Raw genomic sequence first — 56,776 nt, forward strand, 5'->3', positions numbered from 1 at the left:
CGCGCGCATGCCGGAGCGGGCCGGCCGGTTCGCGCTGGTCCACTCCGACGCGATGCACGTCGACGAGCTGCCCGGCCCCGCCCCGACCGCCCTGGTGGCGAACCTGCCGTACAACGTCGCCGTGCCCGTGCTACTGCACATGCTCGACACCTTCCCGACCATCGAGCGGACGCTGGTGATGGTCCAGGCCGAGGTCGCCGACCGGCTCGCCGCCGCACCCGGCTCGAAGGTGTACGGCGTGCCGTCCGTGAAGGCCAACTGGTACGCGGAGGTGAAGCGGGCCGGTTCCATCGGCCGCAACGTCTTCTGGCCCGCGCCGAACGTCGACAGCGGGCTGGTCTCCCTCGTCCGCCGCACGGAACCGATCAAGACCACCGCTTCCCGGCGTGAGGTGTTCGCGGTGGTCGACGCGGCCTTCGCCCAGCGCCGCAAGACGCTGCGGGCGGCGCTCGCCGGCTGGGCCGGGTCCGCGGTGGCGGCCGAGGCGGCCCTGGTCGCGGCCGGGGTCTCGCCGCAGGCGCGCGGGGAGTCACTGACGGTCGAGGAGTTCGCTCGCATCTCCGAGCACAGGCACGCGCACGAGGGGACGGGCGAGTGAGCGTCACGGTCAGGGTTCCGGCCAAGGTCAACGTCCAGCTCGCCGTGGGCGCGGCGCGGTCCGACGGTTTCCACGGCCTGGCGAACGTCTTCCTCGCCGTCGGGCTGTACGACGAGGTCACCGTGACCCCGGCCGACGAGCTGCGGGTGACCTGCGCGGGCCCGGACGCCGACCAGGTCCCCCTGGACCGCACCAACCTCGCCGCGCGCGCGGCCCTCGCCCTCGCCGGGCGCCGGGGCGTCGAACCGGCCGTGCACATCCACATCGACAAGGACATCCCGGTCGCCGGCGGCATGGCGGGCGGCAGCGCGGACGGCGCGGGCGCGCTCCTCGCCTGCGACGCGCTCTGGGGCACCGGCGCCTCCCGCGCGGAACTCCTCGCGATCTGCGCCGAGCTGGGCAGCGACGTGCCGTTCAGCCTGGTCGGCGGCGCGGCCCTCGGGGTCGGGCGCGGCGAGCGGCTGACGCCCCTGGAGGTCGGCGGCACCTTCCACTGGGTGTTCGCGATGGCCGCGCGCGGGCTGTCCACCCCTGCGGTCTTCCGTGAGTTCGACCGGCTGGCGCAGGGGCGGGACATCCCGGAGCCGGTGGCTTCCGCCGAGCTGCTGGAGGCGCTGGCGAAGGGGGACGCGGACGCGCTGGCGGCGGCCACGTCCAACGATCTTCAGCCTGCCGCGCTGTCCCTGTTCCCCGAGCTGGCGGACACGCTGGCGGCCGGGCGGGGGGCCGGTGCGCTCACCGCGCTGGTTTCCGGGTCCGGGCCGACGACCGCGTTTCTCGCGCGGGACGCCGAGTCGGCGGAGAAGGTGGCCGAGGCTCTCCGGTCCTCCGGCACCTGCCGCACGGTACGGACGGCGGCGGCGCCGGTGCCGGGAGCGACGGTCCTCTAGGGGTCAGAGCGCGTCGATGGCGGTCAGGTCGATGTCGATCACGTAAGGGGCGCCGACCTTGACGCGGTCACGATGCATGCCCGTGTGGATGTACGCCTTGGTGAGCGGGTCGAGTTCGTAGACGTGGACGACGGGGTGGCCACTCGTTCCGTTCTCCTCGACCCGCCAGAAGTTCGGGATTCCGGCGGCGGCGTACTTCTGCGGCTTGGTCGTGCGGTCACGGGACTCCGAGTCGGGGGAGACCACCTCGACGGCGAGGAGAACGTCCCCGGCCTCATAGCGCGTCTGGCCGGGCCCGGTGATCGCATCGGCACGGATCACGCTCACATCGGGTTCCGGCCCATTGCGGTTGTCGAGGATGACGGTCATCTCCCGGCTGACTCTGAACTCGACGGGCAGCCCCCCGCGCAGGCCGTTGACCAAGAGGTCGATCACGTTGGCGTGAAAGCGGCGCTGCGGACTCACGAAAACCAGGCTCCCGTCGATCAGCTCGGTGTGCGGCGGGAGATCCGGCAGCGTGAACAGGTCGTCCACGGTGTATCCGTCCTGGGGCGGCACCGGCCACTGCGGCACTCGGTGCTCTGCGGACTCGGCGGTCATGGTTCCTCCCATGGACGGGATCCTGCTGCCTGTCCACCACGGTAGCGGTCCGTTCCCGACCAGGTCATCACAATGAGTGACGGCACCCTCCCGCTCCGCCCCCCACCGCCGAGGCCCTACGCTAGAAGGCTGACCCACGCGGCGGAGCCGCACGTCGATACCGCCCCCCGCACAGGAGTGAAATGGCCGTCAACCTGGTCAATGTCGAGAACGTCAGCAAGGTCTACGGCACCCGTGCCCTGCTGGACGGCGTCTCGCTCGGTGTGTCGGAGGGGGACCGGATCGGGGTCGTCGGGCGCAACGGCGACGGCAAGACCACCCTCATCCGGATGCTCGCCAAGCTGGAGGAGGCCGACACCGGGCGGGTCACCCACTCGGGCGGGCTGCGCATCGGCGTGCTCACGCAGCACGACTCCCTCGACCCCGCCGCGACCGTCCGTCACGAGGTCATCGGTGACATGGCGGACCACGAGTGGGCCGGCAACGCCAAGGTCAGGGACGTGCTGACCGGACTGTTCGGCGGGCTGGACCTGCCGGGCTTCCCGAAGGGGCTGGACACCGTCATCGGGCCGCTGTCCGGTGGCGAGCGCCGCCGTATCGCGCTCGCCAAGCTGCTCATCGAGGAACAGGACCTGATCGTCCTGGACGAGCCGACCAACCACCTCGACGTCGAGGGCATCGCCTGGCTCGCCCGGCACCTGCAGAACCGGCGCTCGGCGCTGGTGTGCGTGACGCACGACCGGTGGTTCCTGGACCAGGTCTGCACGCGCATGTGGGACGTGCAGCGCGGCGACGTGTACGAGTACGAGGGCGGTTACTCGGACTACGTCTTCGCGCGCGCGGAGCGCGAGCGGATCGCCGCCACGGAGGAGGCCAAGCGGCAGAACCTGGTCCGCAAGGAGCTGGCCTGGCTGCGGCGCGGCGCGCCCGCGCGGACGTCCAAGCCGCGCTTCCGCGTCGAGGCCGCCAACGAGCTGATCGCGGACGTGCCGCCGCCCCGGGACAGCAGCGAGCTGATGAAGTTCGCGTCCTCGCGCCTGGGCAAGACGGTTTTCGACCTGGAGGACGTCACCGTCCAGGCCGGCCCCAAGGTGCTGCTCAAGCACGTCACCTGGCAGCTCGGGCCCGGTGACCGGATCGGTCTGGTCGGCGTGAACGGCGCCGGGAAGACCTCGCTACTGCGCGCCATGGCCGTGGCCGCGCGCACCGAGGGCGAGGAGCAGCCGGCGGGCGGCCGTGTCGCCGTCGGCAGGACCGTGAAGCTCGCCTACCTCTCCCAGGAGGTCGCCGAACTCGACCCGGCCCTGCGGGTCCTGGAGGCGGTGCAGCAGGTCCGGGAGCGCGTCGACCTCGGCAAGGGGCGCGAGATGACGGCCGGGCAGCTGTGCGAGACGTTCGGCTTCAACAAGGAGAAGCAGTGGACCCCGGTCGGCGACCTCTCCGGTGGTGAGCGGCGGCGGCTGCAGCTGCTGCGGCTCCTCATGGACGAGCCCAACGTCCTCTTCCTGGACGAGCCCACCAACGACCTCGACATCGAGACCCTCACCCAGCTGGAGGACGTCCTCGACGGCTGGCCCGGCTCGATGATCGTCATCTCCCACGACCGGTTCTTCGTGGAGCGCACGACGGACCGGGTGTTCGCCCTCCTCGGCGACGGCGCCCTGCGGATGCTCCCCCGCGGGATCGACGAATACCTGGAGCGGCGCCGGGGCATGGAGGAGGCCGTGGCCGCGCAGTCCGCCGCGGCGGCGCCCAGGCCGGCCACCACGGAGAGGAGCGCCGCCGACCAGCGCGCCGCGAAGAAGGAACTCCAGAAGATCGAGCGCCAGTTGGACAAGGTCTCCGAGAAGGAGGCCCAACTGCACTCCCGGATCGCCGACAACGCCACCGACTTCGCGAAGGTGGCCGAACTGGACGCCCAGTTGCGGGATCTCGCGGGGGAGCGCGAGGAACTGGAGCTGCGCTGGCTGGAGCTGGCGGAGGACGCCTGACGGGAAAGCGCACGCCCTTGTGCGGTCGAGGGCGTGCGCTTCGTCGTGCGGGGGGAGCGCGGGCGGCGTGTTCCGGCCGCGCGCAAGGCCGTTGCGTGCGCCGCGTGAAGGGGGCGTGAAGGCGCGTAACGGCGATATCACGGGCCGGTTCTCCCTTGGGAACAGCGGTGGCCGCGGCCCCGTGGACTGTCGGTGACGGGTGATAGAAAGAGCCGTCTGAGAACGGTCTGAGAACGACCTTGGGTCTGTCACGAACCTCAGGGCGTGGCTAAAAATCAGTGAACGAGGGGGAAGAGCGCTGATGACTCAGCCGCCCAACCAGCCGCCGCACGGCGGCTTCGGAGCGCCGCAGGACCAGCCGCCGCAGCCCGCAGGCTTCGGCGCCCCGCAGTCTCCACCGGCGGCGCCACCGGCACAGGGCGGCTTCGGCGCTCCCCAGACCCCGCCGGCGCAAGGCGCTTTCGGCGCGCCCCAGCCGCCCGCCGGCCCCCCGCAGCAGCCCCAGCCGGGCTACGGCTACCCCCAGCAGCCCCAGCCGGGCTACGGCTACCCGCAGCAGCCGGGCCCGTACGCCGGCACCGCGGGCCCCTACGGCCAACCGCAGCAGCCGGGCCCGTACGGCGCCCCGCAGCCCGGCTACGGTTACCCGCAGCAGCCGCCGTACCCGGGCATGCCCGGCACCGCGCCCGGCGGCCCCGCCGGCGGCGGGCCGGCCTCCCGGAAGAGGACGGCGCTGATCATCGGCGGCGCGGTGGCCGCGCTGCTCGTCGTCGGCGGCACGGTGTTCGCGGTCACCGGCGGTGACGGCGGCGGCACGAAGAAGCCCGTCGCCCGACACAGCGACGACCCCACGCAGTCGGTCAGCGCCTCGCCCACGGCCTCCGGCGGCGGTGAGGACCCGGACCACCTCAACGAGGGGCGCCAGGCCGGTGAGGCCAAGGTGCTCTGGTACAAGCCGGCGCCGGACGCCCCGGCGTCCGGCGCCGACGCGCCCGGCATGTGGGTCAGCGGCGACACGGCGGTGAAGGCGGCGTACAAGCAGGTCTTCGCCTTCCACGCCGGGGACGGCGGCACCGCCTGGGGCCCGCTCACCTTCCCGCAGAAGATCTGTGCGGCCACCACCCGGAAGTCGGCCGACGACAAGATCGTCGTGGCGTACATGAACAGCGCCGGCGACCACGCCAAGTGCAACCAGCTCCAGCAGATCGACCTGCGCACCGGCGAGAAGGGCTGGAGCGGCGAGGTCGCCGACGGCGGCCTGTTCGACAGCGCCCTCACCATCGAACTGACGGTGAGCGGCAGGACGCTGATGGTGGGCCGTTCGCAGTCCGGCACGGCGTACGACATCGACAGCGGCAAGAAGCTGTACGACAAGAAGCGGTACGGCGAGGCGTGCTTCCCGGCCGCCTTCGCGGGCGGCACCGGCCGGCTGATCCAGGTGGCCTCCTGCGCCGTCGGCACCTCCGGCGAGCACGAGGAGCTCCAGGAGCTGGACCCGGCCACCGGCAAGGTGCGCTGGACCCAGAAGGTCAAGAAGGGCTGGGAGGTGAGCCGGACGTACTCGGTCGACCCGCTCGTCGTCTACCTGACCAACCGCGAGAAGAAGGTCTGGAACATCTCCACCTTCACCAAGGACGGCAAGTTCCGTTCGCAGGTCAGGGTGAACGAGAAGTTCGCCCCGCGCTGCGGCTGGGCGGTCCTCGAACGCGAGCTACAGGGCTGCCAGGGTGTCGCGGTCGACGCCGACACCCTCTACCTGCCCACCGACTCCACCATCAGCGCCAACGAGATCGTCGCGATCGGCCTCTCCGACGGCAGGGAGAAGTGGCGGGTCAAGGCCCCGGGGAACCGGCCGATGACGCCGGTGAAGGTTGAGGGCGGCAAACTCATCGCGTACGCGCAGCCGTCGTACGACACGGGCGGCCAGGTGGTGTCGGTTCCGGTCACCGGCTCCTCCCACACGACGACCGGCCTGCTGCGGAACCCCAAGGGTGCCGCCGGTGCCGAGAACGCCTTCTACGACGGTGTCGTCGACTTCACCGGCGGCCGGCTCTTCATCTCCTCGGGCCGGCTGTCCGGCGACGACGACTCGAAGGAGAAGCTGATCATGGCCTTCGGCAACTGAGCCCGGCGCACCGCCCGGCCCCGACCCGCCCTCAGCCCCGTCCCCCGAGCCGGCGCCGCCGTCCGGCCGTCCGAGCGTCACCGAGGTACCCGCGCCATGACCCAGCCGCCCCCGCCGCCCCCGAACCAGCCCCCGCAGCCGCCGAGCCAGCCTCCGCAGCCCCCGAACCAGCCCCCGCAGCCGGGCTACGGCTACCCCCAGGCCCCGCCCGCGCAGCCCCAGCCCCCGCAGCCCGGTTACGGCTATCCCGGCGCGCAGCACAACCCGTACGCCCAGCCGCCGGCCCCGCCCCACCCCGCCCAGCAGCCGCCGGGGTACAACGCCCAGCAGCCCCCCGGCTTCGGCGCCCAGCCGCACAACCCCTACGCCCAGCCCGTGCAGGGGGCGCAGCCGGGGTACGGCTACCCGGGCCAGGGGCTGCCGCCGACCGTGGCGGCCACGCCCGGGGCCGGCACCGGCGGCGGACGGAACAACACCGTGCTGTTCATCGTCGTCGCGGCGGTCGTCGCCATCGCGCTGATCATCGGCGGCGGCATCTGGTACGCCGGCTCCTCCGGGGGTGATGGCAAAAACCCCGACACGGCCTCCTCCAGCGGCGGTTCGAACGGCACGGGCCGCTCCGGGGGGACGGCCGGCGGTGGCGGCAAGGAGAAGACGCCGGACGACCCGGCCGCCAAGGTGCTCTTCCAGGTGCCGCTGCCCCAGGCGGAGGACACGGTCTTCACCGCGGGCTCGTGGCTGACGGACACGGTGTACGCCAAGACCGGCGTCGCGGAGATCGTCGGCTACGACCCGGCCAAGGGCACCAGGATGTGGACGCTCAAGCTGCCCGGCCCCGTCTGCGCGGCCAGCAGCCACGCCGACGAGAACGGCCGGACGGCGATCGCCTTCCAGCCGAAGATGCCCGCGAAGGGTTCCTCCGCGGGCTGCAGCCAGATCGCGGCGATCGACCTCACCGCGGGGAAGAAGCTGTGGACGAAGACGGTCAACTCCGGTGACGTCCCGCTCAACTTCCAGAACGTGACGGTCGCTCAGGGCACCGTCGCGGTCGGCAGCCTCGAAGGCGGCGCCGCGTTCGACATCGCGTCCGGCAAGGTGCTCTGGCAGCCGAAGACGGACGACACCTGCTTCGACGAGGGGTACGGCGGCGGCGCCCGGCTGGTCGCGGTGCGGCGGTGCGGCACGTACGACAACCGGCAGCTGCACATCCAGACCATCGACCCGAAGAGCGGGAAGGTGATCTCCGAGTACAGGATGCCCGACGGGGTCGACTACTCCGCCGTCGTCTCCACCGACCCGCTGGTGGTCTCGGGCAGCAGTACCAACGTCTCGGACTACTTCTCCATCGACAACCGGACCGGCAAGCTGCTCGCCCGTATCTCCGCGCCCAAGGACACGTACGGGGGCCGCTGCAGCGGTCTCACCCAGATCGACGGCTGCAGGCAGGTCGTCGCCGGCAACGGCAGGCTGTACCTGACGACCGAGGCGCTCGACGGCAAGGGCACGTACGCCAAGACCAACGAGATCGTCGCCTTCGACCTGAAGACCGGCAAGCCGACCGGCCAGCGGGCCGAGGCCGGGGACGGCTACATGCTCTCCCCGCTGCGCATGGACGGTGCCAACCTGCTCGCCTACAAGGCGCCGCCGTACAACAAGGGCGGTCAGATCGTCAGCATCGACGGCGGTTCGTTCAAGACGACGAAGCTGCTGGAGAACCCCGCCACACGGAGCGTGCACGAGGGGGAGACCAGCCTGCTGCCGGAGTACGCGGAGATCCTCTTCGGCGGCGGCCGCCTCTACATGTCGGCCGTGTACGCCCACAAGTCCAGTCCGTACACCAAGGAGTACCTGGTGATGGCGTTCGGCACGGACGGCTGACGCGCGGCCGCCGACGCCCTCACCGGTGTCGCCCGAATGAGTGACTTGCCGAGAAGTGCCCCGGATTTCATCGATCCGGGGCACTTCTCATCGGGAGGGGCAGCGCGACGTCGAACAAGCGTGTAGCTTCCGGGGGCATGACGGGCGGGGGTACCGGGGGACTGGGGGGTTGCTCTATGGGCGTGCGGCTCATCGTCGTCGACGACCATCGCCTGCTCGCGGAGGCGCTGGCGTCGGCGCTCAAGCTGCGCGGGCACCGGGTGGTCGCCGCGGCGGCGCCGGCCGCGGGTGCGGCGGATCTGGTGATCGCACGGGCGCCGGAGGTGTGCCTGCTGGGTACGGCGGCGCCGGCCGAGCCGGGCATCTTCGACCCGGTGGTGAAGATCAAACGGGAGCGCCCGCAGGTGGCGGTGCTGGTGCTGGGCCCGGTGCCGTCGCCGCGCGGGATCGCGGCGGCCTTCGCGGCGGGTGCCTCGGGGTACGTACGGCACGACGAGCGGATCGAGGGGGTCGAGCGGGCCATCATGAAGGCGCGGGCCGGGGAGGCCGCGGTGGCTCCGCAGCTGCTCCAGGGCGCCTTCGGCGAGCTGCTCAACCCTGCCGCGCAGCCCGACGACGAGGCGCAGCGGCTGCTGGAGATGCTGACGCCGCGGGAGGTGGAGGTGCTGGTCAGGGTGGCCGACGGGGAGGACACGCGGCTGATCGCGGCGGGCATGGGCATCGCGCCGAGCACGGCCCGTACGCATGTGCAGCGGGTGCTGATGAAGCTCGGCGTGGGGTCACGGCTGGAGGCGGCGGCACTGGCCGCACGGACCGGCCTGCTCGACCGCGCGGGGCCCCTGCGGGGCACCGGCCCTGAGTAGCCCCTGTGCCGCGCGCCCGGGAAGGGCGCGGCTGACCCGCGCGGCCCGGGTACACGCGGGGGACTGCGCGACAAGCCGGCCCCTCAGGGGCGCGGGGAACCGTGTGATCTGTCCCGCGCCCCTTCCCGCGATGTCGGCCGGCGGTTACTTCTCGGCCTCCTCCGAACCCTCCGGGGGAAGCGCCGGCGGGGTCGGCCGCAGCTTCAGCCAGGCCAGGAAGAAGACGCCCAGCAGCAGCATGCCGATGCCGGTCCACAGGTTGATGTTGACGCCCTGGGCCTTGTCGATGGCGGACTGCGAGTCGGTGATGCCGGCGATCGTGACGATGACGCCGTAGAGGACGAACAGGCCGCCGATGATGCGGCGCAGGTCGAAGATCCGGGCCGCGGTCGCGGACCTGCCCTCCAGCTCGGTGACTTCCCGCTGGACGTCGCCCTCGGTGTAGGGATGGCGGTCGGAGTGCTCGGTCATGGTTTCCTCATCCTCCCGCGGTCAGAACGAGAACGGGATGTAGCAGGCGGCGGCGAGGACGACCGCGCCCCAGCCCAGCAGGGCGGGCCGGCGGTACCAGGCGTCGTCGCCCTCGGCGGGCGGTTCGGACATGCCGGGGGTGGGGGTACCCCCGGACGGAGTCTGGGGGAGGGTGCCGTAGACCAGGCCCTGCAGTTCCTGCGCCGGCCTCGGCTTGGTGAACAGCGACACGGCGACCATCACGACCGCTCCGGCGACGAAGCCGGCGATGGCGGAGACGAAGTTGGCGCCCTGGTCGGAGGGGATGGAGATGATCCCCTTCTTGTAGAACACGAAGTAGTTGACCATCGCGGCGGTCGTGCCGGCGAGCAGGCCCCAGAACCCGGACTTGGCGGACGCGCGCCTCCAGAACATGCCGACGATGAAGACCACGAACATCGGCACGTTGAAGAAGGAGAACAGCGTCTGCAGGTAGCTCATGATGTTCGAGAACGAGGACGCCAGGAACGCCGTGCCGACGGAGGCGCAGACGCCGACCACGGTGATCAGGCGGCCGAAGCGCACGTAGTAGGCGTCCTCACGGCCGCGCACCACGTACTTGGCCCAGATGTCGTTGGTGAACACCGTGTTGAAGGACGACACGTTCGCCGCCATGCCCGCCATGAAGGCCGCCAGCAGACCGGTGACCGCGATGCCGAGCACGCCGTTGGGCAGCAGCTCCTGCATCAGGTAGGGGATGGCGTCGTTGTACTGCAGGCCCGAGCCGGAGGTGCCGATCTTCGGGACGAGCGCGGCGGCGACCAGGCCCGGGATCATCACCAGGAAGACGATGAAGATCTTCGGGTAGGCGGCGATCAGCGGGGTGCGCTGCCCGGCGGAGAGGTTCTTCGCGGACAGGGCGCGCTGCACCTCGGCGAAGTTGGTGGTCCAGTAGCCGAAGGAGAGCACGAAGCCGAGGCCGAGGACGATGGTCAGCCAGTTGGCGCCGAGCGGGTTGGCGCTGCCGATGCCGGTGCCGCCCCAGGCGCTGGTGAAGTTCTGGCCGTGGGTGGCGGTCAGCTTGTCGGTCAGGCCGCCCCAGCCGCCGGCCTTCTTCAGGCCGAGCACGGTGATCGGGATGAGGGCGGCGAGGATCACGAAGAACTGCAGCACCTCGTTGTAGATCGCCGAGGACAGACCGCCGAGCGTGATGTACGCGAGCACGAAGGCGCCGGCGACGACGATGGCCACCCACTGCGGCCAGCCGAGCAGGGCCTCGACGACGATCGCGAGGGCGTACAGGTTGACACCGGCGATCAGGATGGCGGCGAACGCGAACAGGATCGAACTGAGCAGGTGAGCGGCCCGGTCGAAGCGCAGCAGCAGGAACTCGGGGACCGAGCGGACCTTGCTGCCGTAGTAGAAGGGCATCATCACCAGGCCCAGGAAGACCATGGCGGGGATGGCGCCGATCCAGTACCAGTGCACGGTGTAGGCGCCGTACTGGGCGCTGTTCGCGGCCATGCCCAGGATCTCGGTGGCCGCCAGGTTCGCCGAGATGAAGGCGAGGCCGGTGATCCAGGCGGGCAGCGAGCGTCCGGAGAGGAAGAAGTCGAGGCTGGTCTTCACCGACCGGCGGGCAGCGAGGCCGATGCCGAGGACGACGACGAAGTAGATCGCCAGGATCGTGTAGTCCAGCCAGTTGGTGGGGAGCCGTAGCTCCGCCGCCAGGTAGGTGGTGGCGTACGGGGGGGTTGGCATGAAGAACTCGCTTCGTTGCGCGAACTGATCAGAGCGGAACCTACGCCGCCGTGTTCAGGAATTGAACACTTCTGGTGGTGTTCTTTGTTTGATTGTGATGATCCTAGGCGTTGTCGAGTTGTGGTCTGTTATGTTTGATTGTGTTGAGTGATTGGGTGCGGGACGTAGAGGAGTCCGGCGTGAAGAAGACCTCGACCCGGCTGGCCGACGGTCGTGAGCTGATCTACTACGACCTCCGGGACGACACCGTGCGGGACGCGGTCGACCGGCGGCCCCTGGAGCGCACGGTCACCACGTCCGAGATCCGCCGCGACCCGCTGCTCGGGGACCGGGTCGCCGTCGCCTCGCACCGCCAGGGCCGCACCTACCATCCGCCGGCCGACGAGTGCCCGCTGTGCCCGACGCGCGGCGACCGGCTCAGCGAGATCCCGGACTCCTCCTACGACGTCGTCGTCTTCGAGAACCGGTTCCCGTCGCTCGCCGGTGACTCCGGCCGCTGCGAGGTGGTCTGCTTCACCTCCGACCACGACGCCTCCTTCGCCGACCTGACCCCCGAGCAGGCGCGTCTGGTGCTGGACGCGTGGACCGACCGCACCTCGGAACTGTCGCACCTGCCCTCCGTCGATCAGGTGTTCTGTTTCGAGAACCGGGGCGCCGAGATCGGCGTGACCCTGGGCCACCCGCACGGGCAGATCTACGCCTATCCCTTCACCACCCCGCGCACCGCGCAGATGTTCCGCTCGCTCGCCGCGCACCGGGAGGCGACCGGCGGGCAGAACCTGTTCGACGCCGTCCTGGAGCGGGAGCTCGCCGGTGAGCGGGTCGTCCTTGAGGGTGAACACTGGGCGGCCTTCGTGCCGTACGCGGCGCACTGGCCGTACGAGGTCCACCTGTACCCCAGGCGCCGCGTGCCCGACCTGCTCGCACTCGACGAGGCGGCGCGCTCAGAGTTCCCCCAGGTTTATCTGGAACTCTTGGGACGCTTCGACCGTATCTTCGGCGAGGGTGAACCTCCGACGCCCTACATCGCGGCCTGGCACCAGGCCCCGTTCGGCGCCCCGGCGGGGCTCGACGGCGTGACGCGTGACGACTTCGCGCTCCACCTCGAGCTTTTCACCATCCGCCGCACTTCCGGCAAGCTGAAGTTTCTCGCGGGTTCCGAGTCCGGCATGAACGTGTTCATCAACGACGTGCCGCCGGAACGCGCGGCCGAGCGACTGCGAGAGGTAGCGAGTTGATGAAGTACCTGGTGACGGGTGGCGCGGGATACGTCGGTAGTGTCGTGGCCCAGCATCTGCTGGAAGCCGGCCACGAGGTCACGGTCCTCGACAACCTCTCCACCGGCTTCCGCGAGGGCGTGCCCGCCGGCGCCGCCTTCATCGAGGGCGACATCCGCGACGCCGCCAAGTGGCTCGACCCCTCCTTCGACGGCGTCCTGCACTTCGCCGCGTTCTCGCAGGTCGGCGAGTCGGTGGTGAAGCCGGAGAAGTACTGGGACAACAACGTCGGCGGCACGATGGCGCTGCTCGCCGCGATGCGTGAGGCGGGCGTCCGCAAGCTGGTCTTCTCCTCCACGGCGGCCACCTACGGCGAGCCGGAGCAGGTCCCGATCCCGGAGAGCGCCCCCACGAGGCCCACCAGCCCCTACGGCGCCTCCAAGCTCGCCGTCGACCACATGATCACCGGTGAGGCCGTCGCCCACGGCCTGGCCGCGGTGTCGCTGCGCTACTTCAACGTGGCCGGCGCCTACGGCGACTGCGGCGAGCGGCACGACCCCGAGTCGCACCTCATCCCGCTGGTCCTCCAGGTCGCCCAGGGCCGCCGCGACGCGATCTCGGTCTACGGCGACGACTACCCGACCCCCGACGGCACCTGCGTACGCGACTACATCCACGTCGCCGACCTGGCGGACGCCCACCTGCTGGCCCTGGCCGCCGCCGCCCCCGCCGAGCACCTGATCTGCAACCTCGGCAACGGCAACGGTTTCTCCGTCCGCGAGGTCATCGAGACCGTCCGCGAGGTCACCGGCCACCCGATCCCCGAGGTGGTGGCCCCGCGCCGGGGTGGCGACCCCGCGGTCCTGGTCGCCTCCGCGGACACCGCCCGCGAGAAGCTGGGCTGGAACCCGGCCCGCGCGGATCTCGCGGGCATCGTCGCCGACGCGTGGGAGTTCACGCGGCGCATCGCAAAGGAGCACTAGTGGGGGCACAGCAGGTCGCGCAGCGCTTCACGCAGCTGTTCGGGACGGAGCCGGACGGGGTGTGGTCGGCACCGGGCCGCGTCAACCTCATCGGTGAGCACACCGACTACAACGACGGTTTCGTCATGCCGTTCGCGCTGCCGCACCAGGCGCTCGCGGCGGTCTCCCGCCGCACGGACGGCATCCTGCGCCTGCACTCCGCGGACATCGAGGGCGGGACGGCGCGGATCGCGGAACTGCGGCTGGACGCCCTCGCTCCGCAGAGCGACGAGAACTGGACGGCATACCCGGCGGGCGTGGTGTGGGCGCTGCGCGAGGCGGGCCACGAGATCACCGGCGCCGACGTCCACCTCTCCTCCACGGTCCCCACGGGCGCGGGCCTGTCCTCGTCGGCCGCGCTGGAGGTCGTGATCGCGCTGGCCCTGGACGACCTGTACGCACTCGGCCTGCCGCGCTGGAAGCTGGCCCGGCTGTGCCAGCGCGCCGAGAACGTCTACGTCGGTGCCCCGACCGGGATCATGGACCAGACGGCGTCGGCCTGCTGCGAGCAGGGCCACGCGCTCTTCCTGGACACCCGTGACCTGTCCCAGCGGCAGATCCCCTTCGACCTCGCGGCCGAGGGCCTGCGCCTGCTGGTCGTGGACACCCAGGTCAAGCACGCCCACAGCGGTGGCGAGTACGGCAGGCGCCGGGCCGGCTGCGAGAAGGGCGCGGCCCTGCTCGGCGTCGACGCCCTGCGGGACGTCCCGTACGGCGAGCTGGACGCGGCCCTCGCCCGGCTCGGCGACGAGGAGGAGGTCGTCCGCCTGGTCCGCCATGTGGTGACGGAGAACCAGCGAGTGGAACGCGTCGTCTCCCTCCTCCGCTCCGGCGGCACCCGGGCGATCGGCCCCGTCCTCACCGAGGGCCACGTCTCCCTGCGCGACGACTTCCGCGTCTCCTGCCTGGAGCTGGACCTGGTCGTCGACACGGCCCTGACCGCCGGCGCTCTGGGCGCCCGGATGACCGGCGGCGGCTTCGGCGGCTCGGCGATCGTCCTGACGGAGGAGAGGGACGTCGACACCCTCACGAAGGCCGTGACGGAAGCCTTCGCCGCCTCCGGCTTCCCGCCCCCGCGGGTCTTCGAGGCGGTGCCTTCGGCGGGAGCCCGACGCCTGAGCTGACCTGTCTCGGTCGACTTCCGCCTCCATACGAAACATGCGGCACACCATGAACGTGCCGGGCGGCCAGTTCCGCAAATCCCCTTCCGCTGCGTGTTCTCATCCGTACTCTGTGGAACAGCACCGGTGGGGGCCGGTGCCGCTCAGGGGGCGAGATCAGGCGGGTACGGCGCCCGCGGTGGGGGTAGCAGTTCTCCGCAACGGCGGCGGCCGTGCGGTGGCTCCTCGTCCGCGGGTGTCGTACCCGTGTCGGTCGTCGTTCTCCGGACCTGTTCCGGGCATTTCCGGACCTTGGTGACCCCTGCTCCGAGCGGAGCCTGGGGAAGGGGGTTTCGTGGTTCGTATCCGAGTCCTGGTCGTCGACGACCACCGCATCTTCGCCGAGTCGCTCGCCGCCGCCCTGGCCGCCGAGCCCGACGTGGACGTCTTCGCCGCAGGCAGCGGCCCGGCCGCGCTGCGCTGCCTGGACCGCGCGGCCGGCGAGGGCCGTCGTTACGACGTCCTCCTGGTCGACGCCGACCTGGGCGGCAATCTGCCCGGCGCCCGTGCGGCCGTACCGGTGCGGGAGGGCAATGAGGAGGGTCTGGTCGACGGGATCTCCCTGGTCGCCGGGGTCCGCTCCGCCCAGCCGGCCGTACGGATCGTCGTCCTCGCCGAGAAGGACGACCCGCGCCGCGCGGCCCTCGCGCTCCAGGCCGGTGCCTCGGGCTGGGTCGCCAAGGACTGCTCGCTGTCCCGGCTGCTGACGGTGATCAGAGGGGTCCTGCGGGACGAGACGCATCTGCCGCCCGCGCTGCTCACCGGGGTGCTGAAGGAGCTGACGGCCGCCCGCCGGCACCGTACCGAGAGCGAGCGCCTGGTGGAGTCCCTCACCCCGCGGGAGCGGGAGGTGCTGCGCTGCATGGTCGCCGGGCTGGGCCGCAAGGCCGTCGCCGAGCGGCTGTTCCTCTCCCCGCACACCGTGCGCACCCACATGCAGAACGTCCTCGGCAAGCTGGGCGTCCACTCCACGCTGGCCGCCGTCGCGCTGGCCCGGCGGGCGGGGGTGGGTCCGGCGGACCTGGGTTCCGTCGCCGGGCGGATCATCCCGGAGGAGACGAACAGCGCCTGACCGGCCCGCGCGCCCGCGCCCGTTGCCTCGGTCACCCGGCGGATCACCGACGGGACGTTCCCGACCGATCACCGGCCGGGGATGTCCCCGACCGATCACCGGCCGGGGATGTCCCCGGCGGATCGTCGGCCGGGCATGTTCCCGGCGGCGGATCGTCAGCCGGGGATGTTGTCGAACGGGGCGGTCAGCCCGCGCAGCAGTCCGGCCAGCTCGGCGCGCTGGGCGCGGGACAGCTCGGCGAGGATCGCCCGTTCCTGCTCCAGCAGGCCCGCCAGTGCCTGGTCCGCGCGGTCCCGGCCCTCGTCGGTCAGCCGGACCAGCACACCCCGCCGGTCGCTGGGGTCGGGCAGCCGCTCCACCAGGCCCTTCTTCGCGAGCCGGTCGATCCGGTTGGTCATCGTGCCCGACGTGACCAGGGTCTGTGTCAGCAGCTGGCCGGGGGAGAGCTGGTACGGCGTGCCCGCGCGCCGCAGTGCGGTCAGCACGTCGAACTCCCAGGGCTCCAGCTGGTGCTCGGCGAAGGCGAGCCGGCGGGCGCGATCCAGATGCCGGGCGAGGCGACTCACCCGGCTCAGTACTTCCAGCGGCTCCACGTCGAGGTCCGGACGCTCCCGGCGCCACGCTGCGACCAGCCGATCGACCTCGTCCTCCATGGAGATCAGTGTAGTGGTTGTGTCGACATGAAGTCTCTTGATGTCGAGTCTCTTGACATCAAGAGAAATGGCGGGGGAAGGTGGGAGGCATGACCCAGCCGCCCCTGTGGGACCCCGCCCAGTACCTCCGCCACGCCGGCCACCGGGCCCGCGCCTACGCCGACCTCCTCGCGCGGATCCCGGATCCGGTCCGGGACCGCCCCCGCGTCGCCGACCTCGGCTGCGGCCCCGGCAACGTCACCGCCCTGCTCGCCGGCCGCTGGCCCACCGCCCGCATCACCGGGTACGACAACTCCCCCGAGATGCTCGACAAGGCGCACGTCGACCACGAAGGCCCCACGGCCGGCGGCGGCCGCCTGGACTTCGCCCACGCCGACCTGCGGACCTGGGCACCCGAGGAGCCGTACGACCTGATCGTCTCCAACGCCGCCCTCCAGTGGGTGCCGGGCCACACCGACCGGTTCGGGGACTGGATCGCCGCCCTGGAACCCGGCGGCGCCTTCGCCTTCCAGGTCCCCGACAACATCGACGCCCCGCTGCACGCCCTGATGCGCGACCTCGCCGCCGGCCCCCGCTGGCGGACCCGCCTCGCCGACGTCCTGCGCCGCACGAGCTCCGTGCACACCCCCGGCACCTACCTGGACCGCCTCGCCCGCCTCGGCTGCGCCGCCGACGTGTGGCAGACGACGTACCACCACGTCCTCGGGGGCGAGGACCCGGTCCTCGACTGGGTGAAGGGCACCGGCCTGCGGCCCGTCCTGACCGCACTCGCCGACGACCCCGAGGCACGCGACGCGTTCCTCACCGAGTACCGGGACCTGCTGCGCACGGCCTACCCGAGCGCGCCGTACGGCACGGTCCTGCCGTTCCGCCGGCTGTTCGCCGTCGCCGTGAAGGAGGGCTGAGCATGCTGATCGCCGTCGACCACGTCCAGCTGGCCGCCCCGCCCGGCGCGGAGGAGCTCCTGCGGTCGTACTACGCCGGGGTCCTCGGCATGACCGAGATCCCCAAGCCGCCGCTGCTCGCGGCGCGCGGCGGCTGCTGGTTCGAGGCGGGCTTCGTCCAGCTCCACCTGGGCGTCGAAGAGGACTTCCGCCCGGCCGAGCAGGCCCACCCGGGCCTGCGGGTCCGGGACATCGAGGCGTACGCGGCCCGGATCGCCGCCGCCGGGGCACCCGTCACCTGGGACGACGCCCTGCCCCGCCACCGGCGCTGCTACTCGCGGGACCCCGTCGGCAACCGGCTGGAGTTCCTCCAGCCCCGGTGACGGCGGGCCTGGGCCTTGCGGTGCCCAGCCCCGGTGACGGCGGACCTGGGCCTTGCGGTGCCCAGCCCCGTGACGGCGGCCCTAGGCCTTGCGGTGCCCGATCAACCGCGGCTTCTGCTCCAGGCCGTCCAGACCGTGCCACGCCAGGTTCACCAGATGGGCCGCCACCTCCGCCTTCTTCGGGCGGCGCACGTCCAGCCACCACTGTCCGGTCAGCGCGACCATGCCGACCAGGGCCTGGGCGTAGAGCGGGGCGAGCTTCGGGTCGAAGCCCCGGCTCTTGAACTCGCGGCCCAGGATGTCCTCCACCTGGGTGGCGATGTCCGAGATCAGCGAGGCGAAGGACCCCGTGGACTGCGGGATGGGCGAGTCCCGGACCAGGATGCGGAAGCCGTCCGTGTACTCCTCGATGTAGTCGAGCAGGGCGAACGCGGCCTGCTCGCACAGCTCGCGGGGATGACCGGCGGTCAGCGAGCTGGTCACCATGTCCAGCAGGCGCCGCATCTCCCGGTCCACCACCACCGCGTACAGCCCCTCCTTGCCGCCGAAGTGCTCGTACACCACCGGCTTGGACACCCCGGCCTTCGCCGCGATCTCCTCCACCGACGTGCCCTCGAAGCCCTTGGCCGCGAAAAGGGTGCGACCGATCTCCAGCAGCTGCTGGCGGCGCTCGGCACCGGTCATACGGGTCCGGCGCGTCCGCCGCGGTTTGTCGTTGCTGGAAGTGCTGCTGGAGTCGGTCGCCACGGCGTCAATCATGCCGTCCCGGCCGCCTCCGTCCGGCGCCGGGAGTCGCCTTCCCCGTCGTGCCGCCGCGAATCGATACGGGAGCGTGACGGCCAGCGCACGTCGTACGCCCAGCCGAGCATCTCGAACCAGCGGATGAACCGGGCCGACGAGTCGATCTGGCCGCGCATCACCCCGTGCCGCGCCGAGGTCGGGTCGGCATGGTGCAGGTTGTGCCAGGACTCACCGCAGGACAGGACCGCCAGCCACCACACGTTGCCCGAACGGTCCCGCGACCTGAACGGCCGCTTGCCCACCGCGTGACAGATCGAGTTGATCGACCACGTCACATGGTGCAGCAGCGCCACCCGTACGAGTGATCCCCAGAAGAACCCGGTGAACGCGCCCCACCAGGACATCGTCACCAGACCGCCGATCAGCGGCGGCAGGGCCAGCGACAGGGCCGTCCAGAAGACGAACTGACGGGAGATCGCCCGGAGCGCCCCGTCCTTGATCAGATCCGGCGCGTACTTGTCCTGCGGTGTCTGCTCCTCGTCGAACATCCAGCCGATGTGCGCCCACCACAGGCCCTTCATCAGTGCCGGAAGCGTCTCCCCGAAGCGCCAGGGCGAGTGCGGGTCGCCCTCGGCGTCGGAGAACTTGTGGTGCCTGCGGTGGTCGGCCACCCAGCGCACCAGCGGGCCCTCGACCGCCATCGACCCCATGATCGCCAACGCGATCCGCAAGGGCCGTTTGGCCTTGAACGAACCATGGGTGAAATACCGGTGGAAACCGATCGTGATGCCGTGGCACCCGAGGAAGTAGAAGAAGACCAGCAGGCCCATGTCGAGCCAGCTCACCCCCCAGCCCCAGACCAGCGGCACGGCCGCCACCAGTGCCGCGAACGGCACGATGATGAACAGGAGCAGCGTGATCTGCTCGATCGAACGCTTCTGCTCGCCGCCCAGCGTGGCGGATGGGGGAGATGTGTCGGTGGCCTTACGGGCTTCTTCGATCACGTCGGAACTTGAGGTCATGCGCGTCCCCTGTGGGGTCGAGGGTCAAGACGAGTGTGGGCCGGGACCGAGCGGGACTCGACGGCACTTCCCTACGGTCCCGTAACCTACGGCGTCGTAAGTATGGCAGCGTGTCACGCGGCGGCAAGAGCCCCAGGCCCAGCGCGTCCACATGGCCACCTATCCTTGGTCTCGGTCGGACAGCGCGGTCCGCTGAAGTTTCCTTCCCGGACGCTCCGGCCCGTATGCGGCGCCCGCCGCGCGGCAGCCCCGGCCGGGTTCCCCTCCAGACGAGCTTCAACACTGCAAGGAGCCGCACCTGTGAGCAGTGCCGACGACCAGACCACCACGACCAGCACCGAGCTGCGCGCCGACATCCGCCGGCTGGGTGACCTCCTGGGAGAGACCCTCGTCCGTCAGGAGGGCCCCGAGCTCCTCGAACTGGTCGAGAAGGTCCGCCGCCTCACCCGCGAGGACGGCGACGCCGCCGCCGAGCTGCTGCGCGGCACCGAACTGGAGACCGCGGCCAAGCTGGTCCGCGCCTTCTCCACCTACTTCCACCTCGCCAACATCACCGAACAGGTGCACCGCGGCCGGGAACTGCGCGCCCGCCGCGCGGCCGAGGGCGGCCTCCTCGCCCGTACCGCCGACCGCCTCAAGGACGCCGACCCCGAGCACCTGCGCCAGACGGTGCGGCACCTCAACGTCCGCCCGGTCTTCACCGCCCACCCCACCGAGGCCGCACGCCGCTCGGTCCTCAACAAGCTCCGGCGCGTCGCCGCGCTGCTGGACACCCCCGTCCTCGACTCCGACCGCCGCCGCCACGACATCCGCCTCGCCGAGAACATCGACCTCGTCTGGCAGACCGACGAACTGCGCGTCGTACGCCCCGAGCCCGCCGACGAGGCCCGCAACGCCATCTACTACCTCGACGAACTGCACGCCGGGGCCGTCGGCGACGTCCTGGAGGACCTCACCGCCGAACTGGAACGGGTCGGCGTCAAGCTCCCCGACGACACCCGCCCCCTCACCTTCGGCACCTGGATCGGCGGCGACCGCGACGGCAACCCCAACGTCACCCCCCAGGTGACCTGGGACGTCCTCATCCTCCAGCACGAACACGGCATCAACGACGCCCTGGAGATGATCGACGAACTGCGCGGCCTGCTCTCCAACTCCATCCGCTACGCCGGAGCCACCGAAGAGCTGCTGGAATCCCTCCGGGCCGACCTGGAGCTGCTCCCCGAGATCAGCCCCCGCTACAAGCGCCTCAACGCCGAGGAGCCCTACCGGCTCAAGGCCACCTGCATCCGGCAGAAGCTGGAGAACACCAAGCAGCGCCTCGCCACGGGCACCGCGCACGAGACCGGCCGCGACTACCTCGGCACCGGCGAGCTGCTGAAGGACCTGCGGATCATCCAGGCGTCGCTGCGCGAACACCGCGGCGCCCTGTTCGCCGACGGCCGCCTCGCCCGCACCATCCGCACCCTGGCCGCCTTCGGCCTCCAGCTGGCCACCATGGACGTCCGCGAGCACGCCGACGCCCACCATCACGCCCTCGGCCAGCTCTTCGACCGGCTCGGCGAGGAGTCCTGGCGCTACGCCGACATGCCCCGCGAGTACCGCGCCAAGCTCCTCGCCAAGGAACTGCGCTCCCGCCGGCCCCTCGCCCCCACCCCGGCACCCGTCGACGCCGCCGGCCAGAAGACCCTCGGCGTCTTCGAGACCGTCAAGAAGGCCCTGGAGATCTTCGGCCCCGAGGTCATCGAGTCGTACATCATCTCCATGTGCCAGGGCGCCGACGACGTCTTCGCCGCCGCCGTCCTCGCCCGCGAGGCCGGCCTGGTCGACCTGCACGCCGGCTGGGCGAAGATCGGCATCGTGCCGCTCCTGGAGACCACCGACGAGCTGCGCGCCGCCGACACCATCCTGGAGGACATGCTCTCCGACCCGTCCTACCGGCGCCTGGTCGCGCTGCGCGGCGACGTCCAGGAGGTCATGCTCGGCTACTCCGACTCCTCCAAGTTCGGCGGCATCACCACCAGCCAGTGGGAGATCCACCGCGCCCAGCGCCGGCTGCGCGACGTCGCCCACCGCTACGGCGTCCGGCTGCGCCTCTTCCACGGCCGCGGCGGCACCGTCGGCCGCGGCGGCGGCCCCTCGCACGACGCGATCCTCGCCCAGCCCTGGGGCACCCTGGAGGGCGAGATCAAGGTGACCGAGCAGGGCGAGGTCATCTCCGACAAGTACCTGATCCCCTCCCTCGCCCGGGAGAACCTGGAGCTGACGGTCGCCGCCACCCTCCAGGCGTCCGCCCTGCACACCGCGCCCCGCCAGTCCGACGAGGCGCTCGCCCGCTGGGACGCGGCCATGGACGTCGTCTCCGACGCCGCCCACGCCGCCTACCGCCGCCTAGTCGAGGACCCCGACCTGCCGACGTACTTCCTCGCCTCCACGCCCGTCGACCAGCTCGCCGAGCTCCACCTGGGCTCGCGGCCCTCGCGCCGCCCCGGCTCGGGCGTCTCGCTCGACGGTCTGCGCGCCATCCCGTGGGTGTTCGGCTGGACCCAGTCACGGCAGATCGTGCCCGGCTGGTTCGGCGTCGGCTCCGGCCTCAAGGCGCTGCGGGAAACCGGCCTGGACTCCGTGCTCGGCGAGATGCACGAACAGTGGCACTTCTTCCGCAACTTCATCTCCAACGTCGAGATGACCCTCGCCAAGACGGACCTGCGGATCGCCCAGCACTACGTCGACACCCTCGTCCCCGACGAGCTCAAGCACGTGTTCGACACCATCAAGGCCGAACACGAACTGACCGTCCGCGAGGTCCTGCGCGTCACCGGCGAGGACGAACTCCTCGACGCCCAGCCCGTCCTCAAGCAGACCTTCGCCATCCGCGACGCCTACCTGGACCCGATCTCCTACCTCCAGGTCGCCCTGCTCAAGCGGCAGCGCGACGCCGCCGCGGCCGGCGTCGACCCCGACCCGCTGCTCTCCCGCGCCCTGCTCCTCACCGTCAACGGCGTGGCCGCCGGCCTGCGCAACACCGGCTGACCCGCCACGACACACAAAGGTGCCCCCGGGGTCGTACGACCCCGGGGGCACCCGCGTTCCCGGCCGCCGCGCGACCCGCCGCTCCCGGACCGCCCGCTACTGCAACGCCACGAACGCCGCCGTCAGCAACCCCGCCCCGGCGAGCCCGAGCACCCACGCCGGCCGGACCAGCCGCATCCCGCCCGCGACCACCACCGAGGCCAGCAGCAGCGCCCCGCCCAGCGGCACCCAGGCGAACAGGACCCCCGCCGGACCGGACCGCACCGCGTCCCCGCTGCCCGGCTTCAGCACGACGTCGTACGTCGTTCCCACGCCCACCGCGACGGACTTCTCGATCTCCACGCGCGCGCGTGGCCGCGCCCCCGCCGACACGGGGGTGAACGGGCCGCTGCACACGTCCCCCGCGCACCGCGTCACCCGGACCGTGCCCCGCTCACGCCCCTTGGTCAGCATCACGTGCTGCGCCGTCCCCCAGGAACCCCACACCCCGGCGAACAGGATCAGCGCGGCGAGCGCACCCGTCGCCGCGGTCCGCCCGAACCGCAGCGCGGAGCCGGACGCCTGACGGGCGGTACGTGCTGTGGCAGGCATGGCCGGGATCATTGGCCATACCCACACGGCCGGTCAACTCCGGTGGGCGACCCGGCCGGACAAGTCGGGAGTTGTACGGCGCACACCCGCGCTCACGAGTTGTACGTGCTCTGCGCCCGCTCCAGCCCCTCGATCACCAGACACTCCACCGCGTCCGCCGCGCGGTCCACGAAGTAGTCCAGCTCCTTGCGCTCCGCCGACGAGAAGTCCTTCAGCACGAAGTCGGCCACCTGCATCCGCCCCGGCGGCCGGCCGATCCCGAACCGCACCCGGTGATAGTCCGGTCCCATCGCCTTCGTCATCGACTTCAGACCGTTGTGCCCGTTGTCCCCGCCACCCAGCTTCAGACGCAGAACCCCGTAGTCGATGTCCAGCTCGTCATGGACCGCCAGCACGTTCGCCACCGGCACCTTGTAGAAGTCCTTCAGCGCGTTCACGGGACCACCGGACAGGTTCATGTACGACATCGGCTTCGCCAGGATCACCCGGCGGTTCGCCGGCCCGGCCGGGCCGATCCGCCCCTCCAGCACCTGCGCCTGCGCCTTGCCGGCCCGCTTGAACTTCCCCCCGATCCGCTCCGCGAGCAGATCGGCCACCATGAAGCCCACATTGTGCCGGTTCATGGCGTACTCCGGCCCGGGATTGCCGAGCCCGACGACGAGCCAGGGAGCCGTACTGGCGGGAGTGGTCACGTCCATGTCTCCTTGATACGCGCCAGCCGCCGCTCCCCGCGAGGGAAGCGGCGGCTGAACCGATGATGACGACCGCGAGGATCAGGCCTCGGCGACCTCTTCGCCCTCGGCGGCCTCTTCGCCCTCGGTCTCCTCGGCCTGCGCGGCCAGGACCTGCAGGACGACGGCGTCCTCCTCGACGGTCAGCGTCACGCCGGACGGCAGGGAGATGTCCTTGGCCAGGACGGAGTCACCGGCCGACAGACCCTCGACGGAGACCGTGACGGCCTCGGGGATGTGCGTGGCCTCGGCCTCGACCGGCAGCGCGTTCAGCACGTGCTCCAGCAGGTTGCCACCCGGGGCCAGCTCGCCCTCGGTGTGGACCGGGATCTCGACCGTGACCTTCTCGCCGCGCTTGACCAGCTGCAGGTCGACGTGCTCCAGGAAGCCCTTCAGCGGGTCGCGCTGCACGGACTTCGGGATCGCCAGCTCGTTGGTCTTGCCGTCGATGTCCAGCGCGATCAGGACGTTCGGCGTACGCAGCGCCAGCAGCAGCTCGTGGCCCGGCAGGGTCAGGTGCAGCGGGTCGGAACCGTGGCCGTAGAGAACACCCGGAACCTTGTTGTCGCGGCGGATGCGGCGCGCGGCACCCTTGCCGAACTCGGTGCGGGTCTCGGCGGTGAGCTTGACCTCGGACATATCGATCACTCCTCGTAGAACTCGGAACGGACGTGGTCACCCGGCCACGAACGGCCTGCTACGAAGAGCGCGTCGATAACGGACAGCCGCATCCCGTCTTCCAACGGAGTACGGCCTCCCTCGCCGAGCAACTGCAGCAGTCTACTCGGCAGGGGAGGCCGTACCCAAAAGGATCTTCAGCTAGCCCGCACAGCGGACCAGCGGAAACCTCACTGCTCGTCGAAGAGGCTGGTCACCGAGCCGTCCTCGAACACCTCACGCACCGCACTCGCGATCGTCGGAGCGATCGACAGCACCGTGATCTTGTCCAGGTCCCGGCCCAGCTCCGCCGGCGTCGGCAGCGTGTTCGTGAACACGAACTCACTCACCCGCGAGTTCTTCAGCCGGTCCGCCGCCGGACCCGACAGCACACCGTGCGTCGCCGTCACGATGACGTCCTCCGCACCGTGCGCGAACAGCGCGTCAGCGGCGGCACAGATCGTCCCACCGGTGTCGATCATGTCGTCGACGAGGACACACACCCGGCCCTTGACCTCACCCACGACCTCGTGGACGGTCACCTGGTTCGCCACGTCCTTGTCACGCCGCTTGTGCACGATCGCCAGCGGCGCACCGAGCCGGTCGCACCACCGGTCCGCCACCCGCACCCGGCCCGCGTCCGGCGACACCACCGTCAGCTTCGCCCGGTCCACCTTGCGGCCCACGTAGTCCGCCAGCAGCGGCAACGCGAACAGATGATCCACCGGACCGTCGAAGAAGCCCTGGATCTGGTCCGTGTGCAGATCCACCGTCAGGATCCGGTCCGCACCCGCCGTCTTCATCATGTCCGCGATCAGACGCGCCGAGATCGGTTCACGACCCCGGTGCTTCTTGTCCTGCCGCGCGTAACCGTAGAACGGCACGATCACCGTGATGGAACGAGCCGACGCACGCTTCAGCGCGTCGATCATGATCAGCTGCTCCATGATCCACTTGTTGATCGGAGCCGTGTGGCTCTGGATCAGGAAGCAGTCCGCACCACGAGCCGACTCCTGGTAACGGACGTAGATCTCACCGTTCGCGAAGTCGAAGGCCTTCGTCGGGACGACCCCGACACCCAGCTGCTGGGCGACCTCCTCGGCAAGCTCGGGGTGGGCGCGGCCGGAGAAGAACATCAACTTCTTCTCGCCGGTCGTCTTGATCCCGGTCACAGCACAGTCTCCTCAGAGGTTGTCTCAGCCAGCCGGCTGCTCGGCGACCTCTCGGCTGGGCATGAGAGGCCATATCAGCTGGTAAGGGTGCGGGTGCACACGTGCGGATGTGCACTTATCACGGTACGCCGTGTTTGGCGCACCCGTTTCCGGTCAGTCCTCGCCGTCGCCCTGCCGGGACGCCGCTTCGGCCGCCTTCGCCGCCGCGCTCCCCGGACGCTTGCGGGCCACCCAGCCCTCGATATTCCGCTGCTGGCCACGGGCCACGGCCAGCGAACCGGGCGGCACATCCTTCGTGATCACGGACCCCGCGGCGGTGTACGCACCGTCCCCGACCGTGACAGGAGCCACAAACATGTTGTCCGAGCCCGTCTTGCAGTGCGACCCCACGGTGGTGTGGTGCTTGTTCTCACCGTCGTAGTTCACGAACACACTCGCCGCCCCGATGTTCGTGAAATCACCGATCGTCGCGTCACCCACGTACGACAGGTGCGGAACCTTCGTCCCCTCACCGATCGAGGAGTTCTTCGTCTCCACGTACGTACCGATCTTCGACTTCTCACCGAGCCGCGTACCGGGCCGCAGATACGCGTACGGCCCCACCGACGCCCCGGGCCCCACCGAAGCCCCCTCCGACACGGTGTTGTCCACCCGCGCCCCCGCGCCCACCCGGGTGTCCCGCAGCCGGCTGTTCGGACCCACCTCCGCACCCTCCCCGAGGTGTGTCGACCCCGTGAGCAGCGTGTTGGGGTGCACCAGCGCGTCCCGCTCGAAGGTGACCGTCACGTCCACCCACGTCGACGCCGGATCCACGACCGTCACACCGTCCAGCATCGCCCGCGTCAGCAGCCGGTCGTTCAGGATGCGCCGCGCCTCGGCGAGCTGCACCCGGTTGTTGATCCCGGCGATCTCCCGGTGGTCGCCGGCCACCGACGCGCCCACCCGGTGCCCGGCCTCCCGCAGGATCCCGAGCACGTCCGTGAGGTACTCCTCACCCTGGCTGTTGTCCGTCCGCACCTTCTTCAGCGCGTCCGCCAGCAGCTGCCCGTCGAAGGCGAACACCCCGCTGTTGATCTCACGGATCGACCGCTGGGCGTCGGAGGCGTCCTTGTGCTCCACGATCGCGGTGACGGCACCCGTCGCGTCGTCCCGCACGATCCGGCCGTAACCGGTCGCGTCCGGCACCTCGGCGGTGAGGACGGTCACGGCGTTGCCGTCCGCCTGGTGCGTCTCGGTGAGCCGCGCGAGGGTGTCGGCGGTCAGCAGGGGCGTGTCCCCGCAGACGACGACCACGGTCCCGTCCACGGCCCCGCCCAGCTCCTCCAGGCCCATGCGCACGGCGTGCCCGGTGCCGTTCTGCTGCGCCTGCACGGCCGTCCGGACGCCGGGATCGGCCTCGGCCAGGTGCGCGGTGACCTGCTCACGGGCGTGGCCCACGACGACGACCAGGTTCGCGGGGTCCAACTCGCGGGCTGCGGCCAGTACATGGCCGACCAGGGAACGGCCGCAGATGTCGTGCAGGACCTTCGGTGTCGCCGACTTCATACGGGTGCCCTCACCCGCTGCGAGAACGACGACGGCGGCCGGGCGGATGGCGCTCACGGGGTTGCCCTTCGGCTGTGATGGGTGGGGGTGACAGCCGCAGGATACCGGGGGGACTTCCGGGGGACATGAGTGCGGGCCCTGACGGTGGTGTTGACGGTCAGGGCCCGAATCTGGGTTTCGTGTGTCGTGGGCTCCCGGAGAAGGATTCGAACCCTCATTCAACGGACCAAAACCGTTTGTCCTGCCCTTAGACGATCCGGGATAGATTGCACGCCATGTCCGAATCTACTGATCGGCTTCGCGTGCGGCCTCCACTATGCCGTACCGAGACCCTTCGATGCGACGGTGCAAGTCGGCACCTTTCAGGACTTTGATCACGAGGCGGCCTAGTGGTCGTCGCCCATGGCCAAGTCCGGAATGGCCGCTTCCGGTGTCGAACGGGAAGGGTTCGCCAGTTCGAGGGATACCGGGTGGTTTCGAGGTCGTTCGGTTACCGAGTGTGGTGTGTGGAGGTAGGGGAAACTCACCGGAAAAGCCCCACCCGTCGCCCGTAGGCTGGAGGCATGACCACGACGGGGGAAGATCACGCCAGGGCTCTGACCGGCCCCTGGTGGTGGGCGAGGTGGCGCAGCGCGGTGCTCGACGGGGCCCTCGCGCTGGCGTCCGCCGTGGAGTGCGCCGCGGAGGGGATTCCGTTCGCCCGGGAGGCGGGGATCCCGGCGTCCGTGGGGATCGTGTTCGGGCTGGTCGCCGGCTCGGTGCTGCTGGTGCGCCGGAAGTGGCCGCTCGCCGTCGTACTGGTGGCGATCGCGATCACGCCCGCCGAGATGGGCTTCCTGATGGGCGTCGTCGGCCTGTACACGCTGGCGGCGTGCGAGCTGCCGCGGCGGGTCATCGGGTCGCTGGCGGGGATGTCGCTGCTGGGCACGGCGATCGTGACGTTCGTGCGGGTGCGGCAGGACATGGCGCGCGGGGACCTGACGCTCGGTGACTGGTTCGTGCCGTTCGCGGCGGTGACGACGGCGTTGGGCCTGACGGCTCCGCCGGTTCTGCTGGGTCTGTACGTGGGGGCGCGGCGGCGGTTGATGGAGAGCCTGCGGGAGCGGGCGGACTCCTTGGAGCGGGAGCTCCAGCTGCTCGCGGAGCGGGCGGAGGAGCGGGCCGAGTGGGCGCGCAACGAGGAGCGGACGCGGATCGCGCGGGAGATGCACGACGTGGTCGCGCATCGGGTGAGCCTGATGGTGGTGCATGCGGCGGCGTTGCAGGCGGTCGCGCGGAAGGACCCGGAGAAGGCGGTGAAGAACGCCGCGCTGGTGGGTGACATGGGCCGGCAGGCGTTGACGGAGCTGCGCGAGATGCTCGGTGTGCTGCGTGCGGGGGAGGGCGCGGGCCGGCGGTCTGCGGTGGTGCCGTTGGCGGCGGTCGGGGAGGCGGCCGCGGAGGCGGCGTCCCGGGTGGCGGCCGTGGAGGCGGGGGCGGCGGAGGGGCCGTGTCTGTCGGAGCTGGAGGAGTTGGTCGGGCAGTCGGCCGCCGCGGGGATGGTCGTGGACCTGTCGGTGGAGGGGGAGGTGCGGTCGTATGCGGCGGAGATCGAGCAGACGGCGTACCGGGTCGTGCAGGAGGCGTTGACGAACGTCCACAAGCACGCGGCGGGTGCGAAGACGCATGTGCGGCTGGCGCACCGGGTGTCGGAGATCGCGATGCAGGTGGAGAACGAGCCCCCGCCGGAGCCGGCGGCGGCGTTGGCGGCGGGGCTGCCGTCGGGTGGGAACGGCCTGGTGGGGATGCGGGAGCGCGTCGTGGCGCTGGGCGGTGTGTTCGTGTCGGGGCCGACGGAGGCGGGCGGGTTCCGGGTGTCGGCGGTGATTCCGTCGGCGTAGGGCGGCCTGCGGGCGGCGTCCGGTGCCGGGGTGTGTCCCGGCTCGGCGTGGTCGGGCGCTCGCTCGGTGCGCACAGTCTTCTGCGGTGCCCGCCCCGCGCGGGGCTTCCGCGGTGCCCGTCCCCTGCCTTTCCCTGTCCCTCTCCGTCCCTCTCCGCCGAGGGGCGCGGGGGCTTCCTCGGACGTCAGCCCGCGGTGAGGCGTACCGGTTGTATGCCGGTGATGAGGGTGGTCAGGGCGTGGTCGATGTCGGGGCCGGCGTACCAGTCGCCGGTGTGGTCGATGGTGTAGACGCGGCCTTCGGCGTCGATGGCGAGGAGTGCGGCGGTGTCGGTCTCCTCGCCGAGGGGGCACAGTTCGGTGCCGAGGGCGCGGCCGAGGTCGCCGAGGGTGCGGGCGAGGTGGAGGCCGTGCAGGGGGTCGATGTCGAGGGTGGCGGGGGCGATCTGGCGGCCGGGACCGGTGGGGGCGATGCGCAGGCCGCCGAATTCGGCCCAGGCTTCGACGGCGGCGGGGAACACGGTGTGCCGGTGTCCGGCGGGTGAGGTGTGTTCGCGCAGGGTGTCCGCCCAGATCTCGGCCTGCTTTATGTCCCAGCGTCCGGGTTGCCAGCCGGCGGCGCGCAGGGCGGCGTCGGCGGGTACGGGGAAGCGCGGTGGGGAGGCCCCCTGCACGGGCGGAGCCGGGTGCTTGGGGGTGGAGGCGCGGTCGGGGTGCATCTGCCCTTCGTTCGTCGTGCGCGTGCGGGTGTTCGCGTGGTGGCGGCGGTGGCGGTGGCGGCGATGGAGCGGTGGGTGATGGTGACGGCGGTGCCGTCGGGATGGACGGGCGTGGTCAGCCGTCGGTTGCGGCGGGGTCGACGATGCGGACGCCGAAGTGGGCGCTGAGGGCGGTGCAGGCGCGGCACGGGGCGGCGAAGCTGCCGTGCAGGGGGTCGCCGTCCTCGCGTATGCGGCGGGCGGTGAGTTTGGCGTGTTTGAGGGCTTTGCGGGCTTCGCCGTTGGTCATGGGCCTGCGGGCGGCGCGTCTGCTGCGGGCGGCGTCGGCGGTGGTGATGTGCCGCGAGATGAGGATGGTCTCGGCGCAGCGGCCGGTGAAGCGGTCGCGCTGGGTGCTGGTGAGGGTGTCGAGGAAGTCCTGGACGAGGGGGTGGAGGGCCGGGGGCTGGTCGCCGCGGGCGGCGGTGCCGGTCAGGGTGGCGCCGCGCACGGAGAGGGCGGCGGCGACGGTGGGCAGGATGCCGTCGCGCCGGTGCCGCAGGGGCGGGGCGGTGGGTGTGTCGGTGCCGCTCCAGTCGATGCGAGGGTCGCCGGCCCGCACGTCGGCACCTCCGGTCTGCAAGGTGTTCATGATCGTTTTTCCTCCCCGGGCATCCCCCCGAAGGACACAGGGTGCCAAATGCCGTGGCTGGTGGGGAAGCTGGGGCGCTGCGACACGCGGGTCCCGGGCGGGTCGTGACGGTGGGGTGACGGCGCGGTGACGGCCGGTCACGGAGAGCGGGGGAGGCTCCGGGGAGGTTCCGCGGCGCCCGTGGGCCGGCTCGTCGTCCCTGGCGCCGAAGGCGTGGGCGGGGGGATGCCGCGGGGGCGCGGTGGGCCGGTGACCGGGGTTCGCGCAGCGCATAGGCTGTCGGCATCCGCGATCGACACCGCCGTTCAGGCCAGAGAGAACGCCGCAGGGGGCAACCGCCATGACGACAGGTCGGCTCGGGCTGGGGGCACCGCCCAGCGGCCAGGCCGGGGGACGGGCCGCGCCGCCGAACGCGGCCTACGCCGGGCAGGTCGTGCATTTCCCGGATCCGGTCCGGGCGGCGCGTCACCCGAGAGGGGTACGGGTCGATGAGCGCGGTTACCCGGATTTCTCGCCGTACGCGCGCGTGGCGGTGGAGATCGCCGAACCGCCGGAGGGTTTCGGGGTCGACGAGCTGCGGCTGACGGACTACGTGTCGGCGAACGCGGCGCTGGCGGCGGCGGGACACGAGCTGTGGGACACGGTGGCGGACGTGGCGACGCCGCACGGCTGGACGTGGCATCACGCCCCGGGCACGCGGCGGCTGGAGCTGATTCCGGTCGAGGTGAAGGCGCTGTTGCGGCATCACGGCGGGGTGGCGACGGCGGCGGTGGACCACGCCAAGCGCGGTACGCGGCCGTTGCAGGAGTCGCGGCCGGCGCACTTCGGACTGCCGAAGTCGGGTGTGGCGGTGACGGAGGCGCAGGTGCAGGGGGTCGAGGAGGAGCTGGGCTTCCGGCTGCCCGGCGCCTACCGCTCGTTCCTGAAGGCGGCGGGCGGCTGTGCGCCCGTGGGCACGGCACTGGACGCCGAGCTGGGGCTGCTGCTGGACCAGCCGTTCTTCACGGTGCGGGATGAGGCCGCGGTCAATGACCTGGTGTACGTGAACAAGTGCCTGCGCGACCATCTGACGAAGGATTACCTCGGGGTGGGTTTCGTGCAGGGCGGCCTGGTCGCGGTGAAGGTGAAGGGCGAGCGGCTCGGCACGGTGTGGTTCTGCGCGTACGACGATGTGCGGGACGTGGATCCGTCGTGGTCGCCGGCGGAGCGGGTGGAGCGTCTGCTGCTGCCGTGCGGTGACGACTTCGACGCCTTCCTGTCCCGGCTGGCGGGCAGTCCGCCGGAGTTGGAGACGGTGGCCAATCTGATGGTGGACGGCGGTTTCGCCCGTGTCGTCCCGGTGTCTTCCGGCTCGGTGACCTCCGGCCCGGCAGGGGAGTGAGCTTCAGGCGATGGTGACCTACGCGCAGGCGCAGGAGCGCGCCGAGGAGTGGATCAACGGCGACGTCCCGGCCTACCAGCACCGTGAGGTGCGGGTGCGGGAGTTCGAGCTGGGGTTCGTGGTGTGGGGCGAGGACCGGGCGGAGGGCCCGCGTTCGGACGCGGGCGGCCAGCGGCTCGTCATCGCCCGGGACAGCGGGGAGGCGACGCTGTGGCCGGCTCTGCCGGTGGGTGAGGTGATCCGCCGGTACGAGGAGGAGTACGGCGGTGGCGGCCCGCGGGACGCCGTTCCGCCGCCCGCTCCCGCCCGCCTGGACCTCAACCAGACGTCGTTCCTGCTGACTCCTCCGGAGTGGCTGCAGGAGGCGGCGGACAAGCTGGGGCTGGCGGGCCGGCGGCCGGGGGACGCGGGAGGAGGCACGGCGGCGGACACGGCCGGCCCGGCTTCCGGCCCGGTTCCTGGTCCGGCTCCTGGTCCGGCTCCGGCTCCCGGGGTGGGTGCGGGTGCGGACGCGGGGGCGGTTTCCGACCGGGTGCCGGTTCCTGATGGTGCGTCGGCCGCGGGTGGCGGTGCGCCGGGGGCGCCTGCTCCGGCGGACGTGCCTCCGGCGGACGTGCCTCCGGGGGCCACGCCCTGGGCCGGTACCGACACGAACGCGGACACCGGTGAGGACGACCGTTCCGTGCCGCTGCCCGCGACGGTGTTCGCCCCGCCGCTGAGTGACGTGGACGACGCACCGCGGCCACCGGCGGTCGCGGCCGACGCGCCGACGGCGTTGATGTCGGGCGGGAGCCGGCTGCCGCCGACGGCGGTCTCGCCGGCGCTCGACGCGCAGGGCTTCCCGCCGGACGCGCAGGGCTCGCAGGGCGGTGTGGCCGGGGTGGCCGTTCCTCCCGGGGCGCCCGGCGCCGGCCAGGGCGGCGCGCCCATGCCGCCACCGGGCACGCCGTCGTACGCCCACCCGCACGTCGCGGCGGCCCCGGGCACGCCTCCGACGGGCGTGCCGCCCTACCCTCCGGCACACGCCGCTCCGCCCGCGCCCGCGCCCGCGTCCGTCCCGGCTCCCGGCGTACCGGGTGCTCCGCAGGGCAGCACGCCGCCGCCTCCGCCGCAGGATGCTCCGTACGGCTGTCCGCCGGGGCCCGGCGCCGCGCAGGGCGCCGCCGGCTACGGCTACCCGCAGACGCAGGGCGGGGCGCCGAACGCGGCGCAGCCCCCGGCGGGCCCGGATGCGCCCGCGCGGTCGCTCGCGCCCAACGCCGGGGACATCGCGGACGCCGCGACGAGCAAGGCGGCGCCGCCGCCGAAGAAGGCGCGCGGGGGAGTGGGTGCGCCGCCTCCGCCGCCGGGTGTCCCTGGTGCGCCGGGCGCGCGCCCGGGCAGCGCTCCGCCGCCGCCCGCGCCGGGTGCGTCCGCGGGCGGGTACGTACCGACGCAGCTGGTGTCGGCGCTGGGGTCCGAGGGTCCCGAGGGTCAGGGCGGCGCGGGCGCGCCGGCCGCTGCGCTGGGTGCGGACGGGGCACGGACCCCGGGCCCGCCGAACGCTCCGGGCGCCCCCGGCCGCCCCGCCGCGCCGCCGAACCCTCCGGGTGTTCCGGGCGGTGCGGGCGGTACGGGCCACGTGCATCAGGCGGCCACGGTGCTCGCGGATCCCGGTCGGCTGGGCGCAGGCACCCCGCAGCCTCCGCATGCCCCTGGTGTCCCGGGCATGCCGAACCCGCCCGGCGCTCCCGGTGCTCCGGGCATGCCCCCGGCGCCGGGTGCCCCGCAGCCGCCCGACGCCCCTGGCGCCCCTGGCGCCCCTGGCATGTCCGGCGCCCCGCAGCCCCCGAACGTCCCCGGTGCCCCCGGCGCTCCGGGTGGCGTCGGTGGTGGTCGTGGTGCCGTGCACCACGCCGAGACCGTGCTGTCCGCTCCGCCGGTGGCCGGTCCGGGCGCGCCTCCGCCGCCCCCCGCCCCCGGCGCGCTCGGCATGCCGGGCGCCCCGGGCATGCCCCCGGGTGTGCCGGGCGTCCCGCCGCCGATGCCGCCCGGTGCGATGCCGCCCGGTGCGATGCCGCCGCCGGGTGCGCCGGCGCCGGGGCAGGGTCCGGCGTACGGGTATCCGCAGCACGGGCAGCCGACGGTCGGCCCGGGTTATCAGGCCGTGCTGCGCTACCGCGCGCAGGACGGCTCCGAGCAGCAGCTGATCCGGCGTTCGGCGCCGGGGACGCCGCACCCGGAGTGGCAGATCTTCCACGAGCTGCGGGCCATGGGTGTGCCGCCGGACCAGGTGCTGGAGCTGCACACCGAGCTGGAGTCGTGCGAGCTGCCGGGTGCCTACTGTGCGCGGATGATCCGTGAGCAGTGGCCGCAGGCGCGGATCGCGAGCATCGCGCCGTACGGCACGGATCACGCGAGCCGGCAGCAGGGCATGCACCAGTTGCTGGCGCACCAGGGCGAGTTGCACCAGGTGGCGGACGGTCCGGCGCGGCCGGCGCCGGTGCGGGCGCCGCTGCCGCCGGTGCAGGCCGTGCCGCCGGTGCCGCCGGAGGGGATCGCCCAGGAGCTGGCCGCGGCGTTCGGGCCGGGCGTCTTCCGGTTCGAGCAGCAGGCGGTGTCCCGGCAGGGTGTGCCGCCGATCGTGGCGCACACGCTGGTCGTGGCCGGACTGCCGTTGGACATGGGTCCGTTCTTCTGGGCGCAGGCACAGCCGGGCCGCCCGGTGCCGACGCTGGCGGAGCTGGCGGCGGAGCGCGGGGTGCAGCCGGCGGCGGACGCGGGCTCGTACCTCGTCATGGGTACCGACTTCGGCAAGGCGATCTGTGTGCAGTACGGGACGGCGAACATCGTGGCCGTGCCGGTGGAGGCGGGGCCGGGCGGTGCGCCGGTGCCGCCGCAGTTCGTGAACTCCGGGCTGCCGGAGTTCGCGCGGTGCATGGCGCTGCTGGGCCGGATGTGGCGGCTGCGGTTCGGGCTGAACCAGGAGCAGGCGGGCCGTTGGACCGTCGACTTCCAGGCGCAGTTGGCCGCCCTGGACCCGGCGGCGCTCGGTTCGCCGGAGAGCTGGTGGTCGGTGCTGCTGGAGCAGATGTGGGACGGCCTGCTGTAGCGAACCACCGTGCGCACTGCTGTGGCGCACCGCCGGCCGCCGGGCGGCCGAGCCTTCGGGCCCTCCACGCGCGCGTGGAGGGCCCGACGCGTTCCGCGATGAGACGACGGGGTGCGCGCGGGTACGCCTCCGGCGGGTGGCCGGAGTCCGGAGCGGCGCCGTCACTCTTGCGGAGGCTGTGTCGCAGGTCCCCGCGACCGCCGCGCCGACCGTCAACTGCGACGTTGGGACCGTGACGCGGCTGCGGAGTGTCGCGTTATGAACGTTTATGCCGATCCATCAAGATATGCGCGAAATCATTCTGTCGTGTATGTCCGGTGGAGAGGAGTCCCCAGGGTGAGCAGCGCATCGATGCCGCCGCACGGCTTCGTGACCGTCCGGGGGCGCGGCTACCGTCCCGACGAGGTCGAGGCATATCTGGAGGCGCTGTCCGACGACCGGGACGCCGCCTGGGAGCGTGCCGCCCGGCTGACCGTGCTCGCCAAGGACATGGAGGCGGAGGCCGGGCGGTTGCGCGAAGCGGTCGCGGAGCTCGCCCCGCAGACGTACGAGGCGCTCGGGGAGGGCGCGCGGCGGCTCTTCCAGTCGGCGCGGGAGGAGGCGGCTGACCTCCTGGAACGCACACGGAGTGCGGCCCGCCAGCAGGTCGCGCAGGCCGAGGCGGGCGCCGAGCGGGTACGCCAGGAGGCGCGCGAAGCGGCGGACGCGCTGCGCGCGGAGGCCGACGAGTGCGCCTGCCGGCGGCTTCTCGCGGCCCGGGCCGAGGCCGACGACATCCGCATCGCGGCCCGGCGCGGAGTGAAGGCGGGGCGCGGAGAGGCGCTCGCCGCGGTCCGCGAGGCCCGCGAGTGCACCGCCGGCATGCTCGCCGAGCAGTCCCGGGAGTACGCCGAGCGCTGGGCCGCGGCCGAACGCGAGGAGGCCGAGCGGGCCGCCGCGTTGGACGCCCGGCACGCCGAACGGGCGAGCCGGGCCGAGGCCGCGGTGGCCGAGGCCGAACGGGCCCTCGCGGAGGCCGGGGAGGCCGCCCGCCGCTCCCAGGAGGAGGCACACGCGCGTGCCGCCGAGATCGTCGCCGACGCGCGCGTGCGCGCGGAGCACATCGCCCGGGAGACGGAACGGGTGCTGCGCGAGCACGGGGACACCTGGGACGTCGTCCAGGAGCACATGGACTCCGTGCGCGACAGCCTCATCTCACTGACCGGCCGCGTGGCCATGGAGTAGCGCGGCAGCCGCGGCCGGGCACCCCGGGCGCCGGCCGGGGCCGGCACCGCTGCCGGCCGGGTTCGCGCGGGGCGGCGGTCCCGGGGCCGCTCACTCCTGGAGTACCGGGAACCGCCGGGGCGCCACCACCAGCAGCACCACGAACGCCAGCGCCGCCGCGCCCGCCGCCCCCAGGTAGACCGCGTGCACCGCCGAGGCGATCGCGCGCCGGGTCGCCTCGGGGGCCGTACCGGCGTCCAGCGCGCGCGTGACGGAGTCCAGGTCGCCCGCCCCGCCCAGCCGCGCGGCGAGCACCCCGTTGGCGACGGCGCCGAACAGGGACGCGCCGAGGGTCTGGCCGGTCTGCCGGCAGAACAGGACCGAGGCGGTCGTGGTGCCCCGCTCCGACCAGCCCACGGTCGACTGCACGCCGACGATCAGCGGCAGCTGGAACAGGCCCAGCGCCCCGCCCAGCAGCAGCATGAGCAGCGTCGGCTGCCACCAGGAGCCGGGATACGGCAGGAAGGGGAACGCGCACAGGATCAGCGACGCCAGGCCGATGCCGGACAGCGCGGTGTCCCTGAAGCCGATCCGCCGGTAGAGGTGCTGGCTGAACGCGGCGGACACCGGCCAGCTGAGCGTCCACACCGACAGCACGAACCCGGCGGACACCGGCGCGAGTCCGAGTACCGACTGCGCGTACGTCGGCAGGAACACCGAAGGCGCCACCATCAGCAGTCCGAGCGCGCCGAGCGCCAGATTGACGGCGGCGATCGTCCGGCGCCGCCACACCCACCCCGGGATGATCGGCTCGGCCGTCCGCCGCTCCACCGCCACCACCACGCCGGCCAGGGCGAGGCCCGTGCCGAAGAGGGCCAGCGACGGCGCCGACAGCCACGGCCAGGCGACGCCGCCCTGCACCAGCGCGGTCAGCAGCACGCCGCCGCACGCGAACACCGCGAGCGCCCCGGCCCAGTCCACGCGCGCGCGGGGCGCCCTCTCCCGCACGGGTTCGTGGAGATGACGGATGATCAGCCACAGGGCGGCGACGCCGATCGGCAGGTTGATCAGGAAGATCCAGCGCCAGTCGGCGTAGCTGGCGAGGACCCCGCCGAGCCCCGGGCCGGCGACCGCCGAGACCGCCCACACCGTCGACAGCTTGGACTGGATCTTCGGACGCTCCGCCAGCGGGTACAGATCGGCGGCCAGCGTCTGCACGGTGCCCTGCAACGCGCCGCCGCCCAGGCCCTGCACGATCCGGAACGCGATCAGCGCCGCCATGTTCCAGGCCGCCGCGCACAGCAGCGAACCGAGCAGGAACACCACCGCGCCCGCCACCAGCACCGGCTTGCGCCCGAAGGTGTCGGACAGCTTGCCGTACACGGGCAGCGTGACGGTGACGGCGAGCAGATAGCCGGAGAACAGCCACGAGAAGACGGAGAACCCGCCGAGGTCGCCGACGATCTGCGGTACGGCCGTGGAGACGACGGTGGAGTCCAGCGCCGCCAGTGCCATCGACAGCATCAGTGCGGCGACCACCGCTCCCCGCCCCCCGGTGCCCTGCCGCCGGGCGGCGCCGCCACGTGTCGCCGGTGTCGTACTCCCCACCGCACACCCCTCCCCCGGTCCCTGCCGGACGCTGCCCGGTGCCCCCTGCACCCATCCCCCGGACGACAGCTTCCCACGGTGGTCCCGGCCCGGCCCTGAGGTGACGAAAGGGTGGAGCCCCCGCGCACCGACGGGTGGAGGCGACCCCTGAAAAAGGGTCCACCCGGCGGTGGAACACCCCTAGGGGTACCTCCGTACCGCGGCTCGGGGACGGTTCGTCCCGGCGGAGGACGAGACCGCCCGGGGCTGCTCCTTAACCTGGCTTTACGCCGCTGGGGGGTGGCGGACCGCACCGGCGGCAGGGGGGTTTCCCCCCGGAGAAGACGGGGCTTCGCACCAGCGCGCGGCGCCCCGGCCGGACGCGAGACTCATCGGCGTACCCGAGACGACGTCCCGGAACACCGGGCAGCACATCGACTTGCCGACCGACATAGGAGACATACCGTGACATCGGCTGTGACCATTCCCAGGCACGGGGGCACTGGAGGGCGTACGGCCGTTGCCGCGCGAGCCCGGCAGGTCGTGAAGGCGTACGGGTCCGGCGAGACCCGTGTCGTCGCCCTGGACCACGTCGACGTGGACATCGCCCGCGGCCAGTTCACCGCGATCATGGGCCCCTCGGGGTCCGGCAAGTCCACGCTGATGCACTGCCTCGCCGGACTCGACACCGTGACGAGCGGCCGGATCCACCTGGACGAGACCGAGATCACCGGCCTGAAGGACAAGAAGCTCACCCAGCTGCGCCGGGACCGGATCGGCTTCATCTTCCAGGCGTTCAACCTGCTGCCCACGCTGAACGCGCTCGAGAACATCACGCTGCCCATGGACATCGCCGGCCGCAAGCCGGACCGGGCCTGGCTGGACCGGGTCGTGGAGACCGTCGGGCTCGCCGGCCGCCTCAGGCACCGGCCGACACAGCTCTCCGGAGGCCAGCAGCAGCGCGTCGCCGTGGCCCGCGCGCTCGCCGCCCGCCCGGAGATCATCTTCGGCGACGAGCCGACCGGAAACCTCGACTCGCGCGCGGGAGCGGAGGTGCTGGGCTTCCTGCGCCGCTCGGTGGACGAGCTCGGCCAGACCATCGTCATGGTCACCCACGACCCCGTGGCCGCCTCCTACGCCGACCGCGTCCTCTACCTCGCCGACGGCCGGATCGTCGACGAGATGTACCAGCCGACGGCGGAGCAGGTCCTGGACCGCATGAAGGACTTCGACGCCCGGGGGCGTACGTCATGACCGTCCTGAAGACCTCGCTGCGCAACTTCTTCGCCCACAAGGGGCGGATGGCGCTGTCGGCGACGGCGGTGCTGCTGTCGGTGGCGTTCGTGTGCGGCACGCTGGTGTTCACCGACACCATGAACACCACCTTCGACAAGCTGTTCCAGGCGACCTCCTCGGACGTGACGGTCAGCGCCCAGGGCTCCTCCGACACCGGCGAGACCACCTCCCGCACCGGCAGACCGCCGGTCGTCCCCGCCTCCGTCCTCGGCCAGGTCCGCAGCGCCGAGGGCGTGAAGTCGGCCGAGGGCACGGTGTTCTCCACCTCGGTGACCGTCGTCGACGCCGACAAGGACAAGCTGTCCCCCAGCAGCGGCGCGCCCACCATCGTCGGCAGCTGGAACCACAACGACGCCCGCACCATGGAGATCACCTCCGGTGCGGCGCCCCGGGGCCCGGACCAGGTGATGGTCGACGCCGACACCGCCGGCAAGCACCACCTGAAGCTCGGTGACGAGATCGGCGTGATCACGGCCGTCGGCACGCACCACGCGCGCGTGTCCGGCATCGCCGCCTTCAAGGTCACCAACCCCGGCGCGGCGATCTTCTACCTGGACACCAGGACCGCCCAGCAGACCCTGGTGGGCCGGACCGGCGTCTACACCAACGTCAACGTCACCGCCGCCACGGGCGTGACCGACGAGCGGCTGAAGCGGAACGTGACCGCCGAACTCGGCCACGGCTACAAGGTGCAGACCGCCAAGGAGGTCGCCGACGCCAACCAGAAGGACCTCCAGGGCATCCTGGACGTCATGAAGTACGCGATGCTCGGCTTCGCCGGTATCGCCTTCCTGGTCGGCATCTTCCTGATCGTCAACACCTTCTCCATGCTGGTCGCCCAGCGCACCCGCGAGATCGGCCTGATGCGCGCCATCGGCTCATCCCGCAAGCAGATCAACCGGTCCGTGCTGATCGAGGCGCTGCTTCTCGGCGTGCTCGGCTCCGTCCTCGGCGTCGGCGCTGGGGTCGGCATCGCGGTCGGCCTGATGAAGCTCATGGGCCAGGTGGGCATGCACCTGTCCACCAGCGATCTGACCGTCGCCTGGACCACGCCCGCCCTCGGCCTGCTCCTCGGCGTCGTCGTCACCGTCCTCGCCGCCTACCTGCCCGCACGGCGCGCCGGCAAGATCTCCCCGATGGCCGCGCTGCGCGAGGCGGGCGCCCCGGCCGACGCCCGGGCCGGTGCCGTCCGCGCCGTCATCGGCGTGCTCCTCACCGCCGGCGGCGGCTGGAGCCTGCGTCTCGCCGCCACCGCCGACCAGGCCAAGACCGGCTCGGGCTGGCTGGGCCTGGGCGTGGTGCTCACCCTGCTCGGCTTCGTCGTCATCGGCCCGCTGCTCGCCGGCGGCCTGGTCCGCGTCCTCGGCGCGCTCATCCTGCGGATCTTCGGACCCGTCGGCCGGATGGCCGAACGCAACGCCCTGCGCAACCCGCGCCGCACCGGCGCCACCGGCGCCGCCCTGATGATCGGCCTGGCCCTGGTGGCCTGCCTGTCGGTGGTCGGCTCGTCCATGGTGGCCTCCGCCACCGACCAGCTGGACAAGACGGTGGGCACGGACTTCATCATCCAGGACGACAACGGCAAGGAGGTCGTCCCGCAGGCGGTCGAGGCGATCAAGAAGACGCCGGGCCTGAAGCGGGTCACCGAGTACAAGGTCCTGGACGCGACCCTGACCACCCCGGACGGCCGCACCACCGAGAAGGAGACGATCAACGCGGCCGACCCGACCTACGCACAGGACGTGCGCACCAAGACCGTGGCCGGCAGCCTCGCCGACGCCTACCGGCCGGACTCGATGTCCGTCTTCGAGGGCTTCGCCGACAAGCACGGCATCAAGCTCGGCTCCAAGGTCACCGTCCATTTCCGGGGCGGCCGCACCGCCGGGCTGACCGTCCGCGCGATCACCAGCGACGAGGCCGTCATCGACAAGGGCGCGATGTACGCCTCCATCACCACCGTGGCCAGGTACGTGCCGGCCGACCGGATGCCCCTCGACGTCCTGGTCTTCGCCACCGCCCGGGACGGGCAGGAGGCCGCCGCCTACACGTCGCTCAAGGCCGCGCTGCACGACGACTTCCCGCAGTACACCGTGCGCGACCAGACCGACTACAGGCAGGAGCTGAAGGACCAGATCGGCCAGCTGCTGAACATGATCTACGGTCTGCTGGCGCTCGCGATCATCGTCGCGGTCCTCGGTGTGGTGAACACCCTGGCGCTGTCCGTGGTCGAGCGGACCCGGGAGATCGGTCTCATGCGGGCCATCGGCCTCTCCCGCCGCCAGCTGCGCCGCATGATCCGCCTGGAGTCCGTGGTGATCGCCGTCTTCGGCGCCCTGCTGGGTCTCGGCCTCGGCATGGGCTGGGGCGCGACCGCACAGAAGCTCCTCGCCCTGGAGGGCCTGAAGATTCTGGAGATCCCCTGGCCGACGATCACCGGGGTCTTCGTCGGCTCGGCCTTCGTGGGCCTGTTCGCCGCGCTGGTCCCGGCGTTCCGGGCGGCCCGGATGAACGTGCTGAACGCCATCGCCACCGACTAGCCGCCGGCGGTCCGAAGGCCACCGCACACGAGGGTTGCGGGGGAAGGGCCCGGTGCCGGGAAGTCCTGGAGGACTTCCCGGCACCGGGCCTCCCGGCGTGCGGGGGTCGCCCCGGGCGTTGTCCACAGGCCCCGACGCAACGGCCGCCCGCGTCGTAGGCTGGACACCCCCCGGCTGCTCCCCGCGTCGGGTTCTTCGCGTTGCCCACCCCGGACGGAAAAAGCCCTCATGAGCCTGCACGGTCTGCTCGACGCCGTCGTCAAGGACCCCGCCCTCGCGGAAGCGATCGCGGCGGCAGCGGACGGCAACCGCCCGCACGTCGATCTCGTCGGCCCCCCGGCGGCCCGCCCCTTCGCCGTCGCCGCCCTGGCCCGCGAGGCCGGCCGGCCCGTGCTGGCGGTCACGGCCACGGGCCGGGAGGCCGAGGACCTGGCCGCCGCCCTGCGCACCCTGCTGCCCGAAGAGGGCGTCGTGGAGTACCCCTCCTGGGAGACCCTCCCGCACGAGCGGCTCAGCCCGCGCAGCGACACCGTGGGCCGCCGCCTCGCCGTGCTGCGGCGCCTGGCCCACCCCCGCCCGGACGACCCCGAGACCGGCCCCGTCTCCGTCGTCGTCGCCCCCGTGCGCTCCGTGCTCCAGCCGCAGGTCAAAGGCCTCGGCGACCTGGAACCGGTGGCCCTGAGGACCGGCCAGACCGCCGATCTGAACGACATCGTCGAAGCCCTCGCGGCCGCCGCCTACGCGCGCGTGGAGCTCGTCGAGAAGCGCGGCGAGTTCGCCGTGCGCGGCGGCATCCTGGACGTGTTCCCGCCCACCGAGGAACACCCCCTGCGCATCGAGTTCTGGGGCGACGACGTCGAGGAGATCCGCTACTTCAAGGTCGCCGACCAGCGCTCACTCGAAGTCGCCGAGCACGGGCTGTGGGCACCCCCGTGCCGCGAGCTGCTGCTCACCGACGACGTCCGCGCCCGCGCGCGTGCCCTCGCCGAGGACCACCCCGAGCTGGGCGAACTGCTCGGCAGGATCGCCGAGGGCATCGCCGTGGAGGGCATGGAGTCCCTGGCCCCCGTCCTGGTGGACGACATGGAGCTGCTGCTCGACGTGCTGCCCGAGGGCGCGATGACCCTCGTCTGCGACCCCGAGCGGGTCCGCACGCGCGCCGCCGACCTCGTGGCGACCTCGCAGGAGTTCCTCCAGGCGTCCTGGGCGGCCACCGCCGGCGGCGGCGAGGCCCCCATCGACGTCGGCGCCGCCTCCCTGTGGTCCCTCGCCGACATCCGTGACCGCGCGCGCGAGCTGGACATGATGTGGTGGTCGGTGTCGCCGTTCGCCGCCGATCTCGAACTCGAGGCCGACACCCTCAAGCTCGGCATGCACGCACCCGAGACCTACCGCGGCGACACCGCGCGGGCCCTCGCCGACACCAAGGGCTGGCTCGCCGACGGCTGGCGCACGGTGTTCGTCACCGAGGGCCACGGCCCGGCCGCGCGCACGGTGGAGGTGCTCGGCGGCGAGGGCATCGCCGCCCGCCTGGACGCCGACCTCGCCGAGCTGAGCCCCTCGGTGGTGCACGTCTCCTGCGGCTCGATCGAGTACGGCTTCGTGGACCCGGCCCTCAAGCTCGCCGTGCTCACCGAGACCGACCTGTCCGGCCAGCGCACCGCGAGCCGCGACGGCGCCCGCATGCCGGCCCGCCGCCGCAAGACCATCGACCCGCTCACCCTGGAGCCGGGCGACTACATCGTCCACGAACAGCACGGCGTCGGCCGCTACATCGAGATGGTGCAGCGCACCGTCCAGGGCGCCACCCGCGAGTACCTGGTCGTCGAGTACGCCCCCGCCAAGCGCGGCCAGCCCGGCGACCGGCTGTACATCCCGACCGACCAGCTGGAGCAGATCACCAAGTACGTCGGCGGCGAGGCACCCACCCTGCACCGCCTCGGCGGCGCGGACTGGACGAAGACCAAGGCGCGCGCGAAGAAGGCCGTCAAGGAGATCGCCGCCGACCTGATCAAGCTGTACAGCGCGCGCATGGCCGCCCCCGGCCACGCCTTCGGCGCCGACACCCCCTGGCAGCGCGAGCTGGAGGACGCCTTCCCCTACGCCGAGACCCCGGACCAGCTCACCACCATCGCCGAGGTCAAGGAGGACATGGAGAAGACGGTCCCGATGGACCGGCTGGTCTGCGGCGACGTCGGCTACGGCAAGACCGAGATCGCCGTACGGGCCGCCTTCAAGGCCGTACAGGACGGCAAGCAGGTCGCCGTCCTCGTACCCACGACCCTGCTGGTGCAGCAGCACTTCGGGACGTTCTCCGAGCGGTACGCGCAGTTCCCGGTGAACGTGAAGGCCCTCTCCCGCTTCCAGACCGACACCGAGGCCAAGGCCGTCCTGGAGGGCCTGAAGGAAGGCTCGGTGGACGTCGTCATCGGCACCCACCGCCTGTTCTCCTCCGAGACCAGGTTCAAGGACCTCGGCCTGGTCATCGTCGACGAGGAGCAGCGCTTCGGCGTCGAGCACAAGGAACAGCTGAAGAAGCTGCGCGCGAACGTGGACGTGCTCACCATGTCGGCCACGCCCATCCCGCGCACCCTGGAGATGGCGGTCACCGGCATCCGCGAGATGTCCACCATCACCACGCCCCCGGAGGAGCGCCACCCGGTGCTCACCTTCGTCGGGCCGTACGAGGAGCGGCAGATCGGCGCGGCCATCCGCCGCGAACTGCTGCGCGAGGGCCAGGTCTTCTACATCCACAACCGCGTCGAGTCCATCGACCGCGCGGCGGCGAAGCTGCGGGAGATCGTCCCCGAGGCGCGCATCGCCACCGCCCACGGCCAGATGTCGGAGACCGCGCTGGAGCAGGTGGTCGTCGACTTCTGGGAGAAGAAGTTCGACGTGCTGGTGTCGACCACGATCGTGGAGTCCGGCATCGACATCTCCAACGCCAACACGCTGATCGTGGAGCGCGGCGACACCTTCGGCCTGTCCCAGCTGCACCAGCTGCGCGGCCGGGTCGGCCGAGGCCGGGAGCGCGGTTACTCCTACTTCCTGTACCCGCCGGAGAAGCCGCTGACGGAGACCGCGCACGAGCGGTTGGCCACCATCGCCCAGCACACCGAGATGGGCGCGGGCATGTACGTCGCGATGAAGGACCTGGAGATCCGCGGTGCCGGCAACCTGCTCGGCGGCGAGCAGTCCGGGCACATCGCCGGCGTCGGCTTCGACCTGTACGTCCGCATGGTCGGCGAGGCGGTCGCCGACTACCGGCGCCAGCTGGAGACCGGCGAGATCGAGGAGGAGCAGCCGCTCGAGGTCAAGATCGAGCTGCCCGTCGACGCGCACGTCCCGCACGACTACGCCCCCGGTGAGCGGCTGCGCCTGCAGGCCTACCGGGCCATCGCCTCCGCCAACAGCGAGGAGGACATCAAGGCCGTCCGCGAGGAACTCACCGACCGCTACGGCAAGCTGCCCGAGCCGGTGGAGAACCTGCTGCTGGTGGCCGGGCTGCGGATGTTCGCGCGCGCGTGCGGCGTCGGCGAGATCGTGCTGCAGGGCACCAACATCCGCTTCGCGCCGGTGGAGCTGCGCGAGTCCCAGGAGCTGCGGCTCAAGCGGCTCTACCCGGGTACGGTCATCAAGCCCGCCGCGCACCAGCTGCTGGTCCCGCGCCCGAAGACCGCGAAGGTGGGTGGCAGGCCCCTGGTCGGCCGCGAACTGCTGGCCTGGGTCGGCGAGTTCCTCACCTCGATCCTGAGCTAGCGGTCGTGCGACGGGGGACGGGAACGGCGGCGGGGACGTCGGCGGACGCGGCGGGGACGTCGGCGGACGCGGCGGGGACGGCGACGGGGACGTCGGCGGACGCGGCGCCGAGCACAGGAACCGGCAGGGGAGCGGGGGCGCGCGTGCGGATCGGTGAGCTGGCCGAGGCGACCGGGACGACACCGCGCGCCCTGCGCCACTACGAGCAGCAGGGCCTGATCACCTCCGCGCGCGCCGCCAACGGCTACCGCGAGTACGACGCCCGTACCGCGGTCCGGGTCCGCAACATCCGCCGGCTGCTGGAGGCGGGACTGACCCTGGACGACGCCCGCGCGTTCCTGGCCTGCCTGGACGGCGACGTCACCGCCGGCCCCGCCTCCGCCCGCGGGCTGAAGGTCGCCCGGGACCGGCTGGCCGTGCTCGACGCCCGTATCGCGTCCCAGGCGGCGGTACGGGACCGGCTGGCGGCGGCGCTGCGGGAGGCGGGCGAGACCGTCTGACGGCGATCCCCGACGAGGCTCCCGGCGGTGGCGCCGGGTGTCCCCGGGAAGGCCCATCGGTCAGGCGACGACCGCGCCGCCGTCCACGGGCAGCACCACGCCCGTCACGAACGACGCCTCCGGGGAGGCGAGCCGCGTGATGGCCCAGGCGACCTCCTCGGGACGGCCGACCCGGCCGAGCGGGGTGTGCTCGAGCTGCCACCGGCGCAGGGCGGCGCGCTGTCCGGGGGTGAACCCGGCGTGCTCGACGATCGGTGTCTCGATCGCGCCCGGGGCCACGGCGACCACCCGTATGCCGTGCGGCGCCAGTTCCACCGCCCAGCTGCGGGTCAGCACCTCCAGGGCCGCCTTGCCCGCCGCGTACAGGGAGTTGCCGGGCCAGGCCCGCCCCTCCACCGATGTCGTCACGTTCACCACGACACCCCGGCTCTCCTCCAGCGCGGGCAGCGCGGCCTGGGTGAGCAGCACGGGCGCGAGGAGGTTGGTGTCCAGCAGCGGCCGTACCGACGCGCGCGTGTAGCCGCGCAGCGAGTCGGCGGTGACGACGGCCGCGTTGTTGACGAGCACGTCGATCCGGCCGTACCGCTCCAGCGTGGCCCGTACGACGGCCCCGGGCCCCTCCTCGGCGGTCAGGTCGGCGGGCACGGGCGTGATCCCGGGGTGCCCTTCGGCGGTCTCGGCCAGGGGCGCGGCCCGGCGGCCGACGGCGACGACCCGGGCACCCTCGGCGGCGAACGCGCGGGCCGTGGCCCGGCCGATACCGGTACCGGCGCCGGTCACGAGGACGGTACGGGGCCCCTCGGGGCGGTTGTTCTCACTCATGCCGGAAGGGTCGGACCCTGACGCCGGCGGCAAGGTCAAGTCCCGGCACCACGTCACCTGCCACAAGTTCCGCCCGGAATATCGGTGATTCACCCTATAACGCCCCATCTGATGGGCGGCCCGGGAAAGTTACCGTGGGGGGTGGGAACGATCCGCCCCTGACCGGGAGGCGGACCAGGTCGAACAAGGGGGGCGCACCGTGACGCTTCTGAAGGGCGGGACGGTCACCGCCGTCGCCGTGCTGGTCACCGTGACCGGCTGCACGGCCGAGCAGACCGGGGGAGCCCTCGGACCGGAGAAGACCGGACACGGGGGAGCCGCCGCCACCGCGGCCGGTTCACTGACCGTCAAGGGGCGGGCGCCCAAGACCGGTTACTCCCGGGCCCGGTTCGGCACCGCCTGGGCGGACACCGACTCCAACTCCTGCGACACCCGCGACGACATACTCAAACGCGACCTCAAGGAAGTGAAGTTCACCGGCGGCACCTGCAAGGTCTCCTACGGCCTGCTGGAACCCGACCCCTACTCCGGCAAGGAGATCACCTACCGGCGGGGCCGCAGCCAGGTCGACATCGACCACGTCGTCGCCCTCTCCGACGCCTGGCAGAAGGGCGCCAAGTACTGGGACCCCGGCAAGCGCATAGCCCTGGCCAACGACCCGCTCAACCTCGTCGCGGTCGACGCGAGCACCAACCGCGGCAAGGGAGACGGGGACGCGGCCACCTGGCTCCCGCCCAACAAGGCCTACCGGTGCCCTTATGTCGCCGCCCAGGTCGCGGTCAAGAAGAAGTACGGCCTGTGGGTCACCGCCGCGGAGCAGGCGGCCATGAAGAAGGTCCTCGCCACCTGCCCGAAGCAGAAGCTCCCCACCGGCGGCAACCCGACCGAGGCACCCGCGCGCTTCCGGGCTCGCTGACCCGGCCGGTTCACTCACCCGCCGAAGACCTGCGCCGCGGCACCCGCCCGGACACCGTCAGCGCCCGAACGCCAAGCACCGCGAACCGCACACCCCGATGGCCGAGTACCCGCTGTGACCCCGCGCCGGGCCCCGGCCGGGCCCCCGCCCGGCGTCAGCCGCCCAGCGCGTCCAGGTCGATGGTCTTCCCCGCGGGCTTCCGTGCGGGAACCGGCCGGCCGTAGTCGGTGAAGGTCAGGTGCACCGGCTCCTTGGCGCCGGGCTGACTGTCGACCCGCAGCAGGTACGGCGTGCCCCCGGTCGCCACATACGCGGTGTAGCGGTCCTTGCCGTCCTTCTCGTGCAGGGCGATCGCGGGCGTGCCGCCGACCCGTGTGGTCTTGCCGCGGGTGGCCGCGGAGTCGCCGTCCTTCACGTCGCCGAGCACCGAGTCCAGGTCGCAGAAGCTCGCGATGTCCTTGGCGTCCTGGCCCTTCACGGACATCCTGGTCCACTTCCCGGCCAGCATCGCCACGGCCGCGTCGGTGTCGGCCTTCGACTCGCCCTGGCTCTGGGCCCGCAGGAACGCCTCGTCGTACTTCATGTAGACGGTGCTTCCGGTCCTGATCAGATCGGCCTTGCCCGCACCGCCCATGCTCATCGTGCCGGCGCACTCGCCCTTGCGGTTCAGTGCCATGTCGAGATCAATGACGCCCTTGCTCTCGTCGTCGGCGACCTGGCCCTTCAGCCTCAGGGACGAGGCGGTCGTCGTGGCCTTCAACGCGCGTTCGGCGATCTCGCCACCGCTCAGTCCGGCGAACGGACCCTTCGGTGTGCTGTCGGCCTTGCCCGGCCCCGGCAGGCAGCCGGTGGTGAGCCCCGCGGTGGCTGCGGCGGCGAGGCAGAGGGCGGCAAGTGAGGTGCGACGCATGGTGGTTCCTTGGTGAGAGATGTGTCTGGCGAGCCGGGGGAGCCGGTCGGCTCCCCCGGGGGGCGTGGTGGCGCGTGCTGGAGTGGCGGTGCTGAGCTGCGGGGGAGGAGCGAGAGCGGTGGGGTGCCGGAGTGCCGGAGTGCCGGAGACCGGAGTGCCGGAGGGCGAGCGGCGCGGAGTGGCGTGGGGCGGCGTGGGGTGGCGTGGGGCGCGGCAGTGCGGGGCCGGCGCGGGATCGGCGCGGTGTCGGCGCGGGATCGGTTCCGCGCCGGGGATGACCGGACGGGTCAGGCCTTCTTCCAGTCGCCGCAGCCGGTCGTCCTGAAGTAGCCGTCCGAGGGGCTGATGGTGACGACGGCCGTGCCGGTGACGTGGTTGCCGGCGATGACCGGCTCCAGCCCGTGGCCGGCGTTCCTCGTGCGCTCCCAGGAGCAGGAGCCCCCTGCGTTGCCGGTCGACCGGTAGGTGCCCGGCGCGATGTCCGTACCGACCTTGAACGTGCCTCCGTCGCCGTCCATCGAGGAGGCGGGCGAGGCAGGCGAGGTGGGCGGCCCGGACGTGCGGCCGAGCGGCGCGGAAGACGCCTTGCCGCTGCCAGTGCCACTGCCGCTGCCGCTGGAGCCGCTGTCCTTGTGCTCGCCGCCGGCGTTCGCGGACACGGTACCGATGATGGCGATCCCCACGACGGCCCCGAGCGTGAGCCTGGCCTTCATGCCCATGGCGAAACCCTCCCCGAATGCGGCGGCCTCCCCCTCCGGTGACCGCTTGTTCGCGGGGTCAATGAGAGCAGAGCCTGTGAACCGAGTCAACACGATTCACGGAGTCGGAGTTGTACACGCCCGTGAATCCATGGCTCTTGTGTACGCCGGTATGCTCGGTGCACACACGGGACGAGGGGAGCGACGCCGGTGCAGGACAACGCGACAGAGGTGACCGCGGCCGGTATCGCGCGGCTCGCCGGGGTGGGCCGTGCCGCCGTCAGTAACTGGCGCCGTCGGCACGCCGACTTCCCGAAGCCGGTCGGCGGTACCGAGACCAGCCCGACCTTCGCGCTCGCCGAAGTCGAGGCGTGGCTGCGCAAGCAGGGCAAACTCGCCGAGGTCCCCCTGCGTGAACGCGTCTGGCAGCAGCTCGCCGGCCATCCCGAGGGCCCGCTGCCGGCCCTGGTGCACACCGGCTGTGTGCTGCTGCTGATCCATGAGCGGCCCACCGTCTGGCTCGACGCGAGCGCCGGCTCCGACGCGCGGCTGGCCGCGATGCTGCCCGGAGCCCTCGATCAGGTGCTCACGCCCCGCTTCCGCGGTGCCGCAACCCCCAGGCCCCCACAGGCCACCTCTGGCAGCCCCACCCCCGCCGTCCCCGTCCCCACGGCCCCCACCCCCACGGCCCCCACCCCCGCAGCCCCCACCGCCACGGCCCCTGCGTCCCCCGCCCCCGCGGTCCCCACCCCCACCGGCCCTCAACTCCTGCCCTCCGTCCCCCTCCTCCGCGGCGCCGCCGAGCTGGCCGCCGAGGCGGGGGCGCGGCAGACGTTCGAGTTCCTGCTGGGCCGGCACCTGGACGCCAACCCCCGCCAGTACACGCTCACCCCGGCCGAGCTCGCCGGGCTCATGGCCGACCTCGCCGGCCCGGCCCGTACCGTCCTGGACCCGGCCTGCGGCACCGGCGCCCTGCTGCGCGCCGTGGACGCCCGCCCCGACCAGGAGCTGTACGCGCAGGACAGCGCCCCGGAACTCGCCGCGCTCAGCGCGCTGCGGCTCGCGCTGCACAGCCGGGCCGGCGTCCGCGGCGCCGTCGGCGACACCCTGCGCGCCGATGCCCACCCCGGGCTGCGCGCCGACGCGGTGCTGTGCCATCCGCCGTTCAACGAGCGCAACTGGGGTCATGACGAACTCTCCTACGACCCCCGCTGGGAGTACGGCTTCCCCGCGCGCACCGAGTCCGAGCTGGCCTGGGTGCAGCACGCGCTGGCCCGGCTGACCGACGGCGGCACGGCCGTGCTGCTCATGCCGCCGGCCGCCGCGTCCCGCCGCTCCGGGCGCCGGATCCGCGCCGACCTGCTGCGCCGGGGCGCGCTGCGGGCCGTGGTCACGCTGCCGGTCGGCGCGGCGCCGCCGTACAACATCCCGCTGCACCTGTGGGTGCTGCGCCGGCCCGGCCGGACGCCCGCGACGCCCGAGGTGCTGCTCGTGGACACGGGGAGGTTCGCCGGGGAGGGGCGCGGCGGTCCGGACTGGGAGGCGGTACGGGAGGCAGTCCTGGACGCCTGGGGTGCCTTCGCGCGCGCGGGACGGCTGGCGCAGCGGCCCGGTCTCGCCCGTTCGGTGCCGGTCATCGACCTCCTCGACGACGACGTGGACCTCGCCCCCGCCCGCCATCTGCCGCCGGCCGCCGTGGCCGACGGCGCCGAGCAGCTGACGCAGGTGCGTGAGCGCCTGGGCGCGACCCTGCGCCTGACCGCCGACCTCACCCCGCCGCCCGCCGACCCGGCACCGCCCGCGCGCTGGCCGCTCACCACCGTCGGTGAACTCGCGCGCGGGGGCGCGCTGGTGATGCGTACCGGTGGAAACGGCGGCCACGCGCGCGTGCCGGTGCTCACCGACCACGACGTGCTGGCCGCGACGGCGCCTTCGGGCACGCTGCCGGAGAGCGAGGAGGAAGCCGTCCTGACCGAGCCGGGCGATGTCGTCGTACCGGTGCTCGGCGGCGGCTCGGTGGCGCGCGTGATCGACGATGCCACCGGGGGCGCCGCCCTGGGGCGCAACCTGGTGCTGCTGCGCCCCGATCGCACGGCGCTCGATCCGTGGTTCCTCGCCGGGTTCCTGCGCGGTACCGCCAACAACCGGCAGGCAAGCAGTTACGCCTCCACCGCGACCCGGCTGGACGTGCGCCGGCTGCAGCTTCCCCGGCTCCCGCTGGAGGAACAGCGGCGCTACGGCGCGCACTTCCGCGCACTCGAGGAGTTCGAGCGGGCGCTCAGGCAGGCGGCCCGGCTCGGGGAGCAGCTCGTGCGCGGGATGTACGACGGACTGACGGACGGCACGGTCGCGCCCCGCTGATCCCGCACCGGCCGGCACCCGCCCCCGCACAACGGTTCGGTACATCCCGGACCGCTTGTCCGTGTCGGGCCATATGCTCGAAGCGACGATCGCACGACCGGCGTTGCCCGCCCCGCGCAGGACGCCGGTCGCGCAGGCACGCCCACTTCAGGCAACGGGAGCAGCCATGCAAGGCCACGGCTACGGTCAGCCGGTGAAGCCGCCGCCGCACACCGCGTGGCTGGTTCTCCTGCGTGTGCTGTTCGTGGCGCTCGGGTTCCTCTCCATCGGGTTCCTGGCCTGGGCGATGATGCTGCGGCTGGCGGCCGTCACGCGCCGGTCGCTGGACTGGGGGCTGTTCGTGGCTGTGCTGGCCGCCGACATCCTCAGCCTCACGCTGGTGGCGACCGAGCCCGGCGACGAGATCCACACCACCGGCGGCTACGTGGGCCTCGTGCTGTTGCTGACCACACTGGTGAGCACCATCGCGTACTACCTCGCCGCGGACACCCGCCACTTCCTGCTGCGGCAGCAGGCGTACCAGGCACAGCGTCCGGCCCCGGCATACGGTTACCCGGCGGCGGGCCCGTACGGCACGACCGTGCCGGTCCCGCAGTCCGCGCACCGGGCACCCGCCACGCCGCCGGCGCCCCCGGCCGCGCCGCACACCCCGCCCCCGCTGGCGCACGGCACCGCGCCCCGGCCCCCGCTGACCACCCCGCCGCCGCAGCGTCCCGCGCCCGCGCGGATCGACCAGGTGCGGGCCGAGCTGGACGAGCTGAGCGACTACCTGCGCAGGCAGGACGGCCACGAGGGCGGACGGTGACCGTGACGGCAGGACGCGTCGTCGCCGGCCGTTACGAACTGTCCACGCTCATCGGCCAGGGCGGCATGGGCCAGGTCTGGACGGCGTACGACCGGCGGCTGGACCGGCGCGTGGCGGTGAAGCTGCTGCGCCCCGACAAGGTGGTGGGCCAGGAGGCGGACGAGCTGCGCCGCCGGTTCCTGCGCGAGTGCCGGGTGACCGCGCAGGTGGACCACCCCGGTCTGGTGACGGTGCACGACGCGGGCAGCGAGGGCGAGGAGCTGTTCCTCGTCATGCAGTACGTCGACGGCGCCGACCTCTCCGACCACCTGGCCGAGCACGACCCGTACCCGTGGCAGTGGGCGGTCGCGGTGGCCGCGCAGCTGTGCGCCGTGCTGAGCGCGGTGCACGCCGTGCCGATCGTGCACCGTGACCTCAAGCCGCGCAACGTGATGGTGAAGCAGGAGGGCACGGTCACCGTGCTCGATCTGGGCGTGGCCTCGGTGATGGACACCGACACCACGCGCCTCACCCACACCGGCTCCCCGATCGGCTCACCCGCCTACATGGCGCCCGAACAGGCGATGGGCGGTGCGGTCGGCCCGTACACCGACCTGTACGCCCTCGGGGTGCTGCTGCACGAACTGCTCAGCGGAGAGGTGCCGTTCGCCGGTTCCACGGCGCTCGGGGTGCTGCATCGGCACCTGTACGAGCCGCCGCTGCCCGTGCGCCGGATCCGCCCCGAGGTCCCCGAGGCGCTCGAATCGCTGGTGCTGCGGCTGCTCGCCAAGGATCCGCAGCACCGGCCGGCGTCCGCGCAGGAGGTGTACGAGGACCTGGCGCCGCTGCTGCCCGCGCGCGGGGCACCCACGGGGGCGCCCCTGGACCCCACGCGGCCCTTCCTGCGCCCGCACGCACCCTGGCCGGACCGCGCGCGGACCCCCGCGCCCCAGCCCGCTCCCGTCGCGGCGGCGGCGCCGGCGGCCGGGAAGCCCGATGTCGCCGCCGCCGTGGACGACGTCAAGCGCCTGCTGGGCGAGGGCCGTATCACGCAGGCCGTGGACATCCTGGGCGCGATCCTGCCGGCCGCCGCCGAGCAGCACGGAGAGCACTCCCCGGTCGTGCGCACCCTGCGCAAGCAGTACGCGGCCACGCTCATGGACGACGGCCAGTACCGGCGCGCGCTGCCCGAACTGCGCCGTCTCGCCGACGAGCGCGCCGCCGAGGCCGGCCGGGCCGACCCACAGGCGCTGCGCTACCGCTACGAGGCCGCGCAGTGCCTGGAGCAGCTGGGCGAACCGGCGGCGGCGCTCGCCGAGTACCGCGCCCTGCTGCCGTACTACGAGAACCAGTACGTCTCCGGGGACCCGCAGCTCGCCCACGACGTGCGCCGCCGCGTCGGCCATCTGCTGCTCGCCCTCGGTGACCGGCCGGCGGCCCACGACACGCTGGCGCGGCTGGTCGTGGACGTCGAGCGGCTGCACGGGCCCGGGCATCCGCTGGCGGTGGAGGTCCGGCGGACCCTTCAGTGGCTGGGCCAGGTGCGCGGGTAGATTCAGCCGGGAAAACGTCGTTCTCGCCGACGTCGTTCTCCCCGACGTCGCCTTCGCCGACGTCGTTCTCGTCAGGCACGCACGCGCGTGGAGCGCCGTGCACAACCAAGGGTGGGGTTCATGGCCGGTCACCGGCAGTCGAAGAAGCGCAGGTATGTCACGTGGGCGGTGGCCGGTGCCGCCGTCGTCGCCGGGGGCGGTATCGCCGCGCAGACCTCCATGGCCGCCGGCGCCTGGCCCGCGCAGAAGACGTACACCGGCCGCGCGTTCGACACCTGCACCGCGCCCTCCCTGTCCGCCATGAAGGCATGGCACACCGGCTACTACGGCGCCGCCGCCGTCTACGTGGGCGGCAAGAACCGCGGCTGCGCCCAGCCCAACCTCACCGCTTCCTGGGTGAAGTCGGTCAACTCCCTGGGCTGGAAGCTCATACCGATCTACGTCGGCGCCCAGCCGCCCTGCCAGACCGGCTCCAGCCCCGAGAAGCTGACCGCCTCGACGGCCGTCTCCCTCGGCGCGAGCGACGCCAAGGACGCGGTGGCCAGGGCATCGGCGCTCGGCATGAAGGCCGGCAGCCCGGTCTACCTGGACATGGAGCCGTACGACATCACTAACAAGGCGTGCAACGACGCCGTGCTGGCGTATGTGCGCTCCTTCATGAAGACGCTGCGCGCCGACACCTACCGCGGCGGCTACTACGGCTTCAGCAGCACCAGTGCCAAGGCCGTCGCGACCGCGTCCGACAAGACGGACCTGCCGGGCAACCTCTGGTACGCGCTGTGGGACAAGCAGGACACGACGACCGCTGACTGGCCGTGGGGCGCCACCCAGTTCACCGGCCACAGCCGCGGCCACCAGTACCTGGTCAACAGCAAGGAGACCCGCGGCGGCGTCACGCTGACCGTCGACCGGGACGCCTGGGACGCGCCGGTGGCCATCGTCGGCTGACCCGGCGGGCCGCCCCGGGCCGTCCCGGCGCGGCGCGGCGGTGCCCGAAGCGCGCGCGAATCGTTGGTCGAATGGGTTGGCCGCAGCCTGCCCACTGCCTACCATCGATCACCGCAAGACTTTGTGCACCGCCGCACAATCTCCTCGGGAGGCCTCCTTGCACCGCCGTCGCACCGCGCTCGTCCTCACCGCCGCGATCGCCGCCGCGGCACCCCTGCTGACCGCCTGCGGAAACGATGCGCACCCGGGCGCCGCGGCCGTCGTCGGCGGGCAGCGCATCACCGTCGCCCAGCTGGAGAGCCGGGTCGACGAGGTCCGCCGGGCACAGCGGGCCGCGGTGCCGGACGAGACCCAGTACCAGCAGGTGGTCTCCTCCACCAGCAGCCTCACCCGCGACACCCTGCACAACATGGTGCTCGACCGGGTGCTGCACCGTGCCGCCCGGGACAGGGGCATCGGCGTCACCCGCAACGAGATCCAGCGGATGCGCGCGGACCTGGAGCGGCAGGCCGGCGGCGGCAAGGGCCTGCAGACGGCCTGGCTGCAGAAGTACGGCATCGCCCCGGGGCACCTCGACGACAACCTGCGCCTGCAACTGGAGGCGCAGAAGCTCGCCGCGAAGCTCGGCACCGACACCAGCCAGCCCGCCTTCTGGCAGGCCCTGTCCAAGGCGTCCGCGGAGCTCCACGTCGACCTCAACCCGCGCTACGGCTCCTGGGACGTCCAGAAGAGCAGCCGGGTGGACGCCAAGACGCCCTGGGTACGGGAGGTCACGACGGCGGACGGCGGCCAGCCGCTGACGGCGTAGGCGCAGGCCGGGCGGGAGCGTAGGGCGGCGGGAGGGTAAGGCGGCGGGCCGTCGGTCATACGATCACACGATCCCCTCGCCCCTGTGGACAACGCAATCCGCTCACTCGCGCCGTGGGCTACGTTCGGATCGTGAACGAAACCAGCCCCGCAGTCCGTCCCCCGGCCGGCCCGGAAGCCGCCCCCGGCCGCATCGTCCTGCTCACCACCAGCCACCGTGTCGCCCCCGGCCTGCTGTCCTGGCCCGCCTGGCAGGCCCTGCGCGGCGCCGACGCCGTGCTGTGCGCGGACGGCGCGCATCCGCAGCTGCCGTATCTGCGTGAGGCGGGCATAGCGGTGGCGCAGGCGTCCCCCACCGCGCAGGAGCTGGTCGACGCCTGCGCCGGCGGGCGGACGGTGGTGGTCGTGGCGACGGGCGAGGGCGAGCCGGCGCTCACCGACGGCCTCGCCCGGCTGGCCGGCTCCGGCCGGGTCGCCATGCCGGACCTGGAGCTGCTCCCCGCCTCCTACGACCTGCCCGGCGCCCGCCTGCTGGACCTCGTGCAGGTCATGGACCGCATCCGCGAGGAGTGCCCGTGGTCCTCCCGGCAGACCCACGAGGGACTGGCGAAGTACGCCATCGAGGAGGCGTACGAACTGGTCGAGGCGATCGAGGCCGGTGACCGCGTGGAGCTGCGCGAAGAGCTGGGTGACGTCCTCCTCCAGGTCGTCTTCCACTCCCGGATCGCCGAGGAGCACCCGGACGCGCCGTTCTCCGTCGACGACGTCGCCGGCGGCATCGTCGCCAAGCTCATCCGCCGGCACCCGCACGTCTTCGGCGACGAGCGGGCCGAGACCCCGGAGGACGTCAAGGAGCACTGGCTGCGCACCAAGGCGGAGGAGAAGCAGCGCACCTCGGTCACGGACGGGGTCCCGCTCGGCCAGCCCGGCCTGGCCCTGGCCGCGAAGCTCGCCTCCCGCGTCCGTACGGCGGACCTGGACGTCCCCGTGCCCGAAGGGGACGGCATCGGGTACGAGCTGCTCGCGCTGGCGGTCCGCGCCGAGGCGGACGGCGTGGATCCGGAGGCGGCGCTGCGAGCGGCGGCGCGGGCGTACCGGGACGCGATCAGGGCGGCCGAGGGTGCGCCCGCGGCGGATGGCGCGGAGGAGGACGAAGGGTAGGCAGACGAAGGCAGGGCGGACCGGAGGGGCGGGCGGGTCTCGCTTCCAGGCGCTTGAACCTCCTTCCCCTTCCTTACTGTTGCGGCACAGCGAGGGCAACGCGGCGGGGTGAGCGACTCCGGCGTCCGGTGACCGGCGGGGCCCGGTGGACGGGCGGAGGCCCGGTCAACCGGCGGAGGCCCGGCGGACCGGCG

The 56,776-nt window shown here is 72.4% G+C and carries 45 protein-coding genes and 1 tRNA gene (1 of these 46 running past the window's edge); 28 read left to right on the forward strand and 18 right to left on the reverse strand.

Translation table 11 applies throughout. The features are described 5' to 3' along the window. Together rsmA and AB0B40_RS00790 are read left to right on the forward strand one after the other, a co-directional pair. Positions 1–598: the 3' portion of a 16S rRNA (adenine(1518)-N(6)/adenine(1519)-N(6))-dimethyltransferase RsmA gene (gene rsmA / locus AB0B40_RS00785; RefSeq protein WP_362261808.1), read on the forward strand. It extends 284 nt beyond the left edge of the window; the window shows 598 of its 882 coding nt (coding positions 285–882); its start codon lies off the left edge, out of view; the stop codon is at positions 596–598. Further along, entirely contained in the window at positions 595–1,488 is an 894-nt protein-coding gene (locus tag AB0B40_RS00790) for a 4-(cytidine 5'-diphospho)-2-C-methyl-D-erythritol kinase (RefSeq protein WP_362261811.1), read from the forward strand. Before rsmA ends, AB0B40_RS00790 begins: the two co-directional genes overlap by 4 nt. A 3-nt stretch (positions 1,489–1,491) precedes the next feature. Here AB0B40_RS00790 and AB0B40_RS00795 read toward each other — a convergent pair whose 3' ends face one another. After that, positions 1,492–2,100: a Uma2 family endonuclease gene (locus tag AB0B40_RS00795; RefSeq protein ID WP_345056296.1), complete on the reverse strand. Its 609-nt coding sequence runs from the start codon at positions 2,098–2,100 to the stop codon at positions 1,492–1,494. Positions 2,101–2,270: 170 nt separating this feature from the next. On the opposite strand from AB0B40_RS00795, the gene AB0B40_RS00800 reads away from it, so the two are divergent. The 4 genes from AB0B40_RS00800 (at position 2,271) to AB0B40_RS00815 (ending at position 8,945) form a co-directional block, all read left to right on the forward strand. Further along, the gene (locus tag AB0B40_RS00800) at positions 2,271–4,079 is read left to right on the forward strand and encodes an ABC-F family ATP-binding cassette domain-containing protein (protein WP_345056294.1); all 1,809 of its coding nucleotides are present in this window, start codon (positions 2,271–2,273) and stop codon (positions 4,077–4,079) included. 301 nt (positions 4,080–4,380) lie between these two features. Further along, entirely contained in the window at positions 4,381–6,204 is a 1,824-nt protein-coding gene (locus AB0B40_RS00805) for a PQQ-binding-like beta-propeller repeat protein (RefSeq protein ID WP_362261816.1), read from the forward strand. 96 nt (positions 6,205–6,300) lie between these two features. Then, the gene (locus tag AB0B40_RS00810) at positions 6,301–8,082 is read left to right on the forward strand and encodes a PQQ-binding-like beta-propeller repeat protein (protein WP_362261818.1); all 1,782 of its coding nucleotides are present in this window, start codon (positions 6,301–6,303) and stop codon (positions 8,080–8,082) included. 176 nt (positions 8,083–8,258) lie between these two features. Further along, positions 8,259–8,945 (forward strand): response regulator transcription factor, encoded by a 687-nt coding sequence (locus AB0B40_RS00815; protein WP_345056288.1) that lies wholly within the window; start codon positions 8,259–8,261, stop codon positions 8,943–8,945. A gap of 144 nt (positions 8,946–9,089) precedes the next feature. Here the strand turns inward: AB0B40_RS00815 and AB0B40_RS00820 are convergent, their stop codons facing one another. Then, positions 9,090–9,416: a hypothetical protein gene (locus tag AB0B40_RS00820; protein WP_345056277.1), complete on the reverse strand. Its 327-nt coding sequence runs from the start codon at positions 9,414–9,416 to the stop codon at positions 9,090–9,092. A 21-nt stretch (positions 9,417–9,437) separates the two neighbouring features. Continuing rightward, positions 9,438–11,156, reverse strand: coding sequence for a sodium:solute symporter family protein (locus AB0B40_RS00825; RefSeq protein WP_362261821.1), 1,719 nt, complete (start codon positions 11,154–11,156; stop codon positions 9,438–9,440). A 179-nt stretch (positions 11,157–11,335) separates the two neighbouring features. On the opposite strand from AB0B40_RS00825, the gene galT reads away from it, so the two are divergent. The 4 genes from galT (at position 11,336) to AB0B40_RS00845 (ending at position 15,627) form a co-directional block, all read left to right on the forward strand. Next, positions 11,336–12,394 carry a galactose-1-phosphate uridylyltransferase gene (gene galT, locus AB0B40_RS00830; protein ID WP_362261824.1) on the forward strand — a complete coding sequence of 353 codons (1,059 nt, stop codon included), beginning with the start codon at positions 11,336–11,338 and terminating at the stop codon, positions 12,392–12,394. Continuing rightward, complete coding sequence (gene galE, locus AB0B40_RS00835) at positions 12,394–13,356, forward strand: UDP-glucose 4-epimerase GalE (protein WP_345056271.1); 963 nt, start codon at positions 12,394–12,396, stop codon at positions 13,354–13,356. Before galT ends, galE begins: the two co-directional genes overlap by 1 nt. After that, positions 13,356–14,519 carry a galactokinase gene (gene galK, locus AB0B40_RS00840; RefSeq protein ID WP_345056269.1) on the forward strand — a complete coding sequence of 388 codons (1,164 nt, stop codon included), beginning with the start codon at positions 13,356–13,358 and terminating at the stop codon, positions 14,517–14,519. The genes galE and galK overlap by 1 nt, the downstream gene beginning before the upstream one ends. A 331-nt stretch (positions 14,520–14,850) precedes the next feature. Beyond that, positions 14,851–15,627, forward strand: coding sequence for a response regulator transcription factor (locus tag AB0B40_RS00845; RefSeq protein ID WP_345056267.1), 777 nt, complete (start codon positions 14,851–14,853; stop codon positions 15,625–15,627). A 155-nt stretch (positions 15,628–15,782) separates the two neighbouring features. Here AB0B40_RS00845 and tamR read toward each other — a convergent pair whose 3' ends face one another. Beyond that, positions 15,783–16,280 carry a MarR family transcriptional regulator TamR gene (gene tamR, locus AB0B40_RS00850; protein ID WP_345056265.1) on the reverse strand — a complete coding sequence of 166 codons (498 nt, stop codon included), beginning with the start codon at positions 16,278–16,280 and terminating at the stop codon, positions 15,783–15,785. A gap of 89 nt (positions 16,281–16,369) precedes the next feature. Between tamR and AB0B40_RS00855 the strand changes: the two genes are divergently transcribed. Together AB0B40_RS00855 and AB0B40_RS00860 are read left to right on the forward strand one after the other, a co-directional pair. Then, the gene (locus AB0B40_RS00855; RefSeq protein ID WP_362261829.1) at positions 16,370–17,185 is read left to right on the forward strand and encodes a trans-aconitate 2-methyltransferase; all 816 of its coding nucleotides are present in this window, start codon (positions 16,370–16,372) and stop codon (positions 17,183–17,185) included. A 2-nt stretch (positions 17,186–17,187) separates the two neighbouring features. Next, the gene (locus AB0B40_RS00860; RefSeq protein WP_345056261.1) at positions 17,188–17,547 is read left to right on the forward strand and encodes a VOC family protein; all 360 of its coding nucleotides are present in this window, start codon (positions 17,188–17,190) and stop codon (positions 17,545–17,547) included. Positions 17,548–17,628: 81 nt separating this feature from the next. Here the strand turns inward: AB0B40_RS00860 and AB0B40_RS00865 are convergent, their stop codons facing one another. Together AB0B40_RS00865 and AB0B40_RS00870 are read right to left on the reverse strand one after the other, a co-directional pair. After that, positions 17,629–18,306, reverse strand: a complete 678-nt coding sequence (locus AB0B40_RS00865; RefSeq protein WP_067049993.1) for a TetR/AcrR family transcriptional regulator — start codon at positions 18,304–18,306, stop codon at positions 17,629–17,631. After that, a complete protein-coding gene (locus tag AB0B40_RS00870) occupies positions 18,303–19,310 on the reverse strand; it encodes a fatty acid desaturase (protein WP_345056257.1) in 1,008 nt (335 codons plus the stop codon). The genes AB0B40_RS00865 and AB0B40_RS00870 overlap by 4 nt, the downstream gene beginning before the upstream one ends. A gap of 300 nt (positions 19,311–19,610) precedes the next feature. Between AB0B40_RS00870 and ppc the strand changes: the two genes are divergently transcribed. Next, positions 19,611–22,343: a phosphoenolpyruvate carboxylase gene (gene ppc, locus AB0B40_RS00875; protein WP_345056255.1), complete on the forward strand. Its 2,733-nt coding sequence runs from the start codon at positions 19,611–19,613 to the stop codon at positions 22,341–22,343. 96 nt (positions 22,344–22,439) lie between these two features. Here ppc and AB0B40_RS00880 read toward each other — a convergent pair whose 3' ends face one another. The 6 genes from AB0B40_RS00880 to AB0B40_RS00905 all read right to left on the reverse strand — a co-directional run bounded on the left by AB0B40_RS00880 (position 22,440) and on the right by AB0B40_RS00905 (position 27,301). After that, complete coding sequence (locus AB0B40_RS00880) at positions 22,440–22,934, reverse strand: hypothetical protein (protein ID WP_345056253.1); 495 nt, start codon at positions 22,932–22,934, stop codon at positions 22,440–22,442. A 92-nt stretch (positions 22,935–23,026) separates the two neighbouring features. Then, positions 23,027–23,632, reverse strand: coding sequence for an aminoacyl-tRNA hydrolase (pth, locus tag AB0B40_RS00885; RefSeq protein WP_345056251.1), 606 nt, complete (start codon positions 23,630–23,632; stop codon positions 23,027–23,029). Positions 23,633–23,707: 75 nt separating this feature from the next. After that, positions 23,708–24,304 (reverse strand): 50S ribosomal protein L25/general stress protein Ctc, encoded by a 597-nt coding sequence (locus AB0B40_RS00890; protein ID WP_345056249.1) that lies wholly within the window; start codon positions 24,302–24,304, stop codon positions 23,708–23,710. Between the two features lie 209 nt (positions 24,305–24,513). Continuing rightward, positions 24,514–25,494, reverse strand: coding sequence for a ribose-phosphate diphosphokinase (locus AB0B40_RS00895; RefSeq protein WP_345056247.1), 981 nt, complete (start codon positions 25,492–25,494; stop codon positions 24,514–24,516). Positions 25,495–25,647: 153 nt separating this feature from the next. Further along, a complete protein-coding gene (gene glmU / locus AB0B40_RS00900) occupies positions 25,648–27,096 on the reverse strand; it encodes a bifunctional UDP-N-acetylglucosamine diphosphorylase/glucosamine-1-phosphate N-acetyltransferase GlmU (protein ID WP_345056245.1) in 1,449 nt (482 codons plus the stop codon). A 134-nt stretch (positions 27,097–27,230) separates the two neighbouring features. Further along, positions 27,231–27,301, reverse strand: a tRNA-Gln gene (locus AB0B40_RS00905). Between the two features lie 301 nt (positions 27,302–27,602). Between AB0B40_RS00905 and AB0B40_RS00910 the strand changes: the two genes are divergently transcribed. Next, on the forward strand, positions 27,603–28,919 hold the full coding sequence (locus AB0B40_RS00910; protein ID WP_345056243.1) for a histidine kinase: 1,317 nt from the start codon (positions 27,603–27,605) through the stop codon (positions 28,917–28,919). Positions 28,920–29,103: 184 nt separating this feature from the next. Here AB0B40_RS00910 and AB0B40_RS00915 read toward each other — a convergent pair whose 3' ends face one another. Both AB0B40_RS00915 and AB0B40_RS00920 read right to left on the reverse strand, forming a co-directional pair. Then, a complete protein-coding gene (locus AB0B40_RS00915; RefSeq protein ID WP_345056241.1) occupies positions 29,104–29,637 on the reverse strand; it encodes an SUKH-3 domain-containing protein in 534 nt (177 codons plus the stop codon). Positions 29,638–29,752: 115 nt separating this feature from the next. Further along, a complete protein-coding gene (locus AB0B40_RS00920) occupies positions 29,753–30,268 on the reverse strand; it encodes a YwqJ-related putative deaminase (RefSeq protein WP_345056239.1) in 516 nt (171 codons plus the stop codon). A gap of 340 nt (positions 30,269–30,608) precedes the next feature. Between AB0B40_RS00920 and AB0B40_RS00925 the strand changes: the two genes are divergently transcribed. From AB0B40_RS00925 to AB0B40_RS00935, 3 genes are all read left to right on the forward strand, one after another. Then, positions 30,609–31,649 (forward strand): SMI1/KNR4 family protein, encoded by a 1,041-nt coding sequence (locus AB0B40_RS00925; protein WP_345056237.1) that lies wholly within the window; start codon positions 30,609–30,611, stop codon positions 31,647–31,649. Positions 31,650–31,659: 10 nt separating this feature from the next. Further along, on the forward strand, positions 31,660–34,740 hold the full coding sequence (locus AB0B40_RS00930; RefSeq protein WP_362261838.1) for an SUKH-4 family immunity protein: 3,081 nt from the start codon (positions 31,660–31,662) through the stop codon (positions 34,738–34,740). A gap of 336 nt (positions 34,741–35,076) precedes the next feature. Then, positions 35,077–35,964: a cellulose-binding protein gene (locus AB0B40_RS00935; protein ID WP_345052999.1), complete on the forward strand. Its 888-nt coding sequence runs from the start codon at positions 35,077–35,079 to the stop codon at positions 35,962–35,964. Between the two features lie 90 nt (positions 35,965–36,054). Here the strand turns inward: AB0B40_RS00935 and AB0B40_RS00940 are convergent, their stop codons facing one another. Continuing rightward, positions 36,055–37,551, reverse strand: a complete 1,497-nt coding sequence (locus tag AB0B40_RS00940; protein WP_345052996.1) for an MFS transporter — start codon at positions 37,549–37,551, stop codon at positions 36,055–36,057. A 444-nt stretch (positions 37,552–37,995) separates the two neighbouring features. Here AB0B40_RS00940 and AB0B40_RS00945 point away from each other — a divergent pair, with 444 nt between their 5' ends. From AB0B40_RS00945 to AB0B40_RS00960, 4 genes are all read left to right on the forward strand, one after another. Then, positions 37,996–38,784: an ABC transporter ATP-binding protein gene (locus AB0B40_RS00945; protein ID WP_345052994.1), complete on the forward strand. Its 789-nt coding sequence runs from the start codon at positions 37,996–37,998 to the stop codon at positions 38,782–38,784. Further along, positions 38,781–41,363, forward strand: coding sequence for an FtsX-like permease family protein (locus AB0B40_RS00950; protein WP_362261842.1), 2,583 nt, complete (start codon positions 38,781–38,783; stop codon positions 41,361–41,363). Before AB0B40_RS00945 ends, AB0B40_RS00950 begins: the two co-directional genes overlap by 4 nt. A gap of 228 nt (positions 41,364–41,591) precedes the next feature. Next, entirely contained in the window at positions 41,592–45,122 is a 3,531-nt protein-coding gene (gene mfd / locus AB0B40_RS00955) for a transcription-repair coupling factor (protein WP_345052988.1), read from the forward strand. Positions 45,123–45,265: 143 nt separating this feature from the next. Next, complete coding sequence (locus AB0B40_RS00960; RefSeq protein ID WP_362261846.1) at positions 45,266–45,622, forward strand: MerR family transcriptional regulator; 357 nt, start codon at positions 45,266–45,268, stop codon at positions 45,620–45,622. A gap of 60 nt (positions 45,623–45,682) precedes the next feature. Here AB0B40_RS00960 and AB0B40_RS00965 read toward each other — a convergent pair whose 3' ends face one another. After that, complete coding sequence (locus AB0B40_RS00965) at positions 45,683–46,444, reverse strand: SDR family oxidoreductase (protein WP_362261848.1); 762 nt, start codon at positions 46,442–46,444, stop codon at positions 45,683–45,685. Positions 46,445–46,643: 199 nt separating this feature from the next. On the opposite strand from AB0B40_RS00965, the gene AB0B40_RS00970 reads away from it, so the two are divergent. Continuing rightward, positions 46,644–47,360, forward strand: a complete 717-nt coding sequence (locus AB0B40_RS00970; RefSeq protein ID WP_345052980.1) for an HNH endonuclease family protein — start codon at positions 46,644–46,646, stop codon at positions 47,358–47,360. A gap of 154 nt (positions 47,361–47,514) precedes the next feature. Here the strand turns inward: AB0B40_RS00970 and AB0B40_RS00975 are convergent, their stop codons facing one another. Then, positions 47,515–48,270: a hypothetical protein gene (locus tag AB0B40_RS00975; protein ID WP_345052978.1), complete on the reverse strand. Its 756-nt coding sequence runs from the start codon at positions 48,268–48,270 to the stop codon at positions 47,515–47,517. A gap of 287 nt (positions 48,271–48,557) precedes the next feature. Beyond that, positions 48,558–48,989 carry a hypothetical protein gene (locus AB0B40_RS00980; protein WP_362261852.1) on the reverse strand — a complete coding sequence of 144 codons (432 nt, stop codon included), beginning with the start codon at positions 48,987–48,989 and terminating at the stop codon, positions 48,558–48,560. A 189-nt stretch (positions 48,990–49,178) separates the two neighbouring features. Between AB0B40_RS00980 and AB0B40_RS00985 the strand changes: the two genes are divergently transcribed. From AB0B40_RS00985 to AB0B40_RS01010, 6 genes are all read left to right on the forward strand, one after another. After that, positions 49,179–51,329, forward strand: a complete 2,151-nt coding sequence (locus AB0B40_RS00985) for an N-6 DNA methylase (RefSeq protein WP_362261855.1) — start codon at positions 49,179–49,181, stop codon at positions 51,327–51,329. 193 nt (positions 51,330–51,522) lie between these two features. Beyond that, complete coding sequence (locus AB0B40_RS00990; RefSeq protein ID WP_362261858.1) at positions 51,523–52,134, forward strand: hypothetical protein; 612 nt, start codon at positions 51,523–51,525, stop codon at positions 52,132–52,134. Positions 52,135–52,172: 38 nt separating this feature from the next. Beyond that, complete coding sequence (locus AB0B40_RS00995; RefSeq protein WP_345053011.1) at positions 52,173–53,666, forward strand: protein kinase; 1,494 nt, start codon at positions 52,173–52,175, stop codon at positions 53,664–53,666. Positions 53,667–53,786: 120 nt separating this feature from the next. Next, on the forward strand, positions 53,787–54,614 hold the full coding sequence (locus tag AB0B40_RS01000; protein WP_345052968.1) for a glycoside hydrolase domain-containing protein: 828 nt from the start codon (positions 53,787–53,789) through the stop codon (positions 54,612–54,614). Positions 54,615–54,771: 157 nt separating this feature from the next. After that, on the forward strand, positions 54,772–55,422 hold the full coding sequence (locus AB0B40_RS01005; RefSeq protein ID WP_362261861.1) for a SurA N-terminal domain-containing protein: 651 nt from the start codon (positions 54,772–54,774) through the stop codon (positions 55,420–55,422). A 131-nt stretch (positions 55,423–55,553) separates the two neighbouring features. Continuing rightward, positions 55,554–56,582 (forward strand): nucleoside triphosphate pyrophosphohydrolase, encoded by a 1,029-nt coding sequence (locus tag AB0B40_RS01010; protein WP_362261864.1) that lies wholly within the window; start codon positions 55,554–55,556, stop codon positions 56,580–56,582. Positions 56,583–56,776: the final 194 nt, after the last annotated feature.

It is taken from the genome of Streptomyces sp. NPDC042638 (assembly GCF_040647235.1).
GTDB classification, from domain to species: Bacteria; Actinomycetota; Actinomycetes; order Streptomycetales; family Streptomycetaceae; genus Streptomyces; species Streptomyces rameus.

What these genes read in the sequence shown, in the direction of transcription:
- AB0B40_RS00805 (WP_362261816.1), top strand. Translation starts at nt 4,381, where the DNA reads ATGACTCAGCCGCCCAACCAGCCGCCGCACGGCGGCTTCGGAGCGCCG.
- AB0B40_RS00930 (WP_362261838.1), top strand. Translation starts at nt 31,660, where the DNA reads ATGGTGACCTACGCGCAGGCGCAGGAGCGCGCCGAGGAGTGGATCAAC.
- AB0B40_RS00870 (WP_345056257.1), bottom strand. Translation starts at nt 19,310, where the DNA reads ATGACCTCAAGTTCCGACGTGATCGAAGAAGCCCGTAAGGCCACCGAC.
- tamR (WP_345056265.1), bottom strand. Translation starts at nt 16,280, where the DNA reads ATGGAGGACGAGGTCGATCGGCTGGTCGCAGCGTGGCGCCGGGAGCGT.
- AB0B40_RS00950 (WP_362261842.1), top strand. Translation starts at nt 38,781, where the DNA reads ATGACCGTCCTGAAGACCTCGCTGCGCAACTTCTTCGCCCACAAGGGG.
- mfd (WP_345052988.1), top strand. Translation starts at nt 41,592, where the DNA reads ATGAGCCTGCACGGTCTGCTCGACGCCGTCGTCAAGGACCCCGCCCTC.
- AB0B40_RS00860 (WP_345056261.1), top strand. Translation starts at nt 17,188, where the DNA reads ATGCTGATCGCCGTCGACCACGTCCAGCTGGCCGCCCCGCCCGGCGCG.
- AB0B40_RS00975 (WP_345052978.1), bottom strand. Translation starts at nt 48,270, where the DNA reads ATGCGTCGCACCTCACTTGCCGCCCTCTGCCTCGCCGCCGCAGCCACC.
- AB0B40_RS00915 (WP_345056241.1), bottom strand. Translation starts at nt 29,637, where the DNA reads ATGCACCCCGACCGCGCCTCCACCCCCAAGCACCCGGCTCCGCCCGTG.
- AB0B40_RS00880 (WP_345056253.1), bottom strand. Translation starts at nt 22,934, where the DNA reads ATGCCTGCCACAGCACGTACCGCCCGTCAGGCGTCCGGCTCCGCGCTG.
- AB0B40_RS00865 (WP_067049993.1), bottom strand. Translation starts at nt 18,306, where the DNA reads ATGATTGACGCCGTGGCGACCGACTCCAGCAGCACTTCCAGCAACGAC.
- AB0B40_RS00965 (WP_362261848.1), bottom strand. Translation starts at nt 46,444, where the DNA reads ATGAGTGAGAACAACCGCCCCGAGGGGCCCCGTACCGTCCTCGTGACC.
- galE (WP_345056271.1), top strand. Translation starts at nt 12,394, where the DNA reads ATGAAGTACCTGGTGACGGGTGGCGCGGGATACGTCGGTAGTGTCGTG.
- AB0B40_RS00925 (WP_345056237.1), top strand. Translation starts at nt 30,609, where the DNA reads ATGACGACAGGTCGGCTCGGGCTGGGGGCACCGCCCAGCGGCCAGGCC.
- AB0B40_RS00890 (WP_345056249.1), bottom strand. Translation starts at nt 24,304, where the DNA reads ATGTCCGAGGTCAAGCTCACCGCCGAGACCCGCACCGAGTTCGGCAAG.
- pth (WP_345056251.1), bottom strand. Translation starts at nt 23,632, where the DNA reads ATGGACGTGACCACTCCCGCCAGTACGGCTCCCTGGCTCGTCGTCGGG.
- AB0B40_RS00980 (WP_362261852.1), bottom strand. Translation starts at nt 48,989, where the DNA reads ATGGGCATGAAGGCCAGGCTCACGCTCGGGGCCGTCGTGGGGATCGCC.
- AB0B40_RS00825 (WP_362261821.1), bottom strand. Translation starts at nt 11,156, where the DNA reads ATGCCAACCCCCCCGTACGCCACCACCTACCTGGCGGCGGAGCTACGG.
- AB0B40_RS00920 (WP_345056239.1), bottom strand. Translation starts at nt 30,268, where the DNA reads ATGAACACCTTGCAGACCGGAGGTGCCGACGTGCGGGCCGGCGACCCT.
- AB0B40_RS00810 (WP_362261818.1), top strand. Translation starts at nt 6,301, where the DNA reads ATGACCCAGCCGCCCCCGCCGCCCCCGAACCAGCCCCCGCAGCCGCCG.
- AB0B40_RS00910 (WP_345056243.1), top strand. Translation starts at nt 27,603, where the DNA reads ATGACCACGACGGGGGAAGATCACGCCAGGGCTCTGACCGGCCCCTGG.
- AB0B40_RS00800 (WP_345056294.1), top strand. Translation starts at nt 2,271, where the DNA reads ATGGCCGTCAACCTGGTCAATGTCGAGAACGTCAGCAAGGTCTACGGC.
- AB0B40_RS00855 (WP_362261829.1), top strand. Translation starts at nt 16,370, where the DNA reads ATGACCCAGCCGCCCCTGTGGGACCCCGCCCAGTACCTCCGCCACGCC.
- AB0B40_RS01000 (WP_345052968.1), top strand. Translation starts at nt 53,787, where the DNA reads ATGGCCGGTCACCGGCAGTCGAAGAAGCGCAGGTATGTCACGTGGGCG.
- AB0B40_RS00795 (WP_345056296.1), bottom strand. Translation starts at nt 2,100, where the DNA reads ATGGGAGGAACCATGACCGCCGAGTCCGCAGAGCACCGAGTGCCGCAG.
- AB0B40_RS00815 (WP_345056288.1), top strand. Translation starts at nt 8,259, where the DNA reads ATGGGCGTGCGGCTCATCGTCGTCGACGACCATCGCCTGCTCGCGGAG.
- AB0B40_RS00820 (WP_345056277.1), bottom strand. Translation starts at nt 9,416, where the DNA reads ATGACCGAGCACTCCGACCGCCATCCCTACACCGAGGGCGACGTCCAG.